At 73.1% G+C, this 57,671-nt stretch carries 49 protein-coding genes (1 of these 49 only partly in view); 36 read left to right on the top strand and 13 right to left on the bottom strand.

The window, feature by feature from the left end:
* The 4 genes from ACFYY6_RS07345 to ACFYY6_RS07330 all read left to right on the top strand — a co-directional run.
* Positions 1 to 634, top strand: the final stretch of a protein-coding gene (locus tag ACFYY6_RS07345; RefSeq protein ID WP_389192059.1) for an NADP-dependent isocitrate dehydrogenase. The gene continues 1,589 nt to the left of window position 1, outside the view; the window shows 634 of its 2,223 coding nt (coding positions 1,590-2,223); the start codon falls outside the window, past its left edge; its stop codon occupies positions 632 to 634.
* A gap of 216 nt (positions 635 to 850) precedes the next feature.
* Positions 851 to 1,588, top strand: coding sequence for a glucose 1-dehydrogenase (locus tag ACFYY6_RS07340; RefSeq protein ID WP_351520529.1), 738 nt, complete (start codon positions 851 to 853; stop codon positions 1,586 to 1,588).
* Between the two features lie 255 nt (positions 1,589 to 1,843).
* Positions 1,844 to 3,568: a cytochrome c oxidase subunit I gene (ctaD, locus tag ACFYY6_RS07335; protein ID WP_351520528.1), complete on the top strand. Its 1,725-nt coding sequence runs from the start codon at positions 1,844 to 1,846 to the stop codon at positions 3,566 to 3,568.
* 169 nt (positions 3,569 to 3,737) lie between these two features.
* A complete protein-coding gene (locus ACFYY6_RS07330) occupies positions 3,738 to 5,099 on the top strand; it encodes an NAD(P)/FAD-dependent oxidoreductase (protein WP_351520526.1) in 1,362 nt (453 codons plus the stop codon).
* Positions 5,100 to 5,183: 84 nt separating this feature from the next.
* Here ACFYY6_RS07330 and rho read toward each other — a convergent pair whose 3' ends face one another.
* Positions 5,184 to 6,326: a transcription termination factor Rho gene (gene rho / locus ACFYY6_RS07325; RefSeq protein ID WP_389192055.1), complete on the bottom strand. Its 1,143-nt coding sequence runs from the start codon at positions 6,324 to 6,326 to the stop codon at positions 5,184 to 5,186.
* A 460-nt stretch (positions 6,327 to 6,786) separates the two neighbouring features.
* Between rho and ACFYY6_RS07320 the strand changes: the two genes are divergently transcribed.
* The 6 genes from ACFYY6_RS07320 (at position 6,787) to ACFYY6_RS07295 (ending at position 12,333) form a co-directional block, all read left to right on the top strand.
* On the top strand, positions 6,787 to 7,182 hold the full coding sequence (locus ACFYY6_RS07320) for a molybdopterin-binding protein (protein WP_073789389.1): 396 nt from the start codon (positions 6,787 to 6,789) through the stop codon (positions 7,180 to 7,182).
* 49 nt (positions 7,183 to 7,231) lie between these two features.
* Positions 7,232 to 8,020, top strand: coding sequence for a molybdate ABC transporter substrate-binding protein (gene modA, locus ACFYY6_RS07315; RefSeq protein WP_351520522.1), 789 nt, complete (start codon positions 7,232 to 7,234; stop codon positions 8,018 to 8,020).
* A gap of 96 nt (positions 8,021 to 8,116) precedes the next feature.
* Positions 8,117 to 10,087 (top strand): ABC transporter permease, encoded by a 1,971-nt coding sequence (locus tag ACFYY6_RS07310; protein WP_351520521.1) that lies wholly within the window; start codon positions 8,117 to 8,119, stop codon positions 10,085 to 10,087.
* A 178-nt stretch (positions 10,088 to 10,265) separates the two neighbouring features.
* Entirely contained in the window at positions 10,266 to 11,063 is a 798-nt protein-coding gene (locus ACFYY6_RS07305; RefSeq protein WP_351520519.1) for a tyrosine-protein phosphatase, read from the top strand.
* Positions 11,064 to 11,371: 308 nt separating this feature from the next.
* Positions 11,372 to 11,776, top strand: coding sequence for a DUF1992 domain-containing protein (locus ACFYY6_RS07300; protein WP_351520518.1), 405 nt, complete (start codon positions 11,372 to 11,374; stop codon positions 11,774 to 11,776).
* A 71-nt stretch (positions 11,777 to 11,847) separates the two neighbouring features.
* Positions 11,848 to 12,333: a GNAT family N-acetyltransferase gene (locus tag ACFYY6_RS07295; protein WP_351520517.1), complete on the top strand. Its 486-nt coding sequence runs from the start codon at positions 11,848 to 11,850 to the stop codon at positions 12,331 to 12,333.
* A 167-nt stretch (positions 12,334 to 12,500) separates the two neighbouring features.
* On the opposite strand, the gene ACFYY6_RS07290 is transcribed toward ACFYY6_RS07295, so the two are convergent.
* Positions 12,501 to 12,890: a VOC family protein gene (locus tag ACFYY6_RS07290; RefSeq protein ID WP_351520516.1), complete on the bottom strand. Its 390-nt coding sequence runs from the start codon at positions 12,888 to 12,890 to the stop codon at positions 12,501 to 12,503.
* A gap of 346 nt (positions 12,891 to 13,236) precedes the next feature.
* Between ACFYY6_RS07290 and ACFYY6_RS07285 the strand changes: the two genes are divergently transcribed.
* Entirely contained in the window at positions 13,237 to 13,749 is a 513-nt protein-coding gene (locus tag ACFYY6_RS07285; protein ID WP_351520514.1) for a DUF6328 family protein, read from the top strand.
* A gap of 24 nt (positions 13,750 to 13,773) precedes the next feature.
* Here the strand turns inward: ACFYY6_RS07285 and ACFYY6_RS07280 are convergent, their stop codons facing one another.
* A complete protein-coding gene (locus tag ACFYY6_RS07280; protein ID WP_386607739.1) occupies positions 13,774 to 14,589 on the bottom strand; it encodes a VOC family protein in 816 nt (271 codons plus the stop codon).
* 149 nt (positions 14,590 to 14,738) lie between these two features.
* Complete coding sequence (locus ACFYY6_RS07275) at positions 14,739 to 15,071, bottom strand: DUF6479 family protein (protein ID WP_351520513.1); 333 nt, start codon at positions 15,069 to 15,071, stop codon at positions 14,739 to 14,741.
* A 265-nt stretch (positions 15,072 to 15,336) separates the two neighbouring features.
* Between ACFYY6_RS07275 and ACFYY6_RS07270 the strand changes: the two genes are divergently transcribed.
* From ACFYY6_RS07270 to ACFYY6_RS07240, 7 genes are all read left to right on the top strand, one after another.
* Complete coding sequence (locus ACFYY6_RS07270; protein WP_351624610.1) at positions 15,337 to 15,753, top strand: hypothetical protein; 417 nt, start codon at positions 15,337 to 15,339, stop codon at positions 15,751 to 15,753.
* A gap of 99 nt (positions 15,754 to 15,852) precedes the next feature.
* Positions 15,853 to 16,428, top strand: a complete 576-nt coding sequence (locus tag ACFYY6_RS07265; protein ID WP_388650569.1) for a 2Fe-2S iron-sulfur cluster-binding protein — start codon at positions 15,853 to 15,855, stop codon at positions 16,426 to 16,428.
* Positions 16,425 to 17,411 carry a xanthine dehydrogenase family protein subunit M gene (locus ACFYY6_RS07260; RefSeq protein ID WP_351520509.1) on the top strand — a complete coding sequence of 329 codons (987 nt, stop codon included), beginning with the start codon at positions 16,425 to 16,427 and terminating at the stop codon, positions 17,409 to 17,411. Before ACFYY6_RS07265 ends, ACFYY6_RS07260 begins: the two co-directional genes overlap by 4 nt.
* A 49-nt stretch (positions 17,412 to 17,460) precedes the next feature.
* The gene (locus ACFYY6_RS07255; RefSeq protein WP_389192052.1) at positions 17,461 to 19,560 is read left to right on the top strand and encodes a xanthine dehydrogenase family protein molybdopterin-binding subunit; all 2,100 of its coding nucleotides are present in this window, start codon (positions 17,461 to 17,463) and stop codon (positions 19,558 to 19,560) included.
* A gap of 173 nt (positions 19,561 to 19,733) precedes the next feature.
* Positions 19,734 to 20,243: an ATP-binding protein gene (locus ACFYY6_RS07250; protein WP_351520506.1), complete on the top strand. Its 510-nt coding sequence runs from the start codon at positions 19,734 to 19,736 to the stop codon at positions 20,241 to 20,243.
* Between the two features lie 190 nt (positions 20,244 to 20,433).
* Positions 20,434 to 21,858: an NADP-dependent succinic semialdehyde dehydrogenase gene (locus tag ACFYY6_RS07245; RefSeq protein WP_386607742.1), complete on the top strand. Its 1,425-nt coding sequence runs from the start codon at positions 20,434 to 20,436 to the stop codon at positions 21,856 to 21,858.
* Between the two features lie 371 nt (positions 21,859 to 22,229).
* Positions 22,230 to 24,617 carry a phosphoketolase gene (locus tag ACFYY6_RS07240; RefSeq protein WP_386607743.1) on the top strand — a complete coding sequence of 796 codons (2,388 nt, stop codon included), beginning with the start codon at positions 22,230 to 22,232 and terminating at the stop codon, positions 24,615 to 24,617.
* A 102-nt stretch (positions 24,618 to 24,719) separates the two neighbouring features.
* Here ACFYY6_RS07240 and ACFYY6_RS07235 read toward each other — a convergent pair whose 3' ends face one another.
* The gene (locus ACFYY6_RS07235; RefSeq protein WP_351524587.1) at positions 24,720 to 25,043 is read right to left on the bottom strand and encodes a plasmid stabilization protein; all 324 of its coding nucleotides are present in this window, start codon (positions 25,041 to 25,043) and stop codon (positions 24,720 to 24,722) included.
* Positions 25,044 to 25,303: 260 nt separating this feature from the next.
* Entirely contained in the window at positions 25,304 to 26,125 is an 822-nt protein-coding gene (locus ACFYY6_RS07230; protein WP_389192048.1) for an endonuclease I family protein, read from the bottom strand.
* A 265-nt stretch (positions 26,126 to 26,390) separates the two neighbouring features.
* On the opposite strand from ACFYY6_RS07230, the gene ACFYY6_RS07225 reads away from it, so the two are divergent.
* From ACFYY6_RS07225 to ACFYY6_RS07210, 4 genes are all read left to right on the top strand, one after another.
* On the top strand, positions 26,391 to 26,591 hold the full coding sequence (locus ACFYY6_RS07225; protein WP_351524585.1) for a hypothetical protein: 201 nt from the start codon (positions 26,391 to 26,393) through the stop codon (positions 26,589 to 26,591).
* Between the two features lie 91 nt (positions 26,592 to 26,682).
* Positions 26,683 to 27,840: a methyltransferase gene (locus ACFYY6_RS07220; protein ID WP_351624599.1), complete on the top strand. Its 1,158-nt coding sequence runs from the start codon at positions 26,683 to 26,685 to the stop codon at positions 27,838 to 27,840.
* Positions 27,841 to 27,973: 133 nt separating this feature from the next.
* Entirely contained in the window at positions 27,974 to 29,152 is a 1,179-nt protein-coding gene (locus ACFYY6_RS07215; RefSeq protein ID WP_351624597.1) for an acyl-CoA dehydrogenase family protein, read from the top strand.
* 206 nt (positions 29,153 to 29,358) lie between these two features.
* A complete protein-coding gene (locus ACFYY6_RS07210; protein ID WP_389192045.1) occupies positions 29,359 to 31,077 on the top strand; it encodes a GAF domain-containing protein in 1,719 nt (572 codons plus the stop codon).
* Between the two features lie 98 nt (positions 31,078 to 31,175).
* Here ACFYY6_RS07210 and ACFYY6_RS07205 read toward each other — a convergent pair whose 3' ends face one another.
* Both ACFYY6_RS07205 and ACFYY6_RS07200 read right to left on the bottom strand, forming a co-directional pair.
* Positions 31,176 to 31,892 (bottom strand): response regulator transcription factor, encoded by a 717-nt coding sequence (locus tag ACFYY6_RS07205; RefSeq protein ID WP_351524590.1) that lies wholly within the window; start codon positions 31,890 to 31,892, stop codon positions 31,176 to 31,178.
* Between the two features lie 178 nt (positions 31,893 to 32,070).
* Complete coding sequence (locus ACFYY6_RS07200; protein ID WP_351524581.1) at positions 32,071 to 32,820, bottom strand: pyridoxamine 5'-phosphate oxidase family protein; 750 nt, start codon at positions 32,818 to 32,820, stop codon at positions 32,071 to 32,073.
* A 357-nt stretch (positions 32,821 to 33,177) separates the two neighbouring features.
* On the opposite strand from ACFYY6_RS07200, the gene ACFYY6_RS07195 reads away from it, so the two are divergent.
* Complete coding sequence (locus tag ACFYY6_RS07195; protein ID WP_388650576.1) at positions 33,178 to 34,056, top strand: universal stress protein; 879 nt, start codon at positions 33,178 to 33,180, stop codon at positions 34,054 to 34,056.
* A gap of 62 nt (positions 34,057 to 34,118) precedes the next feature.
* Here ACFYY6_RS07195 and ACFYY6_RS07190 read toward each other — a convergent pair whose 3' ends face one another.
* Positions 34,119 to 34,772: a CBS domain-containing protein gene (locus tag ACFYY6_RS07190; protein ID WP_388650578.1), complete on the bottom strand. Its 654-nt coding sequence runs from the start codon at positions 34,770 to 34,772 to the stop codon at positions 34,119 to 34,121.
* 367 nt (positions 34,773 to 35,139) lie between these two features.
* Between ACFYY6_RS07190 and ACFYY6_RS07185 the strand changes: the two genes are divergently transcribed.
* The 4 genes from ACFYY6_RS07185 (at position 35,140) to ACFYY6_RS07170 (ending at position 40,715) form a co-directional block, all read left to right on the top strand.
* Complete coding sequence (locus ACFYY6_RS07185; RefSeq protein WP_389192042.1) at positions 35,140 to 35,679, top strand: hypothetical protein; 540 nt, start codon at positions 35,140 to 35,142, stop codon at positions 35,677 to 35,679.
* 17 nt (positions 35,680 to 35,696) lie between these two features.
* Entirely contained in the window at positions 35,697 to 38,111 is a 2,415-nt protein-coding gene (locus ACFYY6_RS07180; protein WP_389192222.1) for a glycoside hydrolase family 65 protein, read from the top strand.
* A gap of 150 nt (positions 38,112 to 38,261) precedes the next feature.
* Entirely contained in the window at positions 38,262 to 39,773 is a 1,512-nt protein-coding gene (locus ACFYY6_RS07175) for an ATP-binding protein (protein ID WP_389192039.1), read from the top strand.
* A gap of 489 nt (positions 39,774 to 40,262) precedes the next feature.
* The gene (locus tag ACFYY6_RS07170; protein WP_351524576.1) at positions 40,263 to 40,715 is read left to right on the top strand and encodes an Hsp20/alpha crystallin family protein; all 453 of its coding nucleotides are present in this window, start codon (positions 40,263 to 40,265) and stop codon (positions 40,713 to 40,715) included.
* Positions 40,716 to 40,910: 195 nt separating this feature from the next.
* On the opposite strand, the gene ACFYY6_RS07165 is transcribed toward ACFYY6_RS07170, so the two are convergent.
* Positions 40,911 to 41,786, bottom strand: coding sequence for a universal stress protein (locus ACFYY6_RS07165; protein WP_351524515.1), 876 nt, complete (start codon positions 41,784 to 41,786; stop codon positions 40,911 to 40,913).
* A gap of 672 nt (positions 41,787 to 42,458) precedes the next feature.
* On the opposite strand from ACFYY6_RS07165, the gene ACFYY6_RS07160 reads away from it, so the two are divergent.
* Complete coding sequence (locus ACFYY6_RS07160) at positions 42,459 to 43,361, top strand: universal stress protein (RefSeq protein WP_351624589.1); 903 nt, start codon at positions 42,459 to 42,461, stop codon at positions 43,359 to 43,361.
* 374 nt (positions 43,362 to 43,735) lie between these two features.
* Here the strand turns inward: ACFYY6_RS07160 and ACFYY6_RS07155 are convergent, their stop codons facing one another.
* From ACFYY6_RS07155 to ACFYY6_RS07145, 3 genes are all read right to left on the bottom strand, one after another.
* Complete coding sequence (locus ACFYY6_RS07155; RefSeq protein WP_351524517.1) at positions 43,736 to 44,359, bottom strand: CBS domain-containing protein; 624 nt, start codon at positions 44,357 to 44,359, stop codon at positions 43,736 to 43,738.
* 106 nt (positions 44,360 to 44,465) lie between these two features.
* Positions 44,466 to 44,921, bottom strand: a complete 456-nt coding sequence (locus ACFYY6_RS07150; protein WP_073789437.1) for a Crp/Fnr family transcriptional regulator — start codon at positions 44,919 to 44,921, stop codon at positions 44,466 to 44,468.
* 50 nt (positions 44,922 to 44,971) lie between these two features.
* A complete protein-coding gene (locus tag ACFYY6_RS07145) occupies positions 44,972 to 46,438 on the bottom strand; it encodes a nicotinate phosphoribosyltransferase (RefSeq protein ID WP_389192034.1) in 1,467 nt (488 codons plus the stop codon).
* 401 nt (positions 46,439 to 46,839) lie between these two features.
* Between ACFYY6_RS07145 and ACFYY6_RS07140 the strand changes: the two genes are divergently transcribed.
* The 8 genes from ACFYY6_RS07140 to ACFYY6_RS07105 form a co-directional block, all read left to right on the top strand.
* Positions 46,840 to 47,517, top strand: coding sequence for a CBS domain-containing protein (locus tag ACFYY6_RS07140; protein ID WP_351524519.1), 678 nt, complete (start codon positions 46,840 to 46,842; stop codon positions 47,515 to 47,517).
* A 257-nt stretch (positions 47,518 to 47,774) separates the two neighbouring features.
* Positions 47,775 to 48,650 carry a universal stress protein gene (locus tag ACFYY6_RS07135; RefSeq protein WP_351524520.1) on the top strand — a complete coding sequence of 292 codons (876 nt, stop codon included), beginning with the start codon at positions 47,775 to 47,777 and terminating at the stop codon, positions 48,648 to 48,650.
* Positions 48,651 to 48,771: 121 nt separating this feature from the next.
* On the top strand, positions 48,772 to 49,038 hold the full coding sequence (locus ACFYY6_RS07130) for an SHOCT domain-containing protein (RefSeq protein ID WP_351524521.1): 267 nt from the start codon (positions 48,772 to 48,774) through the stop codon (positions 49,036 to 49,038).
* Between the two features lie 228 nt (positions 49,039 to 49,266).
* Positions 49,267 to 51,645 (top strand): tetratricopeptide repeat protein, encoded by a 2,379-nt coding sequence (locus tag ACFYY6_RS07125; RefSeq protein ID WP_389192031.1) that lies wholly within the window; start codon positions 49,267 to 49,269, stop codon positions 51,643 to 51,645.
* Positions 51,646 to 51,667: 22 nt separating this feature from the next.
* Positions 51,668 to 53,215, top strand: a complete 1,548-nt coding sequence (locus tag ACFYY6_RS07120) for a phytoene desaturase family protein (RefSeq protein ID WP_388650591.1) — start codon at positions 51,668 to 51,670, stop codon at positions 53,213 to 53,215.
* 413 nt (positions 53,216 to 53,628) lie between these two features.
* Complete coding sequence (locus ACFYY6_RS07115; protein ID WP_351524524.1) at positions 53,629 to 53,916, top strand: DUF1360 domain-containing protein; 288 nt, start codon at positions 53,629 to 53,631, stop codon at positions 53,914 to 53,916.
* Between the two features lie 34 nt (positions 53,917 to 53,950).
* Positions 53,951 to 54,103 carry a hypothetical protein gene (locus ACFYY6_RS07110; RefSeq protein ID WP_199813941.1) on the top strand — a complete coding sequence of 51 codons (153 nt, stop codon included), beginning with the start codon at positions 53,951 to 53,953 and terminating at the stop codon, positions 54,101 to 54,103.
* Between the two features lie 329 nt (positions 54,104 to 54,432).
* Positions 54,433 to 57,671 (top strand): Ig-like domain repeat protein (locus tag ACFYY6_RS07105; RefSeq protein WP_389192028.1); only part of this gene is annotated, 3,239 nt, incomplete at its 3' end.

Here is a 57,671-nt window from a genome sequence, read left to right as displayed (position 1 = left end):
CATCCGCCGCGGCGAGGACACCATCTCCGTCACCGGCAACGTGCTGCGCGACTACCTGACGGACCTGTTCCCGATCCTGGAGCTGGGCACGAGCGCGAAGATGCTCTCCGTCGTCCCGCTCATGAACGGCGGCGGCCTCTTCGAGACCGGCGCGGGCGGTTCCGCACCGAAGCACGTCCAGCAGCTCGTCAAGGAGAACTACCTGCGCTGGGACAGCCTGGGCGAGTTCTTCGCGCTCGCGGCCAGCTTCGAGCACCTGGCGACGACCACCGGCAACACGCGCGCGCAGGTCCTCGCGGACACGCTCGACCGCGCGACCGGCACCTTCCTCAACGAGGACAAGTCGCCCAGCCGCAGGCTCGGCGGCATCGACAACCGCGGCAGCCACTTCTACCTGGCCCTGTACTGGGCCCAGGAGCTGGCACGGCAGACCGACGACGCACACCTCGCGCAGGCGTTCTCCGGTCTGGCGAAGACGCTGGCCGAGCAGGAGCGGACCATCGTCGACGAGCTGATCGCGGTGCAGGGTTCGCCGGCCGAGATCGGCGGCTACTACCAGCCCGACCCGGCCAAGGCGTCGGCCGTGATGCGCCCCTCGGCGACGTTCACGCAGGCCATCGCCTCCCTCGGCTGACGGAGCAGCGGCGGTCGGGGCGCCCCTTCCCGGCGCCCCGCCCCTCCCGCCCCGGCCGGCACCACGCCCGGCCGGGGCGGTCTTGTGTCCGGCCGCGGTGCCGCGCCCACCGTGCCGTGCCCGGCCGGGCGTTCTTCGCGCAACCGTGCACGGCCGGGCCGCTGCCTCGATAGGTTCGGACACCCGGGACCGACCGGGCCCGGAGAAGGAGGGACCGTGCTGACAGGCAGGAACGCGGTGGTCACCGGAGGATCGCGGGGCATCGGCCGCGCGATCGTCGAGCGGCTGTGCCGCGACGGCGCACATGTCGTCTTCAACTACGCCACGAGCGACGACGCGGCCGCCGACGTCGTCCGCACCGTGCGGGACGGCGGCGGCACGGCCCACGCCGTCCGGGCCGATCTCGCCGACCCCGACGGACCGGGGAAGCTGATGGAGACGGCGGAGGAGAAGCTGGGCACCCTGGACGTCCTGGTGAACAACGCCGCCCTGTGCCCCGCCCCGTCCTTCATCGCCGACACCGACCCGGACGTGTTCGACCACGCGATGGCCGTCAACACCAGAGCGGTCTTCATGACGATCCGTCACGCCGCCCGGAGGATGCGCGACGGCGGCCGGATCGTGAACATCTCCACCGCGAACACCGTGCGCCCGGGGCCCGGCATCGCCGCGTACGCCGCGAGCAAGGGCGCCGTCGAACAGCTCACCGCCGTGGCGGCCCACGAGCTCGGGGCACGGGGCATCACGGTCAACACCGTCTCGCCCGGCGCCACCGACACCGTGATGCTGCGCACCGCCAACCAGCCGGAGGCCCTCGAGACGGTGGTCGCCATGACCCCGCTCGGTCGGCTGGGCGAACCCGCGGACGTGGCCGACGTGGTCGCCTTCCTGGTCGGACCCGACGCCCGGTGGGTCACGGGCCAGAACCTGCGTGCGACGGGCGGGCTGGCCTGAACCGTCGTCCGTGACGCCCGGGCCGGCCGCCGGTCCGGGCGTCCGCCGTGCGCACCGGCGTGTCCGCGGCCGCCCTGACGGGTGAAAGTCGTGCCAGGGCGGGTGCCGGGCCACCCCCGGCGGCCCCGTGGCTGGTTTGCTGCATCCGGGATCCGGTGTGACGCACGTGGGAGCGGTCCGGCGGCCGGCCCGGTGGAGAAGGCGCCCCGGCCGGGCGCGCGGTCCACCCGCGAACGACGACCGAAGGAGGGCCCAGTGACGACGACGGGCACATCGGGGGCCGCCGACGAGGGGGAGGCGTACGCGGACGAGCTTCCGGTCCGCGCGAAGGAGCCCGGGAACGTCGTCGTCAGATGGCTGACCACCACCGACCACAAGACGATCGGCACGCTCTACCTGGTCACATCGTTCGCGTTTTTCCTCGTCGGCGGGGTGCTGGCCCTGGTCATGCGCGCCGAACTGGCCCGGCCGGGCATCCAGGTCCTCTCGCCCGAGCAGTTCAACCAGGCGTTCACGATCCACGGCACGATCATGCTGCTGATGTTCGCGACCCCGCTGTTCGCCGGATTCACGAACTGGATCATGCCGTTGCAGATCGGCGCCCCCGACGTGGCGTTCCCACGGCTGAACATGTTCGCCTACTGGGCGTACCTGTTCGGCTCGCTGATCGTGATCGGCGGCTTCCTCACCCCGCAGGGCGCGGCCGACTTCGGATGGTTCGCCTACTCCCCGCTCTCCGACGCGGTCCGTTCGCCAGGAGTCGGCGCCGACATGTGGATCATGGGCCTGGCGCTCTCCGGGTTCGGTACGATCCTCGGCTCGGTCAACTTCATCACCACGATCATCTGCATGCGCGCACCCGGCATGACCATGTTCCGCATGCCGATCTTCGTCTGGAACGTCCTGCTGACGGCGGTGCTGGTCCTGCTGGCCTTCCCGGTCCTCGCGGCGTCCCTGCTGGTGCTGGAGGCGGACCGGAAGTTCGGCGCGCACGTCTTCGACCCGGCCAATGGCGGGGCACTGCTCTGGCAGCACCTCTTCTGGTTCTTCGGCCATCCGGAGGTGTACATCATCGCCCTGCCGTTCTTCGGGATCGTCACCGAGATCATCCCGGTGTTCAGCCGCAAACCGGTCTTCGGCTACATCGGCCTGATCAGCGCCACCATCGCCATCGCCGGGCTGTCGGCGACCGTGTGGGCGCACCACATGTTCGTGACCGGCGGTGTGCTGCTGCCGTTCTTCTCCTTCATGACGTTCCTCATCGCGGTACCCACCGGGGTGAAGTTCTTCAACTGGATCGGCACGATGTGGAAGGGGTCGTTGTCCTTCGAGACCCCGATGCTCTGGTCCGTCGGATTCCTGGTCACCTTCCTCTTCGGTGGTCTGACCGGTGTGATCCTGGCGTCGCCCCCGCTGGACTTCCAGGTCTCGGACACCTACTTCGTCGTCGCGCACTTCCACTACGTCGTGTTCGGCACCGTGGTCTTCGCGATGTTCGCCGGATTCCACTTCTGGTGGCCGAAGTTCACCGGCAAGATGCTGGACGAGCGGCTCGGCAGGATCACGTTCTGGACGCTGTTCGTGGGCTTCCACGGCACGTTCCTGGTGCAGCACTGGCTGGGTGCCGAGGGCATGCCGCGTCGTTACGCGGACTACCTCGCCGCCGACGGCTTCACCGCGCTGAACACGGTCTCGACGATCGCCTCGTTCCTGCTCGGTCTGTCGATGCTGCCGTTCTTCTACAACGTGTGGAAGACCGCCAGGTACGGCAGGAACGTGGGTGTCGACGACCCGTGGGGCCACGGCCGTTCCCTGGAGTGGGCGACCTCCTGCCCGCCACCCCGGCACAACTTCCACACGATGCCGCGGATCCGCTCCGAGTCCCCGGCCTTCGACCTGCACCACCCCTCGCTCCGCGCACTCGACGAAGCCCTGAACCTTCCCGGGACGCTCCCGATGCCGCCGGGGGACCGGTCGTGAACGCGGCCCCGGCCCGGTGAGCGGCCCGGACCGGCGGCGCGACCGCATCGGCCCTCCGTCGTCCCCGACAGGCGAATTCGCACGCGGCTCGTGAAGATGGGAGAGGACGGGTGCGTGCGACGGGGCCGGCGAACGGACGACCGCGCATGCCCGAGGAGGGACGAACACTGTGGCACGACCCAGGATTCTCGTTGTCGGCGCCGGATTCGCCGGCGTGGAGTGCGTACGCCGCCTGGAGCGCAGACTCATACCGGGCGAGGCGGAGATCGCGCTCGTCACCCCGTTCTCGTACCAGCTCTACCTCCCTCTTCTGCCCCATGTGGCGGCCGGTGTGCTCACCCCGCAGTCCGTCGCGGTGTCGCTGCGCCGCAGCCGCAAGCACCGCACCCGGATCATCCCGGGAGGCGGCATCGGCGTGGACCCCAAGGCGAAGATCTGCGTCATCCGCAAGATCACCGACGAGATCGTCTACGAGCCCTACGACTACATCGTCCTGTGCCCCGGAAGCGTCACCCGCACCTTCGACATCCCTGGACTCCTCGATCACGCCCGTGGCATGAAGTCGCTCGCCGAGGCCGCGTATGTCCGGGACCACGTGATCGCCCAGCTCGATCTCGCGGACGCCAGCCCCGACGAGGACGAGCGGGCCTCGCGCCTCCAGTTCGTGGTGGTCGGCGGCGGATACGCGGGCACCGAGACGGCGGCCTGCCTCCAGCGCCTGACCACCAACGCGGTCAGGCACTACCCCCGGCTCGACCCGGGACTCATCAAGTGGCACCTCGTCGACATCGCCCCGAAGCTCATGCCCGAACTCGGGGACAAGCTCGGCCGCAGCGCCCTGGAGATGCTGCGCGCACGCGGCATAGAGGTCTCGCTCGGCGTCTCGATCGCCGAGGCCGGTCCCGAGCACGTGACCTTCACCGACGGCCGGGTCGTGCCCTGCCGGACGCTGATCTGGACGGCGGGCGTCGCCGCGAGCCCGTTGGTGTCCACCTTCGGGGCGGAGACGGTGCGCGGCCGGCTGGCGGTGACCCCCGAGATGCGCCTGCCGGGCTTCGACGGCGTCTTCGCGCTCGGCGACGCCGCGGCCGTACCGGACCTGAGCAAGGGCGACGGGGCGGTGTGCCCGCCCACCGCCCAGCACGCCTCGCGCCAGGGCCGCACGCTCGCCGACAACCTCATCGCCACGCTGCGGCACCAGCCGCTGAAGCCGTATGTGCACAGGGACCTCGGTCTGGTCGTTGACCTCGGCGGCAAGGACGCGGTCTCCAAGCCCCTCGGCGTCGAACTGCACGGCGTCACCGCGCAGGCCGTCGCCCGCGGATACCACTGGGCGGCGCTGCGGACCAACGTCGCCAAGGTACGTGTGATGACGAACTGGATGCTGAACGCCGTCGCGGGCGACGACTTCGTCCGCACCGGTTTCCAGTCCCGCAACCCGGCCAGGCTGCGCGACTTCGAGTACACAACCGCCTACCTGACACCGACTCAGGTACGCGAGTACACCGCCTCGTTGCACACCGCCACCTGAACTCCTCGCATGACGCCTCCGTTTGCGGGTCCGGTCGGTCGCGCCACCGGCCGGACCGGTGTGTACCGGAAAGGGGACCCGGCCTCAGGCATCCGGAACGGTGAGATGGACCGTGCGCAGGAACGCGGCGTTGTCGGGGGTGCGCCGCAGCCGGTCGAGCAGTGTCTCGAGCGCCGCCCGCGGGTCCTTCCTGGTGAGCAGTGCGCGCCGCAGCCGGCGCATGGCCCGCAACTCCACGGCCGGCACGAGGAGTTCCTCACGGCGGGTGCCGGACGCCTGGAGGTCGACGGCCGGATGGACGCGCCGGTCGGCCAGCGCCCGGTCCAGCCGGAGCTCCATGTTGCCGGTGCCCTTCAGCTCCTCGAAGAAGTAGTCGTCGGCGCGCGAGCCGGTCTCCACCAGCGCGGTGGCCAGAATGGTGAGGGAGCCGCCCTCCTCGGTGAGGCGCGCCGCACCGAAGAGCCGCTTGGGGCCGAGCGGGGCAGCCGCGTCGACGCCGCCGCTGAGAGTGCGTCCGCCCGCCGCGGACGCGTTGTTGTGGGCGCGGCACAGCCGGGTCAGGGAGTCCAGCAGGACGACGACGTCCTCGCCCCGCTCGACCAGGCGTTTGGCGCGTTCGATCGCGAGGTCGGCGAGCGCGATGTGCTCCCGCGCGGGCCGGTCGAAGGTCGAGGCGAGCACCTCGCCCCGCACGGACCTGCGCATGTCCGTCACCTCTTCGGGGCGTTCGTCGATCAGCACCACCATCAGACGGCATTCGGGATGGTTCGTGGCGACGGCCTCGGCCAACTGCCGCAGCAGCACCGTCTTGCCGGCCCTGGGCGGCGCCACCACGAGACCGCGCTGCCCCTTGCCGACGGGCGAGACGAGATCGACGAGCCGGGTCGCCGGACCGCCCGAGGGCGTCTCCAGGCGCAGCCGCCGCCGCGGGTGGATCGGTGTGAGATCGCGGAAGTGGGGCCGCTCCCGCAGCGCTTCGGGGGAGCGGCCGTCGACGCGTACCACGTCGGACAGGACGCGGGGCTGGTCGCAGACGCCCTCCACCAGGTCGCCGCGGCGCAGGGCATGACGGTGGATCAGGGCGGCGGAGACCTGCACGTCGCCGGGGGAGGGGCGGTCGGCCCGGGTGCGCAGAGTGCCGCGGCCCTGGTGAGTGATGTCCAGGATGCCGATGGCTTCGCTGGGCAACTCCCCTTGGGCGAGGGGGAGTTCGAGGGTGCTCGTCATGGGGGTGGTCCTTTCGCGGGCAGGACGGATGAAGGGGCCCGGACGACATCGGGGACGGACGGGATCACGCCCCGGTCGACGGGCGGAGAAGTCCGGCACGGGGAAGCCCGAACCGGACTGGAGAAAGTGGTGCGGGAGAGCTGGACCGCCGACCGGAGAAGGGCGGGAGCGGCAGCCTGAAGAAGAGGGGGGCGGCACAGGGGGCCTCGGAGTGAGGCATGACACATGTGCCGAACGCACCGTACCACGACATGCGCGGCCGGTACCACGGCATGCACGGCCCGTCACCGGTCGCCAGGTCGCCGGTCGGTGACTCGGCCGTCGGCGTGGTCGCCGGTGTGCCGCCCGCCGCCTGGTCGCCCCGCACCTCTCGCCGCCGCGCGCGGGTCGGCCGACATCTGCGCCATGAATCGGCCATACGAATTGTAAATGCAAGGTAAATGTGAATATCTTGGCGCACATGCAGTCCTACACGATCGGGCAGGCGGCGCGCCTGCTGGGGGTGAGCCCCGACACGGCCCGCCGCTGGGCGGACGCCGGAAGGGTCGCGACCCACCGCGACGAGAACGGCCGACGGCTCATCGCGGGCCGCGATCTGGCCGCGCTCGCCGTCGAGACCGGCCAGAGCGGCGGGGGCGACGACGAACCCTCGTACACGACGGCGCGCAACGCCTTCCCCGGCATCGTCACCGCGGTGAAACTCGGCGACATCGCCGCCCAGGTCGAGATCCAGGCGGGTCCGCACCGGCTGGTGTCCCTGCTCACCCGCGAAGCCGTCGAGGAACTCGGACTGGAGGTCGGCATGCGGGCCACCGCCCGCGTGAAGTCCACCAACGTGCACATCGACCGTGTCTGACCGCGCCTCGTCCGCGACGCGCACGACCCCCGAGGAGCCCGGCCCCATCATGACGACCCCCTTCACCCGGCGCCGCGCCGCCGCGCTCGTGACCGCCGCGCTGCTGGTCCCGCTCGCCGCCTGCGGCGCCGACGACGAGAAGGACGCCGCGGGTACGCCGACGACGGCCCCCGGCGCCCGGCTGACGGTCCTCGCCGCGGCGTCGCTCACCGATGTGTTCAAGACCGCGGGCGCCGCGTACGAGAGGGCGCACCCCGGTACGAAGGTGACGTTCTCCTTCGCCGGATCCCAGGAACTCGCCGCCCAGGTACGGCAGGGAGCCCCCGCCGACGCCCTGGTCACCGCCGACACCAAGACGATGGACGGGCTGAAGTCCGACACCGGCACCCCCACCGTCATCGCGAAGAACCGCCTCGTCATCGCCACCGCGGAGGGCAACCCGGAGGAGATCACCGGACTGAAGGACCTGACCAGGAAGGACCTCAAGGTGGTCCTGGCCGCTCCCGAGGTCCCGGTCGGCCGCTACGGCAAGCAGGTCCTCGACGCCCAGAAGCTCCACGTCCGGCCGGTCTCCCAGGAACCCAACGTCCGTGCCGTGCTCAGCAAGGTCGAACTCGGCGAGGCGGACGCGGGCATCGTCTACGGGACGGACGCCGAGTCGGCCACCGACAAGGTCGACGCCGTCGACATCCCCGACGCGCAGAACGCCGTCGCCTCCTATCCGGCCGCCACGCTGCGCCAGTCCGCGCATGCCGACGCCGCCGCGGCATTCGTGAAGTGGCTCGGCGGACCGGAGGCGCAGAAGATCCTCGGGGCCGCGGGCTTCCAGCAGCCGTAGCCCGTACGCAACGCCGTTCGCATCCGCGGGCGCCCGCCCGCCCCCGGTCCGGGGGACCGGGCGGCATCCGTGCCGACACCGCCCCGGGAACCCCCGATGAGAGCCCTCCGCAGCCGCCCTTCCGGCGCGCGCACCCCCGTCGCCCTGGCGCTGCCCGCGCTGCTCGCCGTCGCGTTCCTGATGATCCCGTTGATCGGCATCCTGGCCCGCACCCCCTGGGCCGATCTCGGCACCCATCTCACCTCCCCGGGCGTCACCCAGGCGCTCGGGCTGTCCCTGCTCGTCTCGTTCTGGGCCCTGGGCCTGTCGCTGCTGCTCGGGGTTCCGCTGGCCTGGCTGCTGGCGCGGGTGGACTTCCCCGGCAAGGGGTTCGTGCGCTCACTGGTCCTGCTGCCGATGGTGCTGCCGCCCACGGTCGGAGGCGTGGCGCTCCTCCTCGGCTTCGGCCGCCGGGGTGTGCTGGGGCCCTGGCTGGAGGGCACGTTCGGTGTCACCCTGCCGTTCCACACCTCGGGCGCGGTGGTCGCGGCGGCCTTCGTCGCCATGCCGTTCCTCGTCATCAGCCTCGAAGGGGCACTGGCCGGTCTGCGGCCCGCGTACGAGGAGACCGCGGCCTCCCTGGGGGCCTCACCGATCCGGGTCTTCCTGACCGTCACGCTCCCGATGGTCGCCCCCGGGCTCGCCGCCGGGGCCGCGCTCACCTGGGCGCGGGCGCTGGGCGAGTTCGGCGCGACCATCACGTTCGCGGGCAACCTGCCCGGCACCACGCAGACCCTGCCCCTCCAGGTGTACCTGCTCCTCCAGGACTCCCCGGAGGCCGCCACCTCGGTCTCGCTCCTGCTCCTCGCCATCGCCATGGCCGTACTCGTCGCCCTGCGCGGACGCTGGACCGGCACGCCCCGCGACCGCCGGCGCGCCCCCGCGCCCCTGCCCGACGACGCGCGCGGTGCGGAGGCGCCGGGCACTCCGCCCGGCGCCCCGGGCCGACGGGAGCACCCGGCCCCGGCTCCGGTTCGGGCCCCGCGGGAGGACTGCCCGCTGCACGCCGACGTCACCGGCTTCAACCGGCTCACCCTCGATGCCGGTCCCGGCACGACGATCGCCGTCGTCGGGCCCAACGGCGCGGGCAAGACCACCCTGTTGCGCGCGCTCCTCGGCCTGACCCGCCGCTCCCGGGCCGTGCTGCGCCTCGGTGCCGCCGACGTCACCGCGCAGCCACCGCACCGCCGTCAGGTCGCCTGGGTGCCGCAGGACGGCGCCCTCTTCCCGCATCTGACCGCGCTGTCGAACACGGCGTACGGGCTCCGCGCCCGCGGCGTCCCCCGGGGCGACGCCCGTCGCGAGGCCCAGCAGTGGCTCGACCGCCTGGGCGTCGGCCGGCTCGCCCACCGCAGACCGGCCCAGCTCTCCGGAGGACAGGCCCAGCGCGTGGCACTGGCCCGCGCCCTCGCCGCCCGCCCCCGGCTGCTGCTGCTCGACGAGCCGCTCGCGGCGCTCGACCAGACCACCCGGGCCCATGTCCGCCACACCCTGCGCACCCATCTCGCCGGGTTCGGCGGCGTCTGCCTGATCGTCACCCACGACCCCGTCGAGGCGGTGTCGCTCGCCGACCGGGTGCTCGTGCTGGAGGAGGGCCGCACCCTCCAGTACGCGCCCCCGGCCGAGGTGACCCGGCATCCGCGTTCGCCCTGGGTCGCCCGGATGCTCGGCCGCAACGCCTGGCCGGGCACCGCGGCGGCCGACGGCACGCTCGGCCTCGCGGGCGGCGGCCGCCTGGTCGTCGCGGACCCGCTTCCCGAGGGGACGACGGCCCTCGCGGTCATCGCGCCGGAGGCGGTGTCCGTGCACCGCGTCAGGCCCGGGGGAAGCCCCCGGAACGTCTGGCCCGGAACGGTGCGCGAACTCACCGCCACGGGAAGCCGGATCCGGCTGGTGGTCGACTCGGACGAGGCGCCCGACCTCGTCGCGGAGATCACCCCCGAGGCGGCGGGCGAGCTGGGGCTGGGCGAGGGTACGTCCGTGTGGACCGTCGTCAAGGCGACCGAGGTCACCGTCGTCCCCCTGTGACGGGACCGGGGCCCGGGTGTGCACCGCACGGACGACCCGGCCCCGGCCGTTCCCCGATCGGCGCCCCTGCGGCGTTTTCCTTTGTCGAATCCCCGACCGCGTGCGACGTTGGAAACGGTCATACATGACTATTTCTGACGCACGTTCTGACAGGCGCCGGGTGAAGGGGAAGTCCATCGTGGAGACCGCCAGAGCCGTCCCGGCGTCCACCGTCGTCAATCTGCGGGACCTGGGCGGGATCGCCGTGGGGCCCGACCGGTTCGTCCGGCCCGGTGCCGTGCTGCGCTCCGGCGGGCTGGGTGAACTCGACATCGAACGCGACACGGCGGTCGCCGCGTTCGGCATCCGCACCGTGGTCGACCTGCGGACCGCCGACGAGCGCGCGGCGGCCCCCGACCGGCTGCCGCCCGGCGCGCGGTTGTTCGTCGCCGATGTGCTCGGTGACAACCCCGGTCTCGCGCCCGCCCGTCTGCGTGCCCTGCTCGCCGACCCGGCGGCGGCCGACCGGCTGCTGGGGGACGGGAAGGCGGAGGAGGTGTTCGCCGGGTCCTACCGGCGGATGGTGCTCTCGCCCTGCGCGTCCGCCGCCTACCGGGCCTTCGTGGAGACGGCGGCCGACGACCGCGCCCGCCCGGTGCTGTTCCACTGCACGACGGGCAAGGACCGCACCGGCTGGGCCGCCGTGCTGCTCCTCATGCTGCTCGGCGCGTCGCGCGAGGCGGCGCGGGCCGAGTTCCTCGCCGTGAACCGCGTCGCGTGGGGAACCTGCGCGCCCTATGTGCGGAGCTTCCTCGACGCCGGGGGCGACCCGGAGATCGCTTCCGCGATCGTCGAGGTCCGTCCCCGCTACCTCGACGTGGCGCTCGACGCCATGGACGAGCGCTGGGGCGGACTCGACGGCTATGTGCGCGACGGCCTGAGGATTCCGCGGGCTGCGGTGGAGCGGCTGCGTGACGGGCTGGTCGTCCCCGCCTGAGCGGGCCGCGGGTACCCGATGGCGAGGGTCGCGCACCCGGACTGACTTCATACCCCCTCGGCGTATCTCGTATCTGGTTCTCGTGATCGGGAAGGACCGCCCTCCCGACCGGGTGTCGCTCGACGGCGCGCTGCGCGCCGGGCGTCACGGGCCGGACGGGACTTTCGCAACACGCCCTGGGGGCGCGCGCACCGAACCCGGGCGTCGGCGCCACGACCGGCCACGCCGCGCGCGAGGGGGCAAAGGCGCGCCGGTCCCGTGGGTATCGTGAGAGGTGCCGGACCGCATCGCCTCCGGAAGGGGTCGCCTTGACCGAACGCAAGCCCCCGGGCGTGAGCTTCGAGTCCTGGGTCGACAAGCAGATCCGCGAATCCGAACAGCGCGACGACATCTCGCGGTTGCCGGGATTCGGGCGGCCGATCGACGGCCTCGCGGCTCCCTACGACGAGGACTGGTGGATCAAGCGGAAGCTGCGGCGGGAGGGGGTGTCGGTGCTCCCGCCCGCGCTGGCGCTGCGCAAGGAGGCGGAGGACGTACGGGAAGCCGTCTCCCGGGCGCGGACGGAGGCGGAGGTGCGACGCCTGCTGACGGAGGTCGACGAGAAGATCCGGGCGGCCGTCCGCAGGCCGCCGCCCGGGCCCCTGCTCAACCTCGAACCGTTCGACATCGAGGCCATGGTCGAGGAGTGGCGCGCGGCGCACCGCCCCTCCTGAGCCCGTCGTCCGTGCGCCGGGCGAGGCCCGGAGGCGGGGGCGGGCGCGGCCCAGTATGTAATGATCTGTACATGAATTCAGGTATTACGCGCCCGGATGGCGGAACGCGGGAGGGTGTGCGCGTCAGGCGCGCGACCGCGCGGGACGCCCGGCGGCTCACCCGAATAGTGAGGACCTCCCGCGCCTACGAGGGGCCCTACGCCGCCATGGTCGCCGGATACCGGGTCGGGGCCGACTACATCGAGAACCATCGCGTCTTCGCGGCCGTCGACGCCGACGACCGGGTCCTCGGCTTCTACGCGCTGATCCTCGACCCGCCGGAGCTCGACCTCCTGTTCGTCGCCGACGAGGCCCAGGGCCTCGGCATCGGGCGGCTGCTCATCGGGCATCTGCGCGACGAGGCGCGGCGCACGGGCCTGACCGGCGTCCACGTCGTCTCGCACCCGCCGGCCGAGGGCTTCTACCGGAGCATGGGCGCCCGGCGGACCGGCACCCGCGCGGCGGCCCCGCCCGCCGTGATGTGGGACCGCCCCGAACTGCTGCTGCCGGTCGCCTGATCCTTCGGGGAGGGTGCCCTCCGCGGACGCGGCACGCGGCGCCGGCCGCCACCGATGCGGAAAGGCCCGGCCGGGGTCGCACGACCCCCGACCGGGCCCCGGTCGCGTATCCGCCCCGCACGTGCCACGCACCGCGTGCGTGCCACGGGGGAGAGGCGTCGCGGACGTTACGAGGGGAAGCCTCCGTACGGGCGTGTGATGAGCTCCATCGCGTGACCGGAGGGATCGAGGAAGTAGACGCCCCGGCCGCCGTCGTTGTGGTTGATCTCGCCCGGGCGCTCCCGGTGCGGATCGGCGTAGTACGTGAGCCCGAGCTCCTTGATGCGGGCGTACGCCGTGTCGAACTCCGGCTCCGAGACGAGGAAGGCGTAGTGCTGCATGGCGATCGATTCCTCGGGGACGGTCGCGAAGTCCAGGGTGACCCCGTTCGCGGTGGCGAGCGGGATGAACGGACCCCATTCCTCGCCGACCTCAAGGCCCAGTATGTCCGCCAGGAACTCGGCGGACTCGCGCTTGTCCCGGGCGTGGACGATGGTGTGATTCAACTCGACAGACACTGTGGAATGCCTCCAACGGGCATCTCACGGGCACCTCCACGCCTCACCCGGCCGGTGACCGACGCGCGATGCCGTGTTCGAAAGCCTAGGCGGGACCGGTCCGGCCGTCGAGGCTCCACCGGGATCTCGGCGGAAAGACCTAACGACCTCGCCCACGATTGGCGGTGGGAGAAGGCGCGGTGTCCGGGGGGCCTTCGAAGCCAAGGCGGAGGGAGCCGACGCGGAGCGTCGACAACTGACGACAACGCCGGAGGCTGAGGTCCCGGACACCGCGACGCCGCTGACAATCGTGGGCGAGGTTGTACGGTGGACCCACGTACTCCACGCATCCGGACGGTGTCCCACGGTGACCTCCACTCCACCTCCCGCAGGCGGGGGCCCCGGCACGGGGCGCCACGAGACGCCCGACGAGCGGGCGGACCGGCAATGGGCCGAACTGCTCCAGGAGCTGCGGGTCGCCCAGACCGGTGTCCAGATCCTGTTCGGTCTGCTGCTCGCCGTCGTCTTCCAGCCGCGTTTCGCGGAGCTGTCGGCCGCCGACCGCACCATCTACGTGGTCACGGTGATGCTGGGATCCGCCACAGCGGCCGCCCTGATCGGCCCCGTGTCGTACCACCGCATGCTCACGGGACGACGGCTCAAGCCGCAGACGGTCACCCTGGCGGCCCGGCTGACCGTGCTCGGTCTCGTCCTGCTGTTCTGCACGATGTGCTCCGCGCTGCTGCTCGTCCTGCGGGTGGCCCTGCACGACGCGGTCGCACCGTGGCTCGTCGGCGCGATGGCGTTGTGGTTCCTGATCTGCTGGCTCGTCGTCCCGGCCCGGCTGCTCGCCCGCTCCGCGTCCGAGCAGGAGGGGTGACCGCCGTCCGGAGTGCCCCGGTCGTCACGCGGCGGGGCCCCGGGCGTCGGTGACCGTGAAGAGGCCGCCGTCCGGGTCCAGCAGGATCGCCTCGCCGCCCTGCCCCGGCGAGAGCCGTTCGACCAGGCTCCCGCCGTGCCGGCGCGCCGCCTCGACCGCCGCGTCCACGTCGGCGACGGGGAAGTGGACCTGCCAGTGCGGGCGGACCAGCGGATCGGGGGCGGCCTCCACCGCGCCCGAGCTGATCCGGGCCAGTCGGCGCCCGGCGCAGTCGACGACGACCTCGTCCTTCTCGTACGACACCTCGCAGCATCCGGGCCGCCCGCTGGCCCAGTCGAGCACCTCGCCGTAGAAGATCGCCGCGTCGAAGGCGTTCCTGGTGTGCAGGCTCAGCCAGGCGTGCGAATGGCCGTCCGGGGCGGGCGGCGACGTGGCGGGCTCCGTGCGCTCCCAGATGCCGAACACCGCGCCGTCGCGGTCCGCCGCCAGTGCGCCGCGCCCCTTTCCGAAGGCGAGCGGCCCCACCGCGACCGTGCCGCTGCGCTCACGGATGCGCGCCGCCGCCGCGTCGGCGTCGGGAACGGAGAAATAGGGGGTCCAGGCCACCGCCACGCGATAGGCGGTCGCCACCGCGCCGATGCCGGCGACCGGCACGTTCCCCCGGCGCGCGACGGAGAACTCCAGCCCCAGCCGGCCCGGCCGGAAGGACCAGTCCAGCACGGCGGAGTAGAAGCGCTGCGCCGATTCCAGGTCGCGGGTCATGAGATTGACCCAGCAGGGCGCTGCGGACCCGGTCAGCGGCGCCGGCATCGACACCGCCCCGGGGCGGCTTGCGGTCATGGTCCCACTGCCTTCATCGGTCGTTCGGGCGGCGCGTGCGCGCCGGCCCTCGGGGGCCACCCCAGCCTCTCCGCGGCCGATCGCTCCCGCAACACGCGAGGGCCGCGCGCACCGCGTCCCGCGCGGCGTCCGGCGGGGTGGGGCGCGTGTCAGTCGCGTCGTTCGTCGGTCTCGTGCCGGATGGTCTCGCTCCCGTGGTCCCCGAGCTCGTAGGGGGACAGCCCCCTGCCGTCGGGCGGGAAGCTGTCGTCGCCGTGCACATCGCGCTGCTCGATGTGGGCGCGGTGGTCGGGCCGCGGCGGCTGCTCCTCGGGCCGGGGCGGCGGAAGCTCCTGGAGCCGGCGCCTCCTGCCCAGCCAGACCGCGCCGATCAGCACACCCACCAGCGCGATGCCGATGATGCCCATCACCGACCCGGTGGCGCCCCGCCCGTCGGCGAGGAGGAGGGCCAGTGAGCCGATGTCTCCGTTCGATACGTCCATGCCTCCCCGATACCCCGAGGAGCAGGCACCAGTCGGTCATGGCCACGAATTCATATTTTGAGTGGATATAAACCTTAAAAGAGTTTCGTTTCCCAGGTGGCGGCCCGAATGCCGGGCGGCCGACGCGGGGCCGCTCCGTCCGGTGTGCGCGTCCGGTGGTCCGCTCGTGTCGCCGTCGTCCGGCCGCGGGGTGAGCCTGGAGAGGACCCCAGTCCGCGGGCCCCGGCGCGGGGCCCGTGCAGCACGCGGAGCGGAGGAAACCACGGTGAACACCATCGAGGAGCGGGCCGACGAGGGCCTGCACGGCCGGGACGTCTCGGTCGTCATCAGTGGCTGCGACACCGGCGACGCGCGGATGGTGTTCGACGCGCTGCGGGCCGCCTTCACCACCGACCGGGCCTCCGTCGACGTGCCGAGGAAACTCGCGGAGAAGCGTCCCACGGCATGGACCGCGACCGTCGACGTCACCGAGGAGCGGGTGGTCTCGGGACCGGCGCCGCTCGGCGCGCCCGTCTCGCTCGACGTGCAGGGCGGCTACTGGGCGGTCGAACGGCTCCGGCGGAGCCTGGCGCACGCCTTCGACGTACGGGTCGTCGGAACCGTCTCCGGGGACCAGGAGGAGGAAGTGCGCCTCCGTCTGGAGAACCGGGGCGGCGGTGCGGCGGGCGGGGGAGCCCGGTAGTGCGGCCGGACGAGGCCCCGCTACGGAGCAATGGGCCGGGAAGCGCCATTCCATCTGGTACAAAACGGGCAAAAGCCCACTTCTGAAAGGTGCGGGCGAGTGGATCCCTCACACAGGCGGGACGATGGCGCGGGGCAGCCGGGAGCGACGGACACGACCGTCGACCGGTCCACACTGACGCTGTACGTCGACGGAACGGAGCGGACGCTGACGCTCGATCACCGCACCACGGTCCTGGACGCCCTGCGCGAGCACCTCGGCCTCACCGGCGCGAAGAAGGGCTGCGACCACGGACAGTGCGGGGCGTGCACCGTCATCGTCGACGGCCGCCGCGCCAACAGCTGCCTGCTGCTGGCCGTGGCGCACGACGGCGCCCGCGTCACCACCGTCGAGGGACTCGCGGACGGCGACCGGCTCCACCCCCTCCAGGAAGCCTTCCTGGAACGGGACGCCCTGCAGTGCGGCTACTGCACACCCGGCCAGATCTGCTCCGCCGTCGGCATGCTCGGCGAGGCGGCGGAGGGCTTCCCGTCCCACGCCACCGCGCGCACCGCCCCCCTGGCCGTCCCGGCCCCGCTGGACGCGGCCGAGATCCGCGAACGGATGAGCGGCAACCTGTGCCGCTGCGGCGCCTATCCCCGCATCGTCGAGGCGATCGAGGACGTGGCGCCGTGAGACCCTTCGCCTACCTCCGCGCCCGCACCGCCGCCGAGGCGGTCCGCGAGCACGCCGCCCACCCCGGCGCCCGATTCCTCGGCGGCGGAACCAACCTCGTCGACCTGATGAAGCTGGGGGTGGAGACCCCCCGCCTGCTCATCGACATCAGCCGGCTGCCCCTGACCGAGGTGGCCGGCACCGACGACGGCGGCCTGCGCATCGGCGCGACCGTGCGCAACAGCGATCTGGCCGCACACCCCGCCGTGCGCGGCCGCTACCCGGCCCTGTCGCAGGCGCTGCTGTCCGGTGCCTCCGGGCAGCTCCGCAACACCGCCACCACCGGTGGCAACCTGCTCCAGCGCACCCGCTGCCCGTACTTCCAGGACGTCTCCAAGCCGTGCAACAAGCGGGAACCCGGCACCGGCTGCCCGGCCCGCGAGGGCGCCCACCGCGATCTCGCCGTGCTCGGCCACTCCGAGCACTGCGTCGCCACCCAGCCGTCCGACATGGCCGTCGCCCTGGCCGCCCTCGACGCCACCGTCCTCCTGCACGGGCCGGACGGCGAACGGACCGTACCGGCCACGGACTTCCACCGGCTGCCCGGCGACGCCCCGGACCGGGACACCGAGCTCCGGGCGGGCGAACTCGTCACCCATGTGGTCCTGCCGCCCGTTCCGGACGGCGCGGGCTCCGTCTACCGCAAGGCCCGCGATCGCGCCTCGTTCGCCTTCGCCCTGTCCTCCGTCGCCGCCGTGCTGAGCGTCCGCGACGGACGGATCGCCCACGCGGCACTGGCCTTCGGGGGCCTCGCCCACCGGCCCTGGCGGGCCCGCACCGCGGAACGGGTGCTGCGCGGCGCGCCCGCCACCGAGGAGACCTTCGCCCGGGCCGCGGACGCCGAACTCGCCGGGGCCCGCCCCCTGCGCGACAACGCGTTCAAGGTGGGCCTCGCCCACAGCCTGGCCGTCGACGCGCTGAGCGAACTCGCCGCCGACGGCTGACCGATCGCGGTCACGCCGACACACCGATCCGCAGACATGAGGACCCGTCATGAGCCAGGCCCCGTCACCACTGGGCAGCCCCGTCGTCCGCCGCGAGGGCCGGGACAAGGTCACGGGCGCCGCCCGCTACGCCGCCGAGCACACCCCGCCGGGCTGCCTGTACGGGTGGCCCGTCCCGGCCACGATCGCCCACGGCCGCGTCACCGCCGTCGGCGCAGAGGAGGCACTGGCCCTGCCCGGGGTGCACGCCGTCCTCACCCACGACAACGCCCCCGCGCTGAAGGAACCGGACGACCCGACCCTCGCCGTCCTCCAGGACGACCGGGTCCCGCACCGGGGCTGGTACGTGGCGCTCGTCGTCGCCGACACGCTCGAACAGGCCCGGGCCGGGGCCGAGGCGCTGCGGATCTCCTACGCGACCGCCCCGCACGACGTCCTGCTGACCGCCGAGCACACCGGCCTCTACACGCCCGAGACCGTCAACGGCGGCTACCCCGCCGTACGGGAGCGCGGCGACGCCGATCGCGCCTTCGCCACGTCGCCCATCCAGATCGACGCCACCTACACCGTCGGCCCCCTGCACAACCACCCCATGGAGCCGCACGCCACCACCGCGCGATGGACCGACGACGGCCACCTGACCGTGTACGACTCCAGCCAGGGCTCCACCACGGTCCGCGACAGCCTCTCCGCAGCGTTCGGGCTCCGCCCGCAGCAGATCACCGTGGTCGCCGAGCACGTCGGCGGGGGCTTCGGCTCGAAGGGCACCCCGCGCCCGCAGACCGTGCTGGCCGCCATGGCCGCGCGGCACACCGGACACCCCGTCAAGGTCGCCTTGCCGCGCCGCCAGTTGGCCGCCGTCGTCGGCCACCGCGCGCCCACCGTGCAGCGGATCCGGCTCGGCGCCGAGGACGACGGCACCCTGACCTCGATCGTCCACGAGGTCGTCACCCACACCTCCACCGTCAAGGAGTTCGTGGAGCAGGCGGCCGTCCCCACCCGGGTGATGTACGGATCCGGGCACAGCCGCACCACCCACCGCGTCGCGGCCCTGGACGTGCCCAGCCCGTCCTGGATGCGCGCCCCGGGCGAGGCGCCGGGCATGTACGCGCTGGAGTCCGCCATGGACGAACTCGCCTCGGCCCTCGGCATGGACCCGGTCGAACTCCGTCTGCGCAACGACCCGGTGGACGAGCCCGACTCGGGGCGCCCCTTCAGCAGCCGCGGCCTCGCCGCCTGCCTGGAGGAGGGGGCCGCACGCTTCGGCTGGCGTGACCGCGATCCGCGCCCCGCCGTCCGCGAGGAGGGGCCGCTGCTCATCGGCACGGGCGTGGCCTCCGCCACCTATCCCGTGTACGTCATGCCCTCCGCCGCCTCCGCGCACGCGGCACCCGACGGCTCGTACCACGTCCGCGTCAACGCCACCGACATCGGGACCGGAGCCCGTACCGTGCTCGCGCAGATCGCGGCCGCCGCGCTCGGCACTCCGGTGACGAACGTACGGATCGACATCGGCAGCAGCGACCTGCCCGACGCCTCCCTGGCCGGGGGTTCCTCGGGAACCGCCTCGTGGGGCTGGGCCGTGCACAAGGCGTCCACCGCCCTCCTGCGACTGCTCCACGAGCGCACGGGCCCCCTTCTCCCCGAGGGGCTGACGGCCCACGCCGACACCGGGCGGGACGTCTCCGAGGAATCCCCCTACGCACGGCACGCGTTCGGCGCGCACTTCGCGGAGGTCGCCGTCGACTCGCGCACCGGCGAGACGCGGGTGCGCCGGATGCTCGGCGTCTTCGCCGCCGGACGCGTCCTCAATCCCCGTACCGCGCGCTCCCAGTTCATCGGCGGAATGACGATGGGCATCGGCATGGCCCTGACCGAGGCGAGCGCACTGGACCCCGTCTTCGGCGACTTCACCGAGACCGACCTGGCCTCCTACCACGTGCCGGTCAGCGCCGACGTGCCGTGGATCGAGGCGCAGTGGATCGACGAGGACGACCCCCACCTCAACCCGATGGGCAGCAAGGGCATCGGCGAGATCGGCATCGTGGGCGCGGCGGCGGCCGTCGGCAACGCGGTCCGGCACGCCACCGGCGTCCGGTTGCGGACTCTGCCGCTCACCCCGGACACGCTGCTGCCGTACCTGCTCTGATCCGGAAGGGCCCCGCCGTGCGGCCGGGGCTCCGTCCCCGTGTTGCGGGGGCCGCTCCAACGGGCCACTCTGTGGAGTGACCCAGAAGTGACATCCGCTCACTCTTCGTGTTCGGGGGGTCATTGGTTTCGATGAGGCGAAGTCAGTGGGCCCCGATGTGAGGAGCCTCGACGATGACCGTTCAGATCGACCGGCACTATCTGGTCGAATTCCAGGTTTCGGCAGAGCGTGTATCACAGGTGCGGCGCATCGTCGCCGCGCACCTCCGCCACTGGAGTCTCGAACTCCACGTCCGTCCGGTGTGCCGGGGCGTGGAGGAACTGCTCACCAACGTCCACCGGCATGTCGGTGACCACGACCGCTGCGTCGTCGAACTGCGCTGGTCGGGGCGGCATCTCACGGTCTCCGTCGCCGACGGCGGCACCGAGATGCCGCGGCTGCTCGACGGCGGCGGCGGTGGTCTCGGCCGGGTCATGGCGCTCAGCGACAGCTGGGGCACCTGCCGCACCGACGAGGGCAAGGTCGTGTGGTTCACCCGGTACGCGAAGGACCCGCGCACCGCCGGGACCATGCCGACCGCGCCGCTGCCCGGAGGGCGTGAGTTCCGCCGCCCACCGGTCGCCGTCGTGGACGCCCCCGCCGGCGTCACCACGACGGCCGACGCCGCCCCCGCCCTCGCTTGAGTCGGGCCCCGGGATCCGGACCACCGGCTCGGCCGGGACGCGCCCCGGCGCGGACGGCGCGCCCCGCGCGCGGGCTCCGCGCCGGTCCGGCATTCCGGTGAGGAGGCGCGCCGGTCCGGGAGGGGTCCCGCGTTGCGGTACGGCGCATGGCGCGGCACGGTCGAAGTACCGAGGCAAGGAGAGCACAGCCATGCCCATCGCGACGGTCAACCCCGCGAACGGCCGGACGCTCCGAACGTTCGAGGCGCTGGGAGCGGCGGAGATCGAGCAGAGGCTCGCCGCCGCCCACGCCGCGTTCGGGCACTGGCGCACCACCGATTTCGAGGAACGGGCCCAACTGCTCGGCCTGGCCGCCGACCTCCTCGACGAGGACCAGCAGGACATCGCGCGCACCATGACCACCGAGATGGGCAAACCCTTCGCGGCGGCCCGTGCGGAGGCCGCCAAATGCGCCAAGGCGATGCGCTGGTACGCGCTGCGCGCCGAGGAGCTCCTCGCGGACGAGCACCCCGCTCCGGCCGACGTGGCGGACTCCGGTGCCACCAGGGCCTTCGTCCGCCACCGCCCGCTGGGCGTCGTCCTCGCCGTGATGCCGTGGAACTTCCCGCTCTGGCAGGTCGTGCGGTTCGCCGCTCCCGCGCTGATGGCCGGGAACGTCGGCCTGCTCAAGCACGCGTCCAACGTTCCGCAGACGGCCCTGTACCTGGAGGGCCTGTTCTGCCGGGCCGGATACCCGGAAGGGTGCTTCCAGACGCTGCTCGTGGGTTCCGGCGCGGTCGAGTCGGTCCTGCGCGACCCCCGGGTCGCCGCCGCCACCCTCACCGGCAGCGAACCGGCCGGGCGCTCGGTCGCGTCGATCGCCGGCGACGAGGTGAAGCGCACCGTGCTGGAACTGGGCGGCAGCGACCCGTACCTCGTCCTGCCGTCGGCGGACGTCGCCGCGGCGGCACGCACCGCCGTGACCGCCCGGACGCAGAACAACGGCCAGTCCTGCATCGCGGCCAAGCGATTCATCGTGCACGCCGGGGTCTACGAGGAGTTCGCCGAGCGGTTCACCGCGGGCATGCGCGCCCTGACGGTCGGCGATCCGATGCGGGAGTCCACCGACATCGGCCCCCTGGCCAGCGAACGGGGCCGCGCCGACCTGGAGGAGCTGGTGGACGACGCGGTACGGCGGGGCGCGGAAGTGCTGTGCGGCGGCGGCCGGCCCGAGGGACTCGGCCCCGAGCTGGAGAACGGCTGGTTCTACGCACCCACCGTCCTCACCGGCGTCACCCCCGCCATGCGCATCCACCGCGAGGAGACCTTCGGACCCGTCGCCACGCTCTACCGCGTGGAGTCGCTGGACGAGGCCATGGCGCTCGCGAACGACAGCTCGTTCGGCCTCAGCTCCAACGTGTGGACCCGCGACGCGGCGGAGGCCCGCCGCTGCGTGCGCGACCTGGAGGCGGGCGGCGTCTACTTCAACGGCATGACGGCGTCCCACCCCGCGCTGCCCTTCGGCGGGGTGAAGCGTTCCGGCTACGGGCGCGAGCTCGCCGGTCACGGCATCCGCGAGTTCTGCAACACGACCACGGTCTGGTACGGCCCGGAGTCCGTCGGGGCATCCGGGTAGGCCGCGCTCCGGAGCCGTGTTCCGTCCCGCGCGGGGCCCGGCGGACGACTCCTCGCCCCGCACGCTCGCCGTGGCGAAGGATTCGTCCGAGTATGTCCGTACGAGGTTGATCTTCCGCCTCGCGGTCACGCCCGCCGTCCGCCGCCCGCACCTCGCCGTGCGGGCGGCGGACGGCGCCCCGCGCCGGACACGATCTAAGGGCTGTCCCGTAATCCCTGGTGGATCAGCGTGCGGCGTCGGATGCGGTGCATCGCAAGGCAGAGGGACGTCCGCATACTGGATGTATGTGGACGTTCCGACAACGCGGCGAGGTGCCGTAGCTGTCGTCGCACGCCCGCCAGGGATTACGGGACAGCCCTTAGGAGAAGCAGATGAGTCATGCCGCCCACCCGGCAGCGACACCCGGACCCTCCGACGAGGAGATCGCCGCACTCGACGCACACTGGCGGGCCGCCAACTACCTGGCCGTCGGCCAGATCTACCTCATGGCCAATCCGCTCCTGACCGAACCGCTCGCCCGCGAGCACATCAAGCCGCGTCTGCTCGGCCACTGGGGCACCTCGCCGGGACTCAACCTGGTCCACACGCATCTCAACCGGATCATCAAGTCCCGCGGCGTCCAGGGCCTGTGCGTCTGGGGACCCGGCCACGGCGGCCCGGCCGTGCTCGCCAACTCCTGGCTGGAGGGCACCTATTCGGAGAGGTACCCCGACATCGGCCGGGACGCCCCCGGGATGGGGCGGCTGTTCAAGCAGTTCTCCTTCCCCGGCGGGGTGCCCAGCCACGTGGCGCCGGAGACCCCCGGGTCCATCCACGAGGGCGGTGAACTCGGCTACGCCCTCACCCATGCCTACGGTGCCGCGTTCGACCACCCGGACCTGCTCGTCGCCTGCGTCGTCGGGGACGGTGAGGCCGAGACCGGGCCGCTGGCAGCGTCCTGGCACTCCAACAAGTTCCTCGACCCGGTGCACGACGGTGCCGTCCTCCCGGTCCTCCACCTCAACGGCTACAAGATCGCCAACCCGACGGTCCTCGCCCGCCTCCCCGAGACCGAGCTCGACGCGCTGTTGCGCGGATACGGGCACGACCCCCTCTACGTCGGCGGCGACGACCCGCTCACCGTCCACCGGGCGATGGCCGCGGCCATGGACCGGGCCGTCGACCGCATCCGGGAGATCCAGGACGCCGCCCGCACCGGCGCCACCGCCGAACGGCCCCACTGGCCGATGATCGTGCTGCGTACCCCCAAGGGGTGGACCGGCCCGGCCGAGGTCGACGGCGTGCCCGTCGAGGGCACCTGGCGCTCCCACCAGGTGCCGCTCGCCGGTGTCCGGGACAACCCCGGCCATCTGCGGCAACTGGAGGAGTGGATGCGTTCCTACCGGCCGGAGGAACTCTTCGACGCGTCGGGCCGCCCCACCCCGCAGGTGCTCGACTGCGTGCCCGACGGCGACGCCCGCCTCGGAGCGACCCCGTACGCCAATGGCGGGCTGCTGCTGCGCGAGCTGCCCCTCCCGCCGCTGGAGGAGCACGCCGTCGCCGTCGACAAGCCCGGCACCGTGCTGCACGAGCCGACCCGCGTGCTCGGCGGGCTCCTGGAGGCTGTGATGGCCGCGACCGCCGCCCGCCGCGACTTCCGTGTGGTGGGTCCCGACGAGACGGCCTCGAACCGGCTCGACGCCCTCTACGGAGCCACCGGCAAGGCATGGCAGGAGCGCATCCTGGCGACGGACGAACACCTCGCGCGCGACGGCCGCGTCATGGAGGTGCTCTCGGAGCACCTGTGCCAGGGCTGGCTGGAGGGGTACCTCCTCACCGGCCGGCACGGGCTGTTCTCCTGCTACGAGGCGTTCGCGCACATCGTCGACTCGATGGTCAACCAGCACATCAAGTGGCTCAGGACCGCCCGCAGGCTGACCTGGCGCAGCCCCATCGCCTCCCTCAACTACCTGCTCACCTCGCACGTCTGGCGTCAGGACCACAACGGGTTCTCCCACCAGGACCCCGGTTTCGTCGACCACGTCCTCAACAAGAGCCCCGAGGTCGTCCGGGTCTACCTGCCGCCGGACACCAACACGCTGCTCTCCGTCGCCGACCACGTGCTGCGCAGCCGCGACTACGTCAACGTGATCGTGGCCGGCAAGCAGCCGAGCCACGACTGGCTCACCCTGGACCAGGCCCGCGCGCACTGTGCCCGGGGAGCCGGGGTCTGGGAGTGGGCGGGCACCGAGGGCGGCTCCCGCGAACCGGACGTGGTGCTCGCCTGCGCCGGTGACGTTCCCACTCTGGAGACGCTGGCCGCCGCCGACCTGCTCCGGCGTCACCTGCCGGACCTGGCCGTACGCGTGGTCAACGTGGTCGACATGGCACGGCTGCTGCCCCGCGACGAGCATCCGCACGGCATGCCGGACGCGGAGTACGACGCGGTGTTCACCCGGGACACCCCCGTGATCTTCGCGTACCACGGCTATCCGTGGCTCATCCACCGGCTGGCCTACCGGCGGGCCGGTCACGCGCATCTCCATGTGCGGGGCTACAAGGAGGAGGGCACCACCACGACACCGTTCGACATGGTGGTCCGCAACGACCTGGACCGCTACCGGCTGGTGATGGACGTGATCGACCGGGTGCCCGGTCTGGGCGTGCGGGCCGTGGCGGTGCGCCAGGCGATGGCCGACGCCCGCATCCGTCACCACGACTGGATCCGGGAGCACGGTGTGGACCTGCCCGAGGTGGCCGAATGGACCTGGGGCGGCTGACGCGCCCGGGACCGTCGACGCGCGTCCGCCCCCGACGTGCATGAGCCGGTGAGGCGGACGCGAGGGGGCCGGGCCGCGCGGCCCGGCCCCGACGACGTGTGCTCAGCGACCGAGAGCCCGGGCCAGTTCGTCCTTCGTCATGTTCGAACGCCCGTGGATGTTCTTCTTCTTCGCCTCTTCGTAGAGCTGGTCGCGGGTGGGACCCGCCGCCCCGCTGTGGGAGCGCAGACCGCCGCGCCGGGACGACGACATGTCCTCGGTGGACGTCCGGCTCGCGGTCCTCGACTCGCCCGCTCGGGCGCGTGCCTTGTTGACCGTACGGGCCGCGATCTCCTCCGCCCGTTCCTCGCCGACCCCGCGCTCCTGCGCGCTCTCCTTGATGTGCTCGTACTGCCGTTCCCGTTTGGCGTTCGATCCGCGTGGCATGGTGCGCTCACTCCTCTCGGGGGATTCGCCCCCGGGGCCTTTCGCGGGGGGCTTCTCCCGTGCCCGTCGGGGACCATCCCAGTCTCCCAGCGGCCCCGGGGACCCGCACGCCTGTGGGCGTCGGCCGCCCGCGCGCCCGTGCCGAACGGCCGTCCCCGTGCGGGGAGCGCGCGGAGCGGTCGCTTCCCCGGCCGCGGACGGGGCGCGGCCGCCGACGGGCTGCCCGGTGGCTCGTCGGCGGTCACGCGTCCGGCGGGCGCCTACCAGATGGACCCGACCCACTCGGGGTGGTCGATGAACGGGTTCCGGTTGTGCTGGTACTGGTCGAATATGACGTCGTTGCGCCGCTTCTCGAAGGCGTCCGGCGGGTCCTCCTGGCTCCACGCCTTGAGTACGGAGAGACGGCCGATGTACGGGGCCGAGCCGTTGGACACCCGCTCGTTGGGTTCGAGGTCGGCGAAGCCGTCGCCGCCCTCGTAGCGCACCGCCATGTAGAGGATCATGCGGGCCACGTCGCCCTTGACCGCGTCGCGCGGCTCGAAGGAGTCGCTGTCGGTGGAGCTGCCCGGGGCCCCGCTGACCGGGCTGCCGCCGTTGTCGAAGTCCTTGTTGCCGCGGATGGAGTTGACCTGGACGTCCTCCGGGCGCAGGTGGTGGATGTCGGTCCCGGGGCCGGTGGCGGTGCCGAAGTCGCCGTGGGACTTGGCCCAGACGTGCTCGCGGTTCCACTGTCCGACCGAGCCGCCGCTGCTGTTCTTGGATATCGAGCGGCCGGAGTAGACGAGGACCACGTTGGAGGAGTTGGCGGGGTCCTGGTCCGTGTTCTTCAGCGCGTCCCAGACCTGGCTGTAGGAGATCTTGGTCTGCTTGCTGATGATCGTGTGCAGCGCGTTCCTGAGCGCGGTGCCGGATTTGCCCATCGCGTCCTGGTAGTACGTGTCGTCCAGGGTCTGGAGCGGTGCGGCGGCGGGGGTGGTCCGGGCGGTGGCCGCGGGCGCGGTGGCCGCGGTGCCGGCGAGCACCGCGAACGCGGCGAACGTCGCCAGCAGCGGGCGCCGGTGGCGAAGGTGAAGACGGGACATGTGGGGGTGTCCTCTCCGGAAGGACGGGCGCCGCGACACCGGTCACGGGGGTGGGGACGGCGCAGCGGCGGACGTGTGGTGGGTCGGTCAGCGGGAGCCTTCCACACGCACCGTGACCATGGTGTGAACGCTGTGTACCTATCATGTGCAGGTCAAGTGATGCCTCCTGTGCGGGCCGGGCAGGGTGGTGGACGGGGCGCCCGTGGGCATGGGATGCGCCGGACCGGGCGCGGCGCGAGAATGTCGGAAAGGACGAGGAGGCGGCATGAGCGACGAGCCCGAATCCGTATCCCTGGCCGGGGGAGTGACCCCCGACAGCCTCTTGCACACGGGTGGGAGCGATGAACCGACCCCGGAGGACCTGGTGCTCGCCTCCGGGCGGGACCTGACTCCGGAGAACCTCCGATGGGCCGAGCGCAGGCTCGCCCGGGAAGGCCGTTCGGCGATCGACAAGGTGCTGCCGTAGCGCAGGGCCCGCTCCGGCGCGGCGGCACCCGGGAGCCGGCGGCGGGGAGCGTGAGGGGCGCTTCCCCGCGCTCGGCTAGCCTGGGTGCACGATGAACCGTTTGACGACGTCAGAGGCCGGATACGAGCTGGCCCGCTTCCCCGAGGACCCGCGCGATCCGTTCCGTGCCTGGGACGCCGCCGACGAGTATCTGCTGCGGCGGCTGGAGGGCGCCGACGGAACGCAGCCGGTCGGACTGTCGGGCACCGTGGTCGTGGTGGGCGACCGCTGGGGCGCCCTGGGCACCGCCCTGGCGGCCCACCGTCCCGCGCTGATCACCGATTCCTTCCTGTCCCAGCGCGCGACCTGCGCCAATCTGGAACGCAACGGCATCGGAGCGGACGCCGTGCGCCTGCTGTCCACCAGGGACGCGCCGCCCGACCGCGTCGACGTCCTGCTGGTGCGCGTCCCCAAGAGCCTCGCTCTCCTGGAGGACCAGTTGCACCGGCTCGCCCCGGCCGTCCACGCCGGCACCGTCGTCATCGGTACCGGCATGGTCAAGGAGATCCACACCTCCACGCTCGCCCTCTTCGAGCGGATCATCGGCCCGACCCGCACCTCGCTGGCGGTCAGGAAGGCCCGGCTCATCTTCTGCACACCCGATCCGGCGAAGGCGCGCACGCCCAGTCCCTGGCCGCTCCGCCACACCCTGCCCGAGGGCATCGGCCCGGCCTCCGGCCGGACGGTCACCAACCACGCCGGGGTCTTCTGCGCCGACCGCCTCGACATCGGCACCCGCTTCTTCCTCGGCCACCTCCCCGCGCGCAGCGGCCCGGACCGGGTCGTCGACCTCGGCTGCGGCAACGGCGTCGTCGGGCTGTCCGCCGCGCTCGCCAACCCCGAGGCGAGGGTCACGTTCATCGACGAGTCGTACCAGGCGGTCGCCTCCGCCGAGGAGACCTTCCGGGCCAACGCCGGACCCGGCGCCGAGGCCGACTTCGTGGTCGGCGACGGACTCACGGACGTACCGCCGGGCAGCGTGGACCTGGTGCTCAACAACCCGCCGTTCCACTCCCACCAGGCCACCACCGACGCGACGGCCCGCGCCATGTTCCGGGGAGCGCACGCCGCGCTGCGTCCGGGCGGCGAGCTGTGGGTCGTCGGCAACCGGCACCTCGGCCACCACATCCGGCTGCGCCGCATCTTCGGCGACTGCGCCACCGTCGCGGGCAACCCGAAGTTCGTCGTCCTGCGCGCCGTCAAGCGCTGACCGCCCGTCGGGTGCGCGCCGTCGAGCGACGCCCGCGTCGGGCCTGCGCCGCCCCTTCCGGATTCTTGCAACACGTTCTACTGTGTGCGCCGCCGCACACGAGCGACGCGACCGCGAGACTCCTGGAGGGGCCGTGCACCTCGCATACACGCCTGAGCAGCAGCAGTTGCGCGCCGAACTGCGTGCGTACTTCGCCGAACTGGTCCCCGAGAACGCCTTTGTCCGCCACACCGACCCCGCGGCGCAGAAGAAGTTCTACCGCGAGACCATCCGGCGCCTGGGCGCCGACGGCCGGCTCGGCGCCGGCTGGCCCGTGGAATACGGCGGCAGCGGCCTGAGCCCGAGGGAACAGTTCATCTTCTTCGACGAGGCGGCCCAGGCGGGCGTGCCGCTGCCCTTGATGGCCCTCAACACCGTCGGTCCCACCATCATGCAGTTCGGCACCGACGAGCAGAAGCGCTACTTCCTGCCGAAGATCCTCTCCGGCGAGATCGACTTCGCCATCGGCTACAGCGAACCCGACGCGGGCACCGACCTCGCCGCGCTCAGGACGCGGGCCGTGCGCGACGGCGACACGTACGTCGTCAACGGGCAGAAGATCTGGACCACCAACGGCGACACCGCGGACTGGATCTGGCTCGCCGTCCGCACCGACCCGGACGCGCCCCCGCACCGGGGGATCACCATGCTGCTCGTCCCGACCACCGACCCCGGCTACACCTGCACGCTGATCAACACCCTCGCCTCCCACGACACCACCGCGAGCTACTACGAGAACGTGCGCGTCCCGGTCTCCCACCGCGTCGGCGAGGAGAACAAGGGCTGGCGGCTGATCACCAATCAGCTCAACCACGAACGCGTCACCCTCGCCGCCCACGGCACCATGGCCGTCCGCGCCCTCCACGACGTCCAGCGCTGGGCCACGGACACCCGGATCGCCGACGGCCGCCGCGTCGTCGACCTCGGCTGGGTCCGCGCGCTCCTCGCCCGCACCCATGCCAGGCTCGACGCCATGAGGCTGCTCAACTGGCGGATGGTGTCCGCCGTCCAGGACGGAACCCTCACCCCGCAGGACGCCTCCGCCGTCAAGGTCTACGGCTCCGAGGCGCGGCGCGACGCCTACGCCTGGCTGATGGAGGTGGTCGGATCGGCGGCCCCCCTCAAGGAGGGCTCGGCGGGCGCCGTGCTGCACGGCGAACTCGAACGCGGCTACCGGTCCGCCGTCGTCTTCACCTTCGGCGGCGGCAACAACGAGATCCAGCGGGAGATCATCTCGTGGATCGGGCTGGGGATGCCGCGCGTACGGAGGTGAGCCCGCGCGTACGGCGGCGTGCGTACCGTGCACGGCGATGCGCGTGCGGTGACCGCCGCCCCCGGACGGCGCGGAGGTCTCCCGGCGGTCCGCGCCGGGAAGCCGCGGGAACGGGGCGGTGCCGCGTACCGGATGCCGATCGGCGTACGGAGATTAACGTGGAGGTGTGGCCGGCCCCGTAGCCGTGGGGGCAGGACGGAGGCACCGTGGGCGACACCGGGACTGAACACCGCGGTGGGGAACGCCGTCGGCTGAGCACGCTGCCCGAGGATCTCCAGGGCCGCCTCGACGCCGTGGAGCGCGGCCCCGCCGAGGCGGCCCTGCTGCTGGAGGCCGTCATGTCGGTCGGGCGGGAGCTCGACCTGTCGCTGGTGCTGCGCCGCATCGTCGAGGCCGCCGTCGTCGTGGTCGACGCCGAGTACGGGGCCCTGGGCGTGGTCGGGGAGGGGACCCGGCTCACCCAGTTCCTGACCGTGGGCGTCACGGACGAGGCGCGCGAGGCCATCGGCCCGCTGCCCGAGGGGCACGGCATCCTCGGCGAGCTGATCCGCCGTCCCCGGCCGCTGCGGCTCGCGGAGCTCTCCGGGCATCCCGCGTCCTACGGACTCCCGCCGAACCACCCCCCGATGCGCTCGTTCCTGGGGGTGCCCGTCCGGATCCGCGACGAGGTGTTCGGCAATCTGTACCTCACCGAGAAGCGCGGCGGGCGCGAATTCGACGCGGAGGACGAGACCGTTCTGTCGACGCTCGCGGTGGCGGCGGGGGTCGCCATCGAGAACGCCCGCGAGTACGCACGCACGCGTGACCGCCAACGCTGGCAGGAGGCGGGCAACGAGATCGTCGCGGGACTGCTGGGCGGCGCCGACGACGCCGACGTCCGGCGGATGATCGTCGACCGCTCCCTGCGCATTCTCGCCGCCGATCTCGGCATCCTGGCGCTTCCCTCCGGGGGACACTCCGTCCGTGTGGCCCTGGCGTCCGGTCCGGACGCCGAGCGGTACCGCGGCCTGGTCCTGCCGTGCGAGGGATCGTTCGCCGGGGCCGCGCTCGACGGCGGTGAGCCCCTCACGAGCCCCGACATCGCGCACGACCCGAGGATCACCGGCGGACCCCTGCGGCGGGCGGGTCTCGGCCCCGCGGTCGCCGTCCCCATGGCCACGGGCAGGCGGACGTGCGGGGTGCTGCTGCTGGCCCGGGCACGCGGCAGCCCCGTCTTCACGGAGACGGAGACCGCGCCCCTGCTGGCATTCGCCGGACAGGCGGCCCTGGCCATGGAGCTCACCGAGCGGCGCGAGTCCGCCGAGCAGATCGCCCTGCTGGAGGAACGCGACCGCATCGCCCGGGACCTGCACGACCTGGCCATCCAACGGCTGTTCGCCACCGGCATGACCCTGCAGAGCGTGGTACGCCTCGTGGAACAGCCGCAGGCGAGCGAACGGCTGCTGCGCGCGGTGGACGACCTGGACGAGACCATCAAGATCATCCGGTCGACCATCTTCGGGCTCCGCGCCCGTGACCCGGGCCGGACCGGGCAGGGACTGCGCGTCAGGACGGCGAGGGCGGTCGAGCAGTCCGCCCGCACCCTCGGGTTCCAGCCGTCCCTGCGCATGGCCGGGCTGATCGACACGGACGTTCCGGCCGATGTCGCCGAGCAGGTGACCGCGGTCCTGGGCGAGGCCCTGACCAACGTCGCGCGTCACGCGCGGGCCGCGGCGGTGGACGTCTCACTGACAGTGGGCAACGGGCGGCTGACGCTCGTCGTGTCCGACGACGGGATCGGGATGCCCGGGCACGGGGTCTCCCGGAGCGGGCTCGACAACCTGGCGCGGCGTGCGGAGAAACTGGGCGGCGAGATGGACGTGGGACCGTCGGGGCGGGGCGACGGCACCCGGTTGAGCTGGCGGGTACCGCTGCGACAGCCCTGATGCCCGCCGTGCCGTGCCCGCTCCGACGGCCTCCCCGCGGGTGTTCCCGTCCTGATGACCCGCCCCCCGACGGCCCCGGGAGCGTCCCGGGACCACGGTCATCGTCGGCGGTGCCCCGCACCACCGGCGGTCGGGGTGGAGTCCGCGGTGTGCGCCGCGATCACGGCCGCCTGGATACGCCGCTCGACCCCGAGCTTGGCCAGGAGACGCGAGATGTGGTTCTTGACCGTCTTCTCGGACAGATAGAGGCGTTTGCCGATCTGGCTGTTGGTCAGTCCCTCGCCGATCAGGGCGAGGACGTCCTTCTCCCGCGGCGAAAGCCCCGACAGCGCGTCGTCCTGTGCGGATTCGGCGCCGAACTCCTCGTCGCGCAGGCTGTTCATCAGCCGGGCCGTGGTCGCCGGATCGAGGGTGGAGCGCCCGGAGGCCAGGGTGCGGACGGCGGCGACGAGGTCGGAGCCCTTGATCTCCTTGAGCACGTAACCGGCCGCGCCGGCCATGATGGCGTCGAGCAGCGCTTCGTCGTCGTCGAACGAGGTGAGCATCAGACAGGCCAGCTCCGGCATCCGGGAGCGCAGTTCACGGCAGACCGTGATGCCGTCGCCGTCCGGCAGCCGCACGTCGAGAATCGCGACGTCGGGGCGGAGTGCCGGGCCGCGGGCCAGCGCGTGATCGGCTGTGCCCGCGTCGCCGACGACCTCGATGTCCGGCTCCGCGTCCAGCAGATCCTGCACCCCGCGCCTGACGACCTCGTGGTCGTCGAGCAGGAACACACGGATCGGCCTCTCCGCCGAGCACCCGGACTCCGTGCCCATGGCGCCCTCCTCGTCGTCGACGGGCGGTACGGGCCCGCTGCCCGCGGGCGGTGCGGATCCGTCCTCACTCATCGTGGTCCGCGCCGGGAGCGGCACACCAGGGCCGAACGGGTCCCGCGGCGGCCGGACGGCCCGCGCCGCACCCCGCGATGGCGGCGGGCCCTCCGCGCGACGGAGTTCAGGCCCGTGCACCGTCCCGGCTCCGTCCGTCCGTCCGGTGGCCGCCGCCCGGGGCGGCGTGGCTCTCGAGGACACGGATGCGCCGCCCGGTGACGCGCGTGGGGGTGATCGTCAGCCACACGTTCCGCGGGCCGCCGGCCCAGGGCGTGGTGTAGGCGTGCTCGTCCAGCCGCCGGGCGGCCTCCGGGTCGTCGACGGCCGCCGCCGTGCCGACGACGAGGACGCTCCACCCCTGGCTCAGTGCCTCGTCGACGTGGTCCACCTCGAAGGCGACCGTCCGGCCCGCGACGGCGGTCAGGAGCGAGTCGCGGGCGCTCCGGTAGGCGATGTGCTCGCCGTCCACGACGTAGTTGACCGGGAGGATGGTGGGTCCGTCGTCCGTCATCGTGCCGACCCGGCCCACGCCGTGCGTGGACAGCAGCAGGTGACACTCCTGGGGGTCGAGTTCCAGCAGCTGCGTGTGATACCCGGCGTGGCCCAGGCCGGGAGGGAGATCGGTGGTGCACCCGGTCAGCTCGGCCACCGTGCTCTCCAGGGCCTCGGCCAGCCGCAGCAGGAACCCGATGCCGGGTGTCGCCTGGTGCTCCTCGACGTACTGGAGGTAGCCCGGCGCGGCACCGGCCCGCTCGGCGACCTGCTCCCGGCTGAGCCCGAGCTGTTCGCGCCGCATCGCCACCCGGCGGCCCAGCTCTCCCGAAGGGGCCCGTTCCCGGCACTCGCCCGACGGGTGACTCTCTGCGCGCATCATGTCGTACACGTCCTTCGTGGATCCGTTCCGGCCGTCGGGGGATCCGCTCCGGCCCCTCGTGGGTGTTCCGGTCCGCCGACTGTCCCGACGCCGTACCCCGGGTCCTTCCGCCGTTCCACATGTGCCTCGTCGGATCCATGGTGCGCCACCCCGGAGCGCGGCGCATGGGCCGACCGGCCTGGTCTCGCGCCCGCCCGGCCCATGCCGCGGCCCCGGCAGGAGGCACAGCATGACCGTGCGGGCCCACGACGACCGCGTGCGAGCTGCGGAAACTCCCGGGTTCGGGGAGCCGCCCGAGCCGCGGGAACGCCCGGGCCGAGGAACGGTGAGCGCCGCGGAAACGCGAGGAGAGGGACCATGAGCAGCACTCCGCAGGGCGTGGTCATGACAGGGCCGGTCGTGGTCGGCACCGACGGTTCCGGTCACGCGCTGCGGGCCGTGCGATGGGCGGCCGGCGAGGCCGCCGCCCGGGGAACGGCGCTGCACATCGTGCACGCCATGGGAACCGGTCGGGGAAGCCTGTATCTCTCCGAGGAGGACCGCCGACGGATCGTGCGCTTCGCGAACTCGGTGCTGGACGATGCCGCCGGGCCGGCCCGCCGGCTGGCCCCCGCAGTCCCGGTGACCACCACCCTGTGCGAGAACGGCACGACACCCTGTCTGCTCGGCGAGGCGGACCCCGACGCCACGGTGGTCGTCGGCTCGCGGGGGCGCGGGGGATTCGCGCCCCTGCTGGTCGGGTCGGACTCGCTCGACCTGGTCGCCCACGCGTCGGTCCCGGTCGTCGTCGTGCCCGGTGAGGAACGCGAACGGGCGGGCGTCGTGCTGGTGGCGGCTCGGGACGAACGCGACAGGGAGACACTGCGCACCGCCGCCCGGCTGGCCGACCGGGACGGCGCCGTGCTGCGGGCGGTGAGCGCGTGGGTCTTCTTCGAGAACGCCGGGGGCGTGGCGACCGTCCTGGAGGGCGCGACCCGGCTCGCCCAGGAGCGGACGCGGGCCACGGCCCGGCTCGTCGAGGCCGTGCGAGCGGAGTTCCCGGACCTCTCCGTGACCGAACGGGTCGTCCGCGCCGGGTCCGTCTTCGAGGCGCTGGTGCGGGAGACGGCCGACGTCGACGTGATCGTCATGGGGGCGCGGCGGCGTTCCCACCACATCGGCTCTCCGCTCGGGCACGTGACCCACGCCGTGCTGCACCACACGCACTGCCCGGTCCTGCTCGTCCCGCACTCCTGAACGGCGTTCACGAAGCCGCGCACGAAGCCGCGCCGCTCCTCCAGGCGTCCGGGACCGCCGGCTCAGGCGCGAGCCGCGCCCTCGAGCCGGCAGTCCACGTCGACCACGCCTTCCACGGACTGCGCGAGCCGGACCGCGACGGGAATCAGGGAACTGTCGCGGATGCGACCGGACAGGGTGACCACACCCTGGACGACAGCGACCTCCACCGACCGGTCCGCGCCGGGGAACAGCCGGTCGACGACCTCTCGGCGTACGTCGGCGGCGAGCGCCTCGTCGGGCCGGAGGAACACCTTGAGGAGGTCGGAACGGCTGACGACGCCCTCGAGGCCGCCGTCGGCGGCCACGACCGGAAGGCGTTTGACCCGCCGGTCGGCCATGAGGCGGGCCGCCTGCGGAAGCGGCGCGTCGGGCCGCACCGTGACCGCGGGGCTCGACATCAGATCACCGGCCCGGACCGAGCCCGCCTTGGCGGTGTCGCCGAGACGCCTCATCTGCTCGATCATGCCGATCCGGCGCGCGCGGAACTCCTCCTTCGCGAGCAGATCGGCTTCGGAGACGACGCCGACGACACGGGACTCGTCGTCGACGACCGGGACGGCAGTGACCTTCCACCGCTCCATGACCGTGACGATCTCCTTGAATTCCGTGTCGGGCGCGACCGTGACGACGGTCTTCGTCATCACGTCGGCGACGGTGAAGCGGGCAGAGGTCATGGCATTCCTCGGTGGACGGGCGGGACCGGCGGACCTGCCGACCGACCGGGACCGGGGGATCCGACCGGACCGTCCGGGCAGACCCGGGGCAGATCCGGGCAGACCTGGACGGCTGGTCGTTCACCGTTCACCGTTCGTCGGCCAGGAGGCAACGCTCTCACCCTCACGCTCCCGATGCCACGGGGGCCAGGGGCCGACAGGACCGGGCGGGGGCCGACCGGCCCAAGCGCGGGGGCCGTGCGCCGGGTCAGCCTGGGGGCGAGGGCGGACACACGCGCCGGAGCGGGCGGGCACGGCACGGGAGCACGCCCGGGAAGTACGGCACGGGAGCACGGCCCAGGAATCACCGCAGGGGAAGGACGCCGTCGTGGAGGCACACGTTTTCCAGGGGCCGGGACGGACCGCGTGGCAGGACGTTCCCGCCCCGGCTGCCGGCGCCGCCGTCGACGCCGTCGTCCGCGTGGACGTCGTCGTCGCGACGATCTGCGGCAGCGATCTCCGCATCGTCGTGGGCGACGTGCCCGACGCGCCCCCGGGAGGCATCCCGGACCACGAGGCCGTCTTGGTGCCCGAGGCCTTCGAGGTGCGCATCCGCACGGTGCGGCCCCAAGGCCGTGTCGCGGACATCGGGGCGCCCGGCCGCCTGGCGACGCCGCACCTCGAAGACCCGCGGCTCAAGGACATCGCCCTCGCCACCGGACCGGTCGACACGTTCTCGACGCCCGTGCCGCTGCGCATGACGGCCGTCGGGCGGCTGCCCGCGTCGGCCCTGATCACCCACCGTTTCGAACCGGAACGGACGGAGGAGGCGTACGACGTGTTCGCGCGTACCGGGGAAACGGGGGCCCTCGAGGCGGTACCGGGCGGGGCACCGCACGACGAGATCGCCGCCCCGGTCCGGCCATGAGCCCGCGTCCGGTGAGCATGCGCACGGACACCGGCTGGACCTGGGACTTCGGCGGCTACGACCCCGCGCGGGAACGCACGGTCGAGGCCCTGTGCACGCTCGGCAACGGCAGGTTCGCCACCCGCGGGTCGGCACCCGAGTCGCCCGCCGGGCCCGTCCACTACCCGGGGACGTACGCGGCGGGCTGCTACGACCCTCTCATCTCCGACGTCGACGGCGAACAGGTCCGCAACGAGGACCTGGTCAACCTGCCCGACTGGTCGCGCCTGCGCTACCGGTGCCTGCCGGACGACGGACCGGAGGGGCAGTGGCTCACGCCCGACGACCCGAGCCTGCGCCACTCCAAGGTCTCGCTCGACCTGCGCCGCGGCGTGCTCACCCGCCGCCTGTTCTTCCAGGACGCGCACGGCCGAGGGCTCGGCGTCACCCACGTCAGGCTCGTCCACATGGCCGATCCCTTCCTGGCCGCACAGAGAACCACCTTCCACGCGTACGGCTGGCGCGGAACGGTCGAGGTGGAGTCCGTCATCGACGGCGACGTCGCCAACACCGGCGTCGAGCGCTACCGGGGCCTCGACCCCCGCCACCTCACCGGACACCGGGCCGGGGTGGAGACGGACGGCGTGGCCTGGCTGTCCTGCCGCACCCGTTCCTCACGGATCCGGATCGGCGTCGCCGTCCGGACGTCCGCACGGCCGCTCGTCCCGGTGGCCGCCGCCTGCACGGACAGGGGGACGGTCCAGGTCTTCCGGCTTCCGGTCGCGCGCGGGCACTCCGCCGTCGTCGTGAAGTGCGCCGCCCTGTACACGTCGTCGGACCGCCCGCAGGGCGACCCCCTCCCGCGTGCCGTCGCGCACGTGACACACGCGCCGGCCTTCGCCGGCCTGCTCGTCTCCCACCACGCGGCGTGGGAACGACTGTGGAGCCAGGGCGAACTGAGGGTGCCCGGCGAGACCGGGCGCATCCTGCGGCTCCACCTCTTCCACGTCCTGCAGACGCTCTCCCCGCACACGGCCGAACTGGATGTCGGGGTGCCCGCGCGGGGTCTGCACGGCGAGGCGTACCGAGGACACGTCTTCTGGGACGAACTGTTCGTGCTGCCCTACCTCACCCTGCACTTCCCGGAAGTGGCGCGGGGCCTCCTCATGTACCGCCACCGCCGCCTGCCCGCGGCCCGTGACGCGGCCCGCCGGGCGGGCACCGCCGGGGCGATGTTCCCCTGGCAGAGCGGCGGTTCGGGCGAGGAGGAGACCCAGCGACTGCACCTCAATCCCCGCTCGGGCCGTTGGCTGCCCGACCACTCGCACCTCCAGCACCACGTCGGATCGGCCATCGCCTGGAACGTGTGGCGCTACGGGCAGAGCACCGGCGACACCGGGTTCGTCCAGGGACCGGGGGCGGAGCTGCTGCTCGACATCGCCCGCCACTGGGCGGCCGCCGCCGAGTACGACAACGAACTCGCCCGCTACCGCATCCGCGGCGTGATGGGACCCGACGAGTACCACGACGCCTATCCCGGCGCCGCCGTGCCCGGCATCGACGACAACGCCTACACCAATGTGACCGCCGCCTGGGTGCTGGCCCGCGCGGTGGAGACGTTCGAGGCACTGCCCCGGACCCGCCGGCAGGAACTGGCCGCGCGGCTCGGCCTCGACGACGAGACGCCGGCCCGCTGGGACGACATGTCCCGCCGTGTGCACGTCCCGTTCCACGAGGGGGTCATCAGCCAGTTCGAGGGTTACGGGGACCTGGCCGAACTGGACTGGGCCGGCTACCGCGCCCGCTACCACGACATCCGCCGCCTCGACCGGATCCTGGAGTCCGAGGGCGACACGGTCAACCGTTACCAGGCGTCCAAACAGGCCGACACACTGATGCTCGGCCACCTCTTCCGCCCCGCCGAGCTGCGGGCCCTCTTCGACCGCCTCGGATACCGGCTCGACGACGAGACCTGGCGCGCGACCGTCCGCTACTACCTGGCCCGCACCAGCCACGGTTCCACCCTCAGCAGCCTGGTGCACGGCTGGGTGCTCGCCCGCGAGAGGGGCCGTGACGCCTGGCGCTACTGCGAGGAGGCCCTGCTCAGCGATGTGGCGGACATCCAAGGCGGCACCACCGGCGAGGGCATCCACCTCGGCGCGATGGGCGGCACCCTCGATCTCGTCGAACGCGGCGTCGTCGGCCTGGAAGCAGGGCCGGACGGACTGTGCGTCGACCCCATGCCGCTGCGCGAGATGCCGCGCTGCGCCTTCACGTTCTGCTGCCGCGGGCACCGGGACATCCGGATCCGGCTCCTTCCCGGCCGACTGGGCATCCGCGTGCCCCGGTCACGGCTCGCGCCGCCGCTGTCGGTCCGACTGGCCGGGGAACGCCTGGTGACGGTGGCCGCGGGGGAGCAGCACTGGTTCCGGCTGCCCTGCGGCGACCCCTGACGCCAGGACGCCACCGAACCGGTGCGGTCGGCCACGACGGGACGGACCGCACGACGCGCGCCCGCGGCCCGACCGTCCGAGAATGAAGGAGCGCCGTAGCCCCGGGACGATCCCGCGGCGGAGCCCGGGGCGGTTCCGGAGGTGCCTGGAGTGAACGCCGTACACAGACAGCAGCAGACCGCGGTCACCGGCCCGGGCCGCCCGCCCAGACCCGACCGGCTCTTCGACAGGGAGGACGAATGGGAGGCCCTGATGTCCTTCGCCGGGGACCCCCATCCGGGGACGGACCTCGGCGTCGTCACGGGGCGCCCCCGCCAGGGCAAGACGCTCCTGCTGGAATCGGTGGCACGCGCCACGGGCGGGTTCTACTTCTGCGGCCAGCAGGCCACCGAGGCCGAGGCCCTGCGCAGGGTGGGCGAGGAGTACGCGCGCCACCGCGAGGCCGGACGGCCCGGTCCCTGGCGCGGCTGGAAGGAGTGCCTCGACGCCCTGCTGGCCCTGGGCGACGATCGGCCCCTGCCCGTCGTCATCGACTCGTTCCCCGAGCTCGTCGCGGCGAGCCCGGCCCTCCCGTCCGTCATCCAGAGCGCCCTGCGGCACTCCGACCGGCCGCCGCCGGGGAACCGCGCGCGCCTGCTGCTCGCCGGCGAGACCGCGCCGGTCATGACCCGGCTGTTCGCCTCGTCCGCCCCGCTGCGCGCCCTCACCCGCCTGATACTCGACATCCGGCCGCTGGACTTCCGCGAGGCCGCCCGGTTGTGGGGGATCGACGACCCGAGGCTCGCCTTCCTCGTCCACACCGTGGTCGGAGGCACGCCCGCCTACCGGCACGACTACGTGAACGACGACGTCCCCGCCGGTCTCGACGACTTCGACGCCTGGGTCTGCCGCACCGTGCTGAATCCGCGCATGCCGCTGTTCCACGAGGCCCGCCACCTGCTCGACGAGGAGACCGGGCCCCGGGGCCGTGTCATCTGCCACTCCGTGCTCACCGCGCTGGCCATGGGCTGCACGACCCACGGCGGGGCGGCCGCCTACCTCGGGCAGCAGCTCGCCGACACCTCGCGCGCCCTCGCCCTCCTCCGCGACCACGGCCTGCTCCACTCGCAACCGGACGGACTGCAGCCCGGGATCACGCGCCACCACATCGCGGACCCGCTTCTCGCCTTCGAGCACGCGGTGGCACGCCCGCGCAGGGCAGCCCTCGAACAGAGCGATGCCGAAACCGTGTGGCAGGAGGCACGGACCGACTTCGACCGGCTGGTCGCCGGACGCCGGTTCGCCCAGGTCTGCCGGGACTGGGCCGCCTCGTACGCCGATTGGACCGCCCTCGGGGCCGACCGGGTCACCGCGGCGCACGGCTCCCTCAGCGACCCGTCGGCGACCGCCGGGCTCGACGCCGAGGTCGTGGTCCGCCGCAAGGAAGGTGTCCTGAGCGGCCCCCTCCTGTCCCTGGGGATCGCGCGCTGGAACACCAGCATGGACATGCACCATCTGCAGCGCCTGCGCCGTGTCCTGGAGCGCCTCGATCCCCGCGACGGGACCGGCCGTGTCCGCCTGGCGCTCTACGGCGCCGCCGGGTTCAGCCCCGAGCTGTACGCGGCCCACGCACGGGGCGAGGTCATGCTCGTCGACCTCGAACACCTCTACCGGGGCGTCTGATCCCCTCCGGTGCCGGGGCCGGTACCGGCCGACGGGACCGGGCCCCGGCCCCGCCCGGGGGCTTCCGCGGGCCCGGCCCCCGTTTCCGGACGGTCCCGGCCATGGGCCGATCGGCCCCTCCATGCTGTGGCCCACTCGGCCCTGCGGTGTCCCCGCCCGCGGAGCGATCGTGGAAGTCGGACGGGACGCAGGTCCCGGACCGACCCCGGAGCGGCGGGAGCGGTTCCGTCCTCCGGAGAAAGCGATTCCGCCTCCCGAAGAGGTGAGAACCATGTGGCGCACACGGATCCGGATCCGGCCGAGGCGCCCCCGCAGACCCCCCGAGCCGGATCTGCGTACGCCTTCCGGCCGTCCCATGCCCTACTGAGGACCGGCAACGGCCGACCCCGGCCGGGAACCCCTCGTGGAACGGGCCGCCGCGAGCGTCACGGACCACGGCGGACGGAGACGAGCGGCGGCGCGGCCGCCGCGGGAAAGGATGAGGACACCATGTCAGGAACTCACCCGGAGCGCCGGCACGGCCGCTTCCCCGACCTCACGGACTGGTTCGGGACGGATTTCCCCCGCTTCCCGTGGCGGTCCGCGCCCGATGTCCACACCATCCCGATCGAGATGAGCAGCAAGGAGGGGCAGTACACGCTGCGCGCCGAACTGCCCGGGATGGACCCGGAGAAGGACATCCACATCACGGTCGAGGGCGACACCCTCACCGTCGGGGCCGAGCACGCCGAGAGCAAGGAGGAGAAGAACCACTCCGAGTTCCGCTACGGCTCGTTCCACCGCACGGTCCGTCTCCCGGCCCGCATCCCGCCCGACGGGGTCGAGGCGGAGTACGAGGACGGCATCCTCACCATGCGCGTGACGCTGGAGTCCGGGGCGGCGCAGGCCGCACACCATATCCCGGTGAAGAGGATCACGGCCGACGGCCACAAGGACGCCTGACGGAGTCGCGCGACGAAGACGCCCGACGGAGACGGGTGGCCGAGGCGCGTGACCGAGGCGTGCGGCACCGACGGGGACCCGCTCCGGGGCCGGCCCCGGAGCGCGCGGGCGGTGCCGCACCGCGCCCGTCGCGTACGGTGCGGACCCGCCCCAGCCCGTCGTACGCATGCCGTGGTCCGGCCCGCGGGCGGGGGTTCACGTGTGGGCGACGACGGCGACCGGGGCGGTTGAGTGGTGGAGCATCGCGTGGGCCACCGGACCGATGTGCCCCCCGATCCGGGACCGGCGGACGCGGCGGCCGACGACCACGAGAGCCGCCGCGGCGCCCGCTTCCAGCAACTGCTCGGCCGGGCGTCCGATCTCGGACCGGGCGTCGAGGGCGACTGCCGGACACCTGTCGCGCCAGGGCTTCAGCAGGTCGTCCAGCTCGTTCCTCATGGCCTCGGCCATCCGCGCGTGGCCTTCCGGGCTGTACGCGGCTCCGTAACCGGCCAGCGGGGGCGGTGTCCAGCTGTGCACCGCGACGAGCGCGCAACGCCGCAAGGACGCCTCCTCGAACGCGAAGGCGAGCAAGGCGTCGCACGGATGACCGGGGTCGACGCCCACGACCACGCCGCCCTCGGCCTGCCCTTCGCGCGGGCCCGGCCCCGTGTCCTGCGCGGCACGCACCAGGACGACAGGCCGCTCAAGGGCGTGGACGACCGCCATGCCCACGGAACCGAGCACGACACCCGCGAACGTGCCCAGCCCCCGGGAGCCGAGGACCAGCATGGCCGCGTCCGCCGCGGCACCCGCCAGTGCCGCCGCCGGGCGGCCGCCGAGCGATTCGGAGCCGATCCGCAGCCGCGGGTGCAGCGCCAGCAGTTCCTCGCGGGCCCCGCGCAGCAGCGGGTCGGCGTCCCCGTGACGCGGCCCCGGTCCGGCCGAGGGGAAGCCGAGGACCGTGAACGTCTCCTCGACATGGACGAGATGCAGGGGCACGCCGCGCAGGACCGCCTCCCGCGCGGCCCAACGGGCCGCCGCGACGCTCTCCGCGGTTCCGTCGAAGCCGACGACGATGCGTGGGTTCATGACGACCTCCTCCGGCCCGGCCAGGGCCGTGCCGGGCGTGTGCTCGGGGAATCCGTCCCCGTCTCCGGCCGGTGCGGACGGTCACCGTTGAGGCCGACACGACGTCGGCGGCGGTGCGCCGGACCCCGGCCGGAACGGCGGCCGTCGATCCACCGGCCGTCGGGCCACCGGACATCGGACCGGCGTACGCGGACACGGCTGTCGGGGCGGGGGCCTGCGGAGTCCGGACCGGTTCCGCTTCCGGACGCCCCGTCGCCCGTCGGACCGGCAGGTCGTTCCCGGACACGACGCCGACCACCCGGTTCTCCTCGCCGACGACGGGCGAAAGGCGGCGGGCACGGCCGGGACGACCTCCTCGGTCATCAGGTCGCCGACTCCGACGGGTCTCATGGCCGCTCCTCCCGTCGCCTCGCGGGGGACCTTGTCGAGACCCGCACGGACGAAACGCCGCAGGTCTTCCACGAGCCACGATCCGCCGGGCCGCACCCGGGGGAGGAGGGCCGAACGGGGCGTGGCAGGGGCCGGTCGGCCCGGTTCGGGCGCGCCGAAGGGGCAGGATGGGACGAAAGGGACCATCGGCCCCGGCCGGTCCTGAGCGGCCCTGCGTGCGCGGCGCCGGAAGTGCCCGGCGTGGGAGCCGACCCACCGACGCCACTCGGCCAGGAGGAAACCATGGAAGGCAGCAACGGCCGCCCCGAACTGGGCTCCGTCGTGGTCGGCGTCGACGGCTCCGAGTCGGCCCGCCGCGCGGTGCTCTGGGCGGCGGACGAGGCGGCACGCCGGGGCACCCTGCTCCACATCGTCCACGGCGCGGACACCGACACCCGGAGCCTCTACCTCTCGGCGGACAGCATCGAGGGGGTGCGCAGCGCGGGCTACGAACTGCTGCGGGACACGGCGGCCGTCGTCGCGGAACGGTTCCCCGGCCTGCGCGTCACCGCGGAGTTCAGCCGCAGCGCGCCCGTGCCCAGCCTGCAACGGACCGCGGGGCTCCGCGGCACTGTGGTGGTCGGCAGCCGGGGGCTGGGCGGGTTCGCGTACCTCATGCTCGGATCCGTCGGGCTGAGGACCGTCGCGGCGGCCACGACACCTGTCGTCGTGGTCAGGGGCGAGGACGACGAGACGGCGACCGGTGTCGTCCTCGCCGCCGTCCGCGACGAGAACGACACCGACTGCCTCCGGTACGCGGCGTGCGAGGCGGAGATCCGCGGGGCGACGCTGCGCCTGCTCCACGTGTGGAACGTGTTCGAGTCCGCCGGGGCCGCCGCGCCCATGCTCGACGGCGTCGGCAGTGTCGTCGGCGAACGCGCCCGCCGGCTGACCCCGCTGACCGACCGGATCCGCGAGGAGTTCCCGGGACTGTCCGTGCGGGCGGACGCCGAGAAGAACCTGTCCGTGGCCGCGGCGCTGGTGGAGGCGTCGCGCCACGCGGACCTGCTGGTGATGGGCGGACGGCGATCGCCCGGGTACATCGGCCCCACGCTCGGCCGCGCCACGCACAGCCTGGTGCACCACGCGCACTGCCCGGTACAGCTCATTCCGCGGCGCCGGGCCGGGAAGCGGGACGAGCCGTGACGGGCACCGGACACCGGCGGACGGGCGCGGCACACCGGGGACCCGTGGCCGACCGCGCCGTGGCGGCCCTCTCGGCGATTCCCGTGCCGCCGCGCACCAGACGCCGTCGGGGCGTCTGCTGGTGTGTCTGAAGGGGGATCCGGAGGTGGTGCCGGGCGGCCGGGTGCTCGCCGATCCCAGGAGGCGCCGACGGGGGCGTGGGGCCCGGTGCGTGCGGACCGCGTTCCGGGAGCCGCGCGGCCCACACGCGTGAGACGACCGCCGGGGGACCCGGACACCCGGCGGCGGTCGCGGGGTGGGGGCTCGGGTCGACGGCGAACCGGGCACGGGACCCGGGACGCATCGGGGCCCCGGGCGGACCGGCGACTCGGCGTTCAGGCGGATTCCACGCGCACGTCCACGACGCCCTCGACGGCACGGACGGCCCGGACCAGCAACGGCAGCAGGGCACGGTTCGGGAAGGGCCCCCGAAGGGTCACGACCCCGTCCAGCACGTCGAACTCCACCCGGTCCGGGACGGGCAGCCCGGCGAACACGGCGGACCGGATCTCCTCGTCCAGCTCCTCGTCGGGCCGCAGGAACACCTTCAGCAGGTCGCTGCGGCTCACGACGCCCTCCAGCATGCCGAGGCGGTTCACGACGGGCAGACGCTTGACCTGCCTGCGCGCCATGATCCGGGCGGCCTCAGCGAGCGTGGCGTCGGCGTGGACCGTGACCGCCGGGCTCGACATCAGCTCCTCGGCCAGCACCGCATCGGCCTTGGACGCCTCCTCGACCCCGCGGGGCGGCGCCGGACCCTCCTCGCGGAACTCCTCCTTGGGCAGCAGGTCCGCCTCGGAGACGACGCCGACGACACGGCCCTCGCCCTCGAGCACCGGCACCGCGCTGACCTTCCACGCGTGCATCAGCTCGACGATCTCCTTGTACGAGGCATCACGGCCGATGGCCACGGCCGTATGGGTCATCACATCGCTGACGGTGTACCGGGACGCGGCCATGAGGTGCTCCTGGGGCGTGGTTCCGGACAGGGGTACGACGGGCGAGGGCGCGGGTCCCGGGGACCGGAGGACCGTGCGACCGGCACGGGGCGCGCCCCACGACTCCTCAGAGGGAACCGCCGCCGTGCGGGGCGTAGAGGTCGAGCAGACGGACCCGCGCGGCCTGCAGCCGGTGGGCGAGAACCTGTCCGACCCAGTGGCCGACGGCGGAACCGAAGGCGGGGTCCGCGTCCATCATCATCCGTATGGTCGCGGCCTCGAACTCGTGGGTGCGGACCGGAGTCATCGTTTCCGCTCCGAGGTGCCATAGGTAGGGCTCGAAGAGCCAGGACCAGCCCACCAGTTCACCGGGTCCCAGATTCTCGATCGAGGCCGGGCGGCCGCCCGGGACACGGAAGTCCAGGGTGACGGCGCCCGAGCGCAGGATCCAGAAGCGGTCCGCGAAGTCCCCCTCGTCGAAGAGGCGGACGCCCTGGTCGAAGTTGACCTCCCGGCCGACGCGCAGCAACCGGGTGCGGTACTGGGCGGGCAGGGCGGTGACACGGGTCGGAGAAGTGCTCATCGACAGCCTCCTGTGGGTGGGTCCGGGGTCAGCATTGCCGGGCGATCGGTTCAGGGACATGGGCCGACCGGCCCCTGTCGCGGTTCCGTACGGCCCCGTCCTGCCGGACGGCCTTGCCGCATGGATCGGGACGGGCCGGGCGGCTCCCCGCGCCGGTTCGCGCCGCCGGGCGGGACGGACCGGCCGCCGTCCCCCGCGAGACGCGCCTCGATGCACCGGCGGACCTCCGCCGTGAGCGAGACCAGGCGCTGGGAGAGCTCTGCCCGCGGTGCGACGGGTGCCCGTACGGCACGGGCCCGGGGCGGCAGCGTCGCGAGATCGGCGGTGAACCGCTTCCGGGCCTCGGTCGGCCCGGTGCGGGGCGAGGTGCGGCGTCCCTCCCGCATGACCGCCTCCAGCAGCGGGTCCGCGCCGGGCGGCGGCGGCTCGTCGACGAGAGCGACCAGATCCGCCCGGCCCGGCCGCCGGAACACCTGTTTGCGGCCCGGGGCCGTCGCCTTGGCCGACGACAGCTTCATCATCGGGCGGCCGTCGTACTCGACGAGCTTGTACGCGGAGTCCAGGTACGGCGCGTCCGCGCTGACGCCGACCCGGGTGCCGACCGCGAACGTGTCGACGGGCGCCCCCGCGCGGACCAGTTCGTCCACCGCGAACTCGTCGAGACCACCGCTCGCCACGATCCGGGTCTCCCGGAGCCCGGCGGCGTCGAGCACGGCCCTGGCCCGCACGGCCAGGTCCCCGAGGTCCCCGCTGTCGAGGCGGACGGCGCACCCCGGGCCGAGTCCCAGCTCGCGCAGCACCCTCGCCGCCGTCTCCACACCCGCCTCGGTGTCGTACGTGTCCACGAGCAGGGTCACCGGGCCGGGGCGGGACCGGGCGAAGGCCCGGAACGCTTCCTCCTCGGTGCCGAACGCCTCCACGTACGAGTGGGCCATCGTGCCGACCGCGGTCAGGCCCTCGGCATGCGCGGCCGCCACGTCGCTGGTCCCGGCGAAACCGACCATGGCCCCCAGCCGGGCGGCCTGGTGCCCGGCCTCGATGCCGTGCGTGCGGCGCAGGGAGAAGTCCACGACCGGGCGCCCGTCGGCGGCCAGCACGCACCGGGCGCACTTGGAGGCCACGGCGGTCTGGTGGCTCACCTGGTTGAGCACGTACGTCTCCACGAGCTGGGCCTGCGGAAGAGGGGCGGTGATCTCCAGCAGCGGCTCACCGGCCAGTACGACGCGCCCCTCGGGCACCGCCCGGACCTCGCCCTCGAACTCCAGCCCGAGCAGCAGTGCCAGGTCCTCGCGCCGCTGTCCCGTCACGGAGGCGAACACGGCCACGTCCTCCGCGTCCACCCGGTAGTCGGCGAGGCAGGCGAGCACCGGTTCCAGGCCGGCGCAGACCAGGAACCCCCGGTCCGGCGGCAGTTCGCGGACGAACAGACTGAACGTGGCGGGCCCCGTCATGCCCTCGCGCAGATAGGACTGGGCCATGGTGACCTCGTAGAGGTCGGTGCTCGTGGCCTTCGACATCGACGGCACCCTCCTCCCGCCGCGCCGTCCTCCCGGACCGCCGCACCGTGCCGGTTTCGCCCGCCTTCCTCCACTATCGGCCCCCTTCACCTTGCGGGCCAGCCGGAGCCGTCGCGGGGCCGGCCGCCCGACGGGCACGCGGCGTCCCGCGTACGCGGGACCGTGCGCAGGAAGGTCGGCCGTGAGGTGCGGGCGCCGACGGACGCACGGCGTCCCGCCGCACCCGCGGCCCCGGGCCGTGCGGCCGGGCGGGCCGCTCCCGGGGTCCACCGGACCCGAGGTGTGGCCCGGTCGGCCCAACCCCGCGAGCCGGGATTCCTGATCCGCTCGACATATGACCACTTCCGGCCGTGGACGACCGCTTCCGGACCGCTGGCCGTCGCATCCCGAAGGGGAATGACATGGAGCACCGAACGGTCGCAGACTTCATGACCCGGGACGTCGTCCGGGCGCGGCGTGACCTGCCCTTCAAGGAGATCGTCCAGTTGCTGGCGGACAACGACGTCACCGCGGTCCCCGTGGTGGACGAACTGGGCCGGCCCATGGGCGTGGTGTCCGAGGCCGATCTGCTGCGCAAGTGCTCCGACCGGGCGGACCCGTCCGGTCTGACGCCGATCCCGCACGTCGAGGCGTGGGAGCGGGCCAAGGCGGAGGGAGCCCGGGCGGAGGAACTGATGTCGGCCCCCGCGGTCTGCGCGCGTCCGGAGTGGACCGTGGTCGAGGCGGCCCGTCTGATGGAGGTGCAGGACGTGAAGCGGCTCCCCGTCGTCGACGAGGCGGACAGGCTGCTGGGCATCATCAGCCGCAGGGACCTGCTCCGGGTCTTCCTGCGCCGCGACGAGGCCATCCGCGAGGAGATCGATCGGGACGTGCTGCGGGCGACGATGGGACTCGACCCCGCCGCGGTGACCACCGAGGTCCGGCAGGGGCAGGTGGTCCTCACCGGGACCGTGGAGTTCGAGAGCCTGGTCCCCGTCATCGAGCGGCTGTGCCGGGGCGTCGACGGCGTCGTGTCCGTGACCGCGCACCTGACCCACCGGACCGACGACGGGGCCCGCGGCACCCCCGGCGGGAGGTGAGACCGCCTCCCCCTCGCCCGACGGGTCCCTCGACGGGCTCCGTGTGCGCCACCGGCGCATCTGCGGTACTCCTCGAAGGAGCGGACCCGCGCCGAACGAGCGGAACGCGCGCCGGCCCCCTCCCCGCGGACGCTCCATCCCGGGAGCCGCCGCCGTCCGGGCTCGGCCCGTACCGCGGCACGGCGGCGACAGCGGTGCGGGGAGTGCGGCACGCACACCGTCGTACCCCGCTTCTCGCGAGACGGAGGCAAGTCGTCATGGAGCCAGTCGTCACCGTCGGCCTCGACGGATCACCGGAGAGCCTGGCCGCCGCCCGCTGGGCCGCGGACGAGGCCGAGCGGCGCAGGCTCACCCTGCGCCTGCTGCACGCGTGGCCCCTGCTGGTGCCGGAACCCACCCGCGTGCCGGCCGAGATGGACCAGAACTACTGGGCGCGGCGGATCGTGCACCACACCAAGGCGGAGATCCAGGCCCATCACCCGGGCCTCGCCGTCGTCGGCAGCCTGGTCGCCGACGACGCCGAGAGCGCGTTGCTGCGCGCGGCATCGGAGTCCGAGATGGTCGTGCTCGGTTCGCGGGGGCTGGCGCCCGTCGAGAGCTACTTCCTCGGCGACATCAGCCTGTCCGTGGTGTCGCGCGCCGAGCGGCCGGTGGTCCTGGTGCGGGCGGGCACGGACGAGGACGGGCCGGGACCCCGGCGGGTCGTGATGAGCGGCGTGGTCGTGGCGGTCGACCCGCACGGTCCCTGCGACGACCTGCTCGAATTCGCCTTCGCGTCCGCCGCCGCCCGCAGGCTTCCCCTGCGGGCCGTGCACGGCCGGAGCCTGCCGGTGGACGCGTACGTGCCCTGGGGCGTGGACCACGACGTGACGGACACGCTCGCCCGGGACGCGCGCAAGCTCCTCGGCCAGTCCCTGCGCCCCTGGCGCGACAGGTTCCCGACGGTGGAGGTCGTCGACAGCGCCGTGCTCGCCAGCCCGGCCAAAGCCGTGGTACGGGCCGCCGAGGGCGCCGATCTGCTGGTCGTCGGCAGGCACAGGCACCACCGCCCGTCGGCGCCGCACCTGGGACCCGTGACCCAGGCCGCCATCCACCACGCACGCTGCCCCGTGGCTGTCGTCCCCCACGACTGACGCGAGGGGCGTACGGGCCGTCCGGCCCCTGGCAGGGCCCGTGCCTCCCGTCCCCGGCCGACGGCGCGCCGCGCCACACTGGGAGCGGGGACGGGCGACCGTCCGACAGAAGGTGATCGGCATGATGTGGTACGACGGCGGCTGGGGCGGCGGATGGCTCCTCATGGCCGTGATCATGGTGGTGTTCTGGTCGTTGCTGATCGCCGGGATCGTCGCCCTCGCCCACTACCTCGGCGGCGGGCGCGGTCGGAGGCCCGGCCCGCCCCCCGGCGAGGCCGGCTGGGGCGGCCGACAGGCCGAGGACCTGCTCGCCGAACGGTTCGCCCGCGGGGAGATCGACGAGGACGAGTACCGACGCCGCCTCACCGTGCTGCGCGAACCGCGCTGAACCATCTGACCCCGCTCCGCGGCCGACGCCGGACGACACCGCCGTCCCGGGGCGCCTCCCGGCCGCGCCGACGGCCTCCGTCCGGCCGCGCGCCGACGGAAACAGTCGGCATGCCCCGAACCGGACGCGCCACCGGCCGCCCGGCCGCGTACGGATCGCGAGGCGGGGCCGCCATACTGGACGGGCCGGGGAGGCCAGTGGACACAGCGACGGGGGCGACAGCACGACATGGCGGACACCAGGCTGGTCCAGAGCCGGTACCGACTGCTCGATCTGATCGGGCGCGGGGGCATGGGCGAGGTGTGGCGTGCCCGGGACGAGTCGCTGGGCCGTCAGGTGGCCGTCAAATGCCTCAAGCCCATGGGGCCCCAGCACGACCAGTCGTTCACCCGCGTCCTGCGCGAGCGCTTCCGCCGCGAGGCCCATGTGGCCGCCTCGCTCCAGCACCGGGGCGTCACCGTCGTCCATGACTTCGGCGAGGACGACGGCGTCCTCTTCCTGGTGATGGAGCTCCTCGACGGCCGCAACCTCAGCCAGCTCCTGGAGGCCAACGGACAGCGCCCGCTCCCGGTGTCCGATGTCGTCGACATCGCCGAGCAGGTCGCGGACGCCCTCGGCTACACCCACCGGCAGGGCATCGTGCACCGCGACCTGAAGCCCGCGAACATCATGCGCCTGGCCGACGGCACGGTGAAGATCTGCGACTTCGGCATTGCCAGACTGGGCCGCGACATCGGCTTCACCTCCCGCCTCACCGGCACCGGCATCGCCATGGGCACCCCGCACTACATGTCGCCGGAACAGATCGGCGGCGGCCAGGTCGACCACCGCAGCGACCTCTACTCACTGGGCTGCGTCCTGTACGAGATCGCCACCGGGGCGCCGCCGTTCGACCTCGACGACACCTGGTCCGTCCTCATCGGCCACCGCGACACGGAGCCCGAGCCCCTGCGCGCCCGCCGGGCCGAACTCCCCGGATTCTTCGACCGCGCCGTCCTGGACCTGCTGGCCAAGGAACCGGAGGGGCGGCCCGCCGACGCGAGCGACCTGCGTCGGCGGATCGCCGTGGGGCGCAGCGGCGAACAGCCCCCGCCAGGGCCCACCGGACACGTGCCGTTCACGGCGCACCTCCCGTCCGTGCCGCTCGCACCCGTCGAGCGTCCGGGGCGGGAACTGCCCGTCTGGGCCCGCGGCATGCCCCCCGGACACAAGGCCCTGGGCGGCGCTGCGCGGACCGCCCCGCCCGACCACCGCGCGGGCCTCACCGACGACTGGACCACCGGCGGCCGGTGGCTTCCGGCGGCCGGGGATGCGGCCATGGGCGCCGGTTTTGGCCCGTGGCCCCCCGCCGCGGAACGGATCACCGGCACCGGCCCGTGGCACCTCGCCGCGCAACCGTCACCCGCCCGGACGGAGCGGCCTGCCCCGTCGCCGGAACTCCTCTCCGTCCTCGCCGGCCGCCACAGCGCGGGCCTCAACCTGGGCCGGCTCGGCCACTGGGCGGAAGCCGAGGCCGCCCATCGCGCGGTCGCCGCCGAACGCGAGCGGGCCCTCGGCCCCGACCATCCGGACACCCTGTCCAGCAGATACGAGATCGGTTTCACCCTCGCGCGCACGGACCGGTCCGAGGACGCGCTGCGGGAGTTCGGCCGGGTGGCCCGGGGCCGCGAACGCGTCCTGGGCCCCGACCACCCCGACACGCTCGCCGCCCGTCAGGAAATGGCGTACGTGCTGGGCGGGCTCGGACGGCACGCCGAGGCCCACCGGCTGTACGTCACGGTCCTCGCCTCCCGGGAACGGGCCATGGGCCCCGACCATCCGGACACCCTGCGCTGTCGCCACAACCTCGCCTTCAACCTCGGCAGGCTCGGCCGCCCGGAGGAATCCTGCCGGATGGCCCGCGAGGTGGCGGCCGCCCGCGCCCGGGTGCTCGGCGCCGAACACCCCGACACCCTGGTCACGCTCTACGAAGTGGCCTACGCGCTCGGCCGGCTGGGACGGTGGACGGAAGCCCTGCGGACCTACCGGGACGTCGTCCGCGGCCGGACCCGCTCCCTGGGCCCCGACCACGCCGACACCCTCGCCGCCCGCTACGAGACCGGTATCGCCCTCGGCCGCCTGGGACACAGCGCGGAAGCCCTGGAGCTGTACCGCGCCCTCGTCGGCGACCGCACCCGGACGAGCGGTCCCACCCACCCCGAGACACTGCGTGCCCGCCACGGACTCGGCGTCAACCTGGGGCGTCTCGCCCGCTGGGAGGAGGCGCTCGCCGAGGCCCGCGACGTCTGCGCCATCCGCGAACGCGTCCTGGGCGCCGACCACCCCGACACCCTGGTCAGCCGCCGCGAGGTCGCCGTCGGCCTCGGCTGGACGGGCCGCTGGACCGACGCGCTCACGCTCTACCACCAGGTCGCCGAGACCCGCGAGCGAGTCCTCGGGGCGGGCCACCCCGACACCCTCGCCGCGCGCAACGACGAGGCGCACTGCCTGGAGCAGGTCGGCCGGGGAACGGAGGCGGTCGAGCTGTACCGGCGCGTCGCGGAACTGCGCCACGGACCCCCCGCACCGCCCGGCGACGGCGGCCCCACCACCTCTGGCCCGGCGTGAGCGCCCCGTGCTACGAAGGACCATGCCCGCACCCGACCGCTATGACGCGGTGATCGTGGGCGGCGGCCACAACGGCCTGGTCGCCGCCGCCTACCTCGCCCGTGCCGGACAGTCCGTCCTGGTCCTGGAACGCCTCGCCGCCACCGGCGGAGCGGCCGTCTCCACCCGCCCCTTCGACGGGGTCGACGCCCGTCTGTCGCGCTACTCCTACCTGGTGTCCCTGCTGCCCCGGAAGATCGTCCGCGACCTCGGCCTGGACTTCGCCGTGCGCAGGCGGACCGTCTCCTCGTACACCCCGACCGTGCGCGGCGGCCGGGCCACCGGTCTGCTCGTCGGCGAGGACCGCGCCACCCGGGAGTCCTTCGCCGCGCTGACCGGCTCGGACCGTGCGTACGAGGCGTGGCGGCGCTTCTACGGCATGACGCGGCACGTCGCCGGACGGGTCTTCCCGACCCTCACCGAGCCCCTGCCCACCCGCGACGGGCTGCGTGAACGGATCGGTGACGAGGATGCCTGGCGGGCACTCTTCGAGGAGCCCATCGGCGTCGCCGTCGAGCGGTACCTCGACGACGACCTCGTGCGTGGAGTCGCGCTGACCGACGCCCTGATCGGTACCTTCGCCGACGCGCACGACCCGTCGCTGCGTCAGAACCGCTGCTTCCTTTACCACGTCATCGGCGGCGGCACCGGCGACTGGGACGTGCCGGTCGGCGGCATGGGCGCCCTCACCGACGCCCTGGCCCGGGCGGCCCGCGCGGCCGGTGCCGAGATCCGCGTCCGGCACGAGGCGACCCGGATCGCGACCGACGGGACGCACGCCGAGGTCACCGTCCGCTCAGCGGAGGCGGAGCACGTCGTCGCGGCCCGCCGAGTGCTGGTGAACGCCTCCCCGCAGGCGCTCGCCGCACTGCTCGGCGAGGAACCGCCCGTCCCGGCCGAAGGCGCGCAGCTGAAGGTGAACATGCTCCTCACCCGGCTGCCCCGGCTGCGCGACCGCTGCGTCGACCCGCGGGAGGCGTTCGCCGGGACGTTCCACATCGCCGAGGGATACGGGCAGTTGGCCGACGCCTACCGGGAGGCGGCGGCCGGCCGGATCCCGGCCGCCCCGCCGTCCGAGATCTACTGCCACTCGCTGACCGACCCGTCGATCCTCGGCCCCGGCCTCGCCGCGAGCGGCCACCACACCCTCACCCTGTTCGGCCTGCACGCCCCCGCCCGGCTGTTCGCCGCCGACAACGCCGCGACGCGCGCCCGACTGCTGGCCGCCACGCTCGGCCGGCTCGACGCGCACCTGGAGGAGCCGATCGCGGAATGCCTGGCAGTCGACGCGAACGGCGAGCCGTGCATCGAGGCGAAGACACCGCTCGACCTGGAACGGGAGCTGGGACTGCCGGGCGGTCACATCTTCCACCGCGACCTCGCGTTCCCGTACGCCACCGGGTCCACCGGCCGCTGGGGCGTGGAGACGCGGCACGCCAACGTACTGCTGTGCGGGGCGGGCGCGGTGCGCGGCGGCGGGGTCAGCGGGGTGCCCGGCCACAACGCCGCCATGGCGGCGCTGGGCCGGTGACCCGAGTACACGGTCGCGGGGACCGACGGAGCAGCCGGTATTAGTGAGATCGATCTTGGTTGCGTAGCAGGTCGGACCCCCGATCGTGGGACCTTTGCGCGGAAGCTCGGCGGTGGACTGCCGGCTGGGGCTGGGGTCGCCTGCTTGTAGTCGTACGAGAGGGACCGCGCGTCGTGCTGAGCGCCCCGACATGATCGAGGCGTTCACCGGCACCGACCGCTCCACCCGCGCCCCGTGCGTGCGGAGTTGATCGGCCGGCAGCACAGGGGGCTCATCATCATTTCCCGGATGTCGCTCTCGGATGCGCCCCGGCGCTTCGAGTGAGCCCCGGCGGATTTCATTACGAACAGTTCGCCAGAAATGCTTGCGCAAGGGCCTACCGCATGAATATGGCTCGTCCTACGATGAATTGCATGGACCCGGTGGTGTTTCTTTTGACCCTCGGTGCGATTTGTCGTATTACCAGATTCATAACCAAGGATGTACTGGCTGCCGGGTTGCGTACGTGGGTGGCCGAGCGCTTCGGGGACGAATCCGGTCCCGCCTATCTGGTCACCTGCGGTTGGTGCACGGGGATCTGGGCCGCCGCATCGGTCGTGCCGCTCGCCTTCCTGGCCGGCGACACCACCGTCTTCCGGGCGGTCACCATGGTCCTGACGCTGTCCTATCTGGCGGGCCTGGCGTCCGCCTGGCTCGACTGAAGGAAGTGCGACGGAGCACGGAGGAGGAGTTCCCATGGGATGCAACTGCGGTGCACGTGCCCGCGGACGAGCGACCATCTACCGGCTGGTCCTGCCGAACGGCGTCATGCGCGACTACCCCACCCGCCAAGAGGCCGAGGCCGCGCGGCGGCGCGGCGGCGGCACCGTCATCGTGGTGAACCAGTAGTCGCCGTACCGACGGTGCCCTTTCCGTGAGCGGGACGGACGGCCTATGGGCGTTCCCGCGCCGGTGGGTACCGGAGAATATCTGAATTACGCCCCCGACCCCCCTGGGCGCTCCGCCGTACGGGTGCCGTTGCGTGCACCCATATGGCGGATGAACGGGCCCAGGGCGCCTACTGGGAGGCGCCGGAGAGTGAATCCCCGGCGCCCGCATGTGCGGCCGGGCGAGTAATGCGCCGACACAGCTCCTTTCATTCCGGTGTGCATTTCCGCTGTCACCCGAAAGGGCGTCGGGTCGCTCTGGCCCCGTACACTCCCAAAGGAGGCTGCACCTTGGCCAGTTCCATCACCACGCTGACATCGTCTCCCAATCCCTCGGTCTGCGGAGAGTCGGTCACCTTCACCGTCCAGGTCTCCCCGGTGCCGCCGGAGACCACCACCCCGACCGGCACCGTCAGCGTCATCATCAGCGACGACGGGCCCACGCTCGTCGGCACCCTGGACGCCGCCGGCCAGGCCCAGGTCACCATCGACGACCTGAGCGTCGGCACCCACCAGGTGATCACCGCCTACGGCGGCGACAGCACCTTCGACCCGTCGTCGTCCGGCCTCGTGAACCAGGTCGTCAACGCCGCGGACACCACCACCGTCGTGACGGCCGCCCCGAACCCCTCGGTCTGCGGCGAGACCGTCACCCTCTGCGCGACCGTCACCATCGACCCGCCGGGCACGGGCACCCCGACCGGCACCGTCACCTTCACCGGTCCCGGCGGGCTGAACCAGACCGCCGTGCTCGACGGCAGCGGCCACGCCTGCGTGACGACGGCGGTGCTGAGCACCGGCACCGTCACGGTCACCTACAGCGGCGACGACTGCGCCGCGAGCTCCACGGGCACCGTCGACGTCACGGTCAACCAGGCGGACACGACGACGGTGGTGACGGCCGGCCCCGACCCGTCGGTCTGTGGCCAGCCGGTCACCCTTTGTGCGACCGTCACCATCGAGCCGCCCGGCGCCGGCGTCCCCACGGGCACGGTGACCTTCACCGGGCCCGGCGGCTTCAGCCAGACCGCCGTGCTGGACCCCGCCGGCCAGGCCTGCGTGACGACCGGCTCGCTGGCCACCGGCACGGTGACCGCCACCTACAGCGGCGACTCCTGTGCCGTGCCGTCCACCGGCACGGTCGACGTGACGGTGGACGAGGCACTGACGGACATCGACGTCGCGGTCACCCCCGACCCGTCCGTGTGCGGACAGAGCGTCACCATCTGCGCGACAGTCACCACCCAGCCACCGGGTTCGGGCACACCGACGGGCACGGTGACCTTCACGGCCGATGGCGGTCTCAACCAGACCGTCCCCCTCGACGCCGGTGGCCAGGCCTGTGTCACCACCACCACACTGGTCACCGGAGAGGTCTCCGCCGTCTACAACGGTGAGGGCTCCTGTTTCGCGGGCTCCGCCGAAGCGGTCGCGGTCACGGTCGACCAGGCCCCGACCACCACCTTGGTCACCGCCATCCCCGATCCGTCGGTCTGCGGCGAGCCGGTGACGGTCTGTGCGACGGTCACCATCGACCCGCCCGGTTCGGGGACGCCGACGGGGACGGTGACCTTCACCGGCCCCGGCGGGCTGAACCAGACGGTCACCCTGGATGCCACTGGCGAGGCGTGCATCACGACCACCGCGCTCGCCTCCGGCACGATCACGGCCACCTACAACGGCGACAGCTGCGCCCTGAGTTCGACCGGCAGCACGGACGTGACCGTCGACCCGGCAGACACCACGACCACCATCGCCGTCACCCCGGACCCGTCGGTATGCGGCCAGTCGGTGACGTTCTGCGCGACGGTCACCACCGACGCCCCCGGTTCCGGCATTCCGACGGGCACGGTGACGTTCACGGCCCCGGGCGGATTCAGCCAGACCGCCGTGCTGGGCCCCACCGGACAGGCCTGCGTGACCACCACCACGCTGACCACCGGGACGGTCACGGCCGTCTACAACGGTGCGGCGTGCTTCAACCCGTCCACCGGCACGGCAGACGTGACGGTGAACGAGGCGTCGACGACCACGGTGGTCACCGCCACCCCGAACCCGTCCGTCTGCGGCCAGACGGTGACCCTGTGCGCCACGGTGACGACCGACCCGCCCGGTTCGGGCACCCCGACCGGCACCGTCACCTTCACCGGTCCCGGCGGCCTCAACCAGACAGTGGCTCTGAACGCCGCCGGCCAGGCCTGCCTCACGACGACCTCGCCGGCCACCGGCACCGTCGCCGCCACGTACAACGGCGAGGGCCCCTGCTTCGCCGGCTCGTCCGACACGGTCGCCGTCACGGTCGGCCCCGCCGACACCACCACCACGGTGACGGCAGTGCCCGACCCCTCGGTCTGCGGTGAGCTGGTGACCGTGTGCGCGAGCGTCACCGTCGACCCGCCCGGTTCGGGCACCCCGACCGGCACCGTCACCTTCACCGGTCCCGGCGGGCTCAACCAGACGGTCACCCTGGATGCCACTGGCGGCGCCTGCCTGACCACCACCTCGCTGGAGACCGGCACGATCACGGCCACCTACAACGGCAGCTCCTGCGCCAACCCGTCCACCGGCACCGTCGACGTCACGGTCGACCAGGCGGCGACCACCACGACCGTGACCGCGACCCCGGACCCGGCGGTGTGCGGCCAGACGGTCACATTCTGCGCGACCGTCACCATCGACCCACCCGGTTCGGGGACGCCGACGGGGACGGTGACGTTCACCGGCCCGGGCGGGCTGAACCAGACGGTGCCGCTGAACGCCACCGGCGAGGCCTGCTTCACCGCCCCCGCCACGCTCTCCGGCACCGTCACGGCCACCTACAACGGCGACGACTGCGCCGCGCCCTCCACCGGCACGGTCGACGTGACGGTGAACGAGGCGTTGACGACCACGGTGGTCACCGCGACCCCCGACCCCTCGGTGTGCGGGCAGACGGTGACGCTGTGCGCGGCGGTGACCACCAACGCACCCGGTTCGGGGACGCCCACGGGCACGGTGACGTTCACCGGTCCCGGCGGCCTCAACCAGACGGTGAGCCTGGACCCGAGCGGCAAGGCATGCCTGACCACCACCACCCTGGCCTCGGGCACCGTCACCGCCCTCTACAACGGCGAGGGCCCGTGCTTCGCCGCGTCCAGCGACACCGTCACGGTCACGGTCAACCCGGCCTCGACCAGCACCGCGGTCTCGCTCACACCGAATCCGTCGGTGTGCGGTCAGTCGGTGACGGTGTGTGCGAAGGTGACGACGAACGCGCCGGGTTCGGGGACGCCGACGGGGACGGTGACGTTCACGGGTCCCGGCGGGCTCAACCAGACGGTGCCGCTGAACGCGGCCGGCCAGGCCTGCATCACCACGACGTCGCTGGCGACGGGCACCATCACCGCCACGTACAACGGCGCAGCCTGCTTCACCACGTCGAGCGGCACAGCCTCCGTCACGGTCAACCCGGCCTCGACCAGCACCGCGGTCTCGCTCACACCGAATCCGTCGGTGTGCGGTCAGTCGGTGACGGTGTGTGCGAAGGTGAC

This window comes from Streptomyces sp. NPDC001750 (assembly GCF_042892615.1).
Taxonomy (GTDB): Bacteria; Actinomycetota; Actinomycetes; order Streptomycetales; family Streptomycetaceae; genus Streptomyces.
This window is presented reverse-complemented; position numbering and strand designations above follow the sequence as displayed.

Excerpts from the sequence above, each read along its gene's own strand:
- ACFYY6_RS07235 (WP_351524587.1), bottom strand. The coding sequence starts at position 25,043 with ATGCCACGCGGATCGAACGCCAAACGGGAACGGCAGTACGAGCACATC.
- ACFYY6_RS07180 (WP_389192222.1), top strand. The coding sequence starts at position 35,697 with ATGCGCACGGACACCGGCTGGACCTGGGACTTCGGCGGCTACGACCCC.
- ACFYY6_RS07275 (WP_351520513.1), bottom strand. The coding sequence starts at position 15,071 with ATGGACGTATCGAACGGAGACATCGGCTCACTGGCCCTCCTCCTCGCC.
- ACFYY6_RS07250 (WP_351520506.1), top strand. The coding sequence starts at position 19,734 with ATGACCGTTCAGATCGACCGGCACTATCTGGTCGAATTCCAGGTTTCG.
- ACFYY6_RS07125 (WP_389192031.1), top strand. The coding sequence starts at position 49,267 with ATGGCGGACACCAGGCTGGTCCAGAGCCGGTACCGACTGCTCGATCTG.
- ACFYY6_RS07165 (WP_351524515.1), bottom strand. The coding sequence starts at position 41,786 with ATGAACCCACGCATCGTCGTCGGCTTCGACGGAACCGCGGAGAGCGTC.
- ACFYY6_RS07310 (WP_351520521.1), top strand. The coding sequence starts at position 8,117 with ATGAGAGCCCTCCGCAGCCGCCCTTCCGGCGCGCGCACCCCCGTCGCC.
- ACFYY6_RS07115 (WP_351524524.1), top strand. The coding sequence starts at position 53,629 with ATGGACCCGGTGGTGTTTCTTTTGACCCTCGGTGCGATTTGTCGTATT.
- ACFYY6_RS07130 (WP_351524521.1), top strand. The coding sequence starts at position 48,772 with ATGATGTGGTACGACGGCGGCTGGGGCGGCGGATGGCTCCTCATGGCC.
- ACFYY6_RS07160 (WP_351624589.1), top strand. The coding sequence starts at position 42,459 with ATGGAAGGCAGCAACGGCCGCCCCGAACTGGGCTCCGTCGTGGTCGGC.
- ACFYY6_RS07295 (WP_351520517.1), top strand. The coding sequence starts at position 11,848 with ATGAATTCAGGTATTACGCGCCCGGATGGCGGAACGCGGGAGGGTGTG.
- ACFYY6_RS07200 (WP_351524581.1), bottom strand. The coding sequence starts at position 32,820 with ATGATGCGCGCAGAGAGTCACCCGTCGGGCGAGTGCCGGGAACGGGCC.
- modA (WP_351520522.1), top strand. The coding sequence starts at position 7,232 with ATGACGACCCCCTTCACCCGGCGCCGCGCCGCCGCGCTCGTGACCGCC.
- ACFYY6_RS07155 (WP_351524517.1), bottom strand. The coding sequence starts at position 44,359 with ATGGCCGCGTCCCGGTACACCGTCAGCGATGTGATGACCCATACGGCC.
- ACFYY6_RS07190 (WP_388650578.1), bottom strand. The coding sequence starts at position 34,772 with ATGACCTCTGCCCGCTTCACCGTCGCCGACGTGATGACGAAGACCGTC.
- rho (WP_389192055.1), bottom strand. The coding sequence starts at position 6,326 with ATGACGAGCACCCTCGAACTCCCCCTCGCCCAAGGGGAGTTGCCCAGC.
- ACFYY6_RS07230 (WP_389192048.1), bottom strand. The coding sequence starts at position 26,125 with ATGTCCCGTCTTCACCTTCGCCACCGGCGCCCGCTGCTGGCGACGTTC.
- ACFYY6_RS07280 (WP_386607739.1), bottom strand. The coding sequence starts at position 14,589 with ATGACCGCAAGCCGCCCCGGGGCGGTGTCGATGCCGGCGCCGCTGACC.
- ACFYY6_RS07195 (WP_388650576.1), top strand. The coding sequence starts at position 33,178 with ATGAGCAGCACTCCGCAGGGCGTGGTCATGACAGGGCCGGTCGTGGTC.
- ACFYY6_RS07220 (WP_351624599.1), top strand. The coding sequence starts at position 26,683 with ATGAACCGTTTGACGACGTCAGAGGCCGGATACGAGCTGGCCCGCTTC.
- ACFYY6_RS07150 (WP_073789437.1), bottom strand. The coding sequence starts at position 44,921 with ATGAGCACTTCTCCGACCCGTGTCACCGCCCTGCCCGCCCAGTACCGC.
- ACFYY6_RS07245 (WP_386607742.1), top strand. The coding sequence starts at position 20,434 with ATGCCCATCGCGACGGTCAACCCCGCGAACGGCCGGACGCTCCGAACG.
- ACFYY6_RS07110 (WP_199813941.1), top strand. The coding sequence starts at position 53,951 with ATGGGATGCAACTGCGGTGCACGTGCCCGCGGACGAGCGACCATCTAC.
- ACFYY6_RS07135 (WP_351524520.1), top strand. The coding sequence starts at position 47,775 with ATGGAGCCAGTCGTCACCGTCGGCCTCGACGGATCACCGGAGAGCCTG.
- ACFYY6_RS07320 (WP_073789389.1), top strand. The coding sequence starts at position 6,787 with ATGCAGTCCTACACGATCGGGCAGGCGGCGCGCCTGCTGGGGGTGAGC.
- ACFYY6_RS07170 (WP_351524576.1), top strand. The coding sequence starts at position 40,263 with ATGTCAGGAACTCACCCGGAGCGCCGGCACGGCCGCTTCCCCGACCTC.
- ACFYY6_RS07240 (WP_386607743.1), top strand. The coding sequence starts at position 22,230 with ATGAGTCATGCCGCCCACCCGGCAGCGACACCCGGACCCTCCGACGAG.
- ACFYY6_RS07205 (WP_351524590.1), bottom strand. The coding sequence starts at position 31,892 with ATGGGCACGGAGTCCGGGTGCTCGGCGGAGAGGCCGATCCGTGTGTTC.
- ACFYY6_RS07255 (WP_389192052.1), top strand. The coding sequence starts at position 17,461 with ATGAGCCAGGCCCCGTCACCACTGGGCAGCCCCGTCGTCCGCCGCGAG.
- ACFYY6_RS07140 (WP_351524519.1), top strand. The coding sequence starts at position 46,840 with ATGGAGCACCGAACGGTCGCAGACTTCATGACCCGGGACGTCGTCCGG.
- ACFYY6_RS07145 (WP_389192034.1), bottom strand. The coding sequence starts at position 46,438 with ATGTCGAAGGCCACGAGCACCGACCTCTACGAGGTCACCATGGCCCAG.
- ACFYY6_RS07120 (WP_388650591.1), top strand. The coding sequence starts at position 51,668 with ATGCCCGCACCCGACCGCTATGACGCGGTGATCGTGGGCGGCGGCCAC.
- ACFYY6_RS07225 (WP_351524585.1), top strand. The coding sequence starts at position 26,391 with ATGAGCGACGAGCCCGAATCCGTATCCCTGGCCGGGGGAGTGACCCCC.